The following is a 57,671-nucleotide window of genomic DNA, read 5'->3' as shown; positions in this document are numbered from 1 at the left end:
AACACAAAATCAAAGCTACCGCTTTCGCCTTCTGTCAGATTACCCTCAACCCGCACAATAACCGCAGACGAAACCGTAACGGTCACATTCAGTTCTGCCGAATTTACGCCATCGCTGACAACAACCGAAAATATGAAATTGCCCGCACTTTCCGGGCGGCCACCCAACTGAAGCTGGTCATGAGTGCGGCCGGTTATTTCAACCCAATCAGGTTTGTCCTTCAGCTGTACATCCAGGTTTTCTGGCTGCTCATCCCATAAGGAAATCGTCGCCTGCCACCACTCACCAACCGATGCATCTGACTTGCTCATTAAATTAATATCTGGAATCTGGTCGGCGTCGCAGTCGTAACTGATGCTGGTGACTTCTTCATCATCCAGATACTGATCTGCATCGGCATCAAGGCCGACCATGATTTTGGTACCATAGCCGACACAATTGTTCTCGCCCTGAACCGGCACAGTGCGTATCAGCAACCGGCCAAAATCGGCATTGCCGTCTGCTCCGTCTGCTCCGTCTGCTCCGTCTGCTCCGTCTGCTCCGTCTGCTCCGTCTGCTCCGTCTGCTCCGTCTGCTCCGTCTGCTCCATTACAAATGTAATGAGTCGCCGTCACTTCTGTGCTGTCCAACAGACCATTGGTGTTTAGATCGTCGCCCGCTTCCACCTTCAGGCCACCGGCGGCGCAATGATCACCCGCCGGTTCAACAGCGATCGAAAGTCTCGGAACTGGCAGGGTAATTTCCCGCGAAATACCATTGCAGAGACTCTCGGACTGTAACACCTCACCGGCCTGTAAAATGCCATCTGCATTGGCATCGTTACCCGTTGCAATGGTTTTACCGCCAGCAGGGCAAACCGCCTCGGATGCATCGGATAAACTCACCAACTGCACAGACTGCAGGCACACTTTGTCGGAAGACAAACGCTCACCATCGTCCAGCAGAGTATTGCCGTTTAGGTCATTAAAGAGTTCAAAAACCTGAAATTGCCCCGAGCAGGACGCATCACCGGCAGAAAAAGAGGTTGCCAGACGTACGTTAGCAACACTGAAAGACTCACCTGCTTCACCATTACAGACATAGCCAGAGCTGCTGATTTCATCGTCACCCAACAGACCGTCTTTATCGTCATCTGTGCCTGTTTCGATCTTCACGCCACCGGCCGGGCAATTATCGCCAGAGGGTTCGACCCCGGTATTAATCAGTGCGGATGGCAGATATTCGGCATTGCCATTACAAAGAACGTGGGATTCATCGACCTCTACAACGGACAAAACCCCATCGGCATCATCATCCCAACCAATGGATAGCTGTTTACCGCCAGCTGGACAGCTGGATTCAGGGGCATCATTAACAAAAAACAACGTCCGGTTTGCAGCACCATGACAGAGTACCAGTGTTCTGCTGTCGTCGATCTCGACGTTATCCAGACGGCCATTACCGTTGGTGTCGATACCAAGATGAATTTCTACACCACCATCCGGGCAATCCGATGTTGAGGCCGACATAGCTTCAACCATTGAATCGAATTGCTTCAGCGATGTATCCGGATTTTCCGGGGATGGATTGGTCCCGGAATTGGCACCCGCAGAATCATCTGAGCCAGAAGAACCGGCACCGCAGGCAGAAAGAAGCACAGCAAAAAACAGAGCCGCAAAACGAGGCGCCATCATAAAATCATCCCTGATCAGTAAGGTGCGCACGAGGCTAGATAAGTTTTTTATCAGTGTCAATGTTCGATCACGACCAGTTTGCTGTCACAAAAAGCGGTATTCACGTATGCTTCTGGCTATCCGAAATCTTTGCCTGGACACGTTATGAGCGAATTGCTCGCGACCTTTATTTTCTTTTTTGCAGTCATCGACCCGATTGGTACCGTGCCGGTATTTATCGCCGTTACCGCTCACTATTCTGAAGCCGGTAAACGCAAAATTGCCCTGCAGGCAACCCTGTACTCGGCACTGATTCTGGTGTTCTTCGTCGTCGCTGGCGAGGTCATTCTGGAAGCCATCAACATTCCACTGTCTGCCTTTCAGATTGCCGGTGGCATTGTCCTGTTTCTGTTTGCCCTGACCATGATCTTTGGTGAAGGTAAACCCGAGGAGGAAAAGAAAGCTGTTCGCGATGGCAAGGAAACCGCCATTTTTCCGCTGGCCGTGCCATCCATCGCCAGCCCGGGTGCCATGCTGGGTGCTGTGCTGATGACCGAGAACAATCGCTTCAGTCTGCTCGAACAATCCGAGACTACGCTGGTAATGCTGGCGGTACTCAGTATTGTGCTGCTACTGCTGTTAGCCGCCAGCTACGTTCATCGCCTGATCGGCAACAGCGGAGCCAGTATTATCAGCCGGGTGATGGGGCTGATTCTGGCCTCGGTCGCCGTCAGTAATATTCTGGCGGGCATCAAAACCTACTTCGCTCTGTAAACCCGCCAGTCGCTGTTTAGCGGCGCGGCGGGCGCATTTCATCTTCGCTCAGCGTACCACTGCCATCACGGTCCATACGTTCGAACATGTCCGCCAGGAAATGATCTTCGGCCACCTCTTGCTGGCTGAGTTCACCATCTCCATCGGTGTCCAGAGATTGAAATGATGGCGGACGCTGACCGGAGCCCCCAGCCGCCGATGGCTCTGGCATTTTCAGTTCGTCTTTGCTCAGTGAGCCATCGCTGTCGCTATCCAGCTCAGAGAATTTATCCGACAGAAACGGATCATCCGCCACCTCGTCCAGCGTCAGATAACCGCTGCCATCGGCATCCATATCGTCGAAGGATTGCGGATGCGCGGGCGGTTGCTGCATGCTGAAGTCGGCATAGCAAAGAGACACTGACCCGGTCAGCACGAGGGTAAGGGCAACAAGGGAAGGCTTCATTTTTTGGTCCTGATAATGTGAATTCAGGACCATTAGGCACCCTGTGCCCTCTGAAGTTTAGAGGGCAGCGGTAAACCTATGGTAAAGAGAACCGCTGTGAAAACAGCGTCAGCTCATTCTCGTTTTCAGAATATCGACCAGCAGCGCCACACCGGAGTGAGGATGCAGGTCAACCGGGGGTTGATGAGTAATGGTTTTCTTTTGCTGACGTTCAGATTCGATCACTTCGTCGGTGGATTTGGCATCAGCCATAGTGGCACTGGCAAGACAAGCTATACCAGCAATCAGCGCTTTCTTAGACATACCGGCCTCCGGTACTTTTTTGTTGTGAGTACTCAGTTTAGTTGAGTTTTTGCCATTCAGGTTCAGTAGGATTTCAGCAACAATTCATGCCAGTTTTACTCATAACAGCTGGCACGCATTTCTCCCGGGCTGATGCCGGCCATAAAAAAGCCCGACCGTCTCAGGCCGGGCAACCAGGTTTTTCAACCTCACCCACTAAAGAATCAGACGCCTGACATCGGCAATTAAGCCCACCAGCGTGGTGAAGAATCGGCCACAATCGGCACCGTTAATGGCACGGTGGTCGTACGACACCGCCAGCGGCAGCATATTGCGCGGCACAAACTCCGTACCGTTCCATACCGGTTTCATCTGCGCTCTGGATACGCCAAGAATCGCCACTTCCGGTGCGTTCACAATCGGCGTAAAACCAGTACCACCAATCGCTCCCAGACTGGAAATTGTGAAGCAACCGCCCTGCATTTCGTTTGGCTTGAGCTTGCCGTTGCGGGCTTTTTCAATCAGCTCGTTAACTTCGCTGGCAATCTGATAAATGCCTTTTTTATCGGCATCGCGCAGTACCGGTACCATCAGACCGTTTGGCGTGTCGCAGGCAATACCGATGTGCACATAGTGCTTGTGCACAATATGCTCGCCGTCGTGATGCAACGACACATTAAAACTTGGCTCAAGCTGCAACGCTTTCGCCGCCGCTTTAACCAGAAATGGCAGCGGCGTCAGCTTCACTCCGGCTTTTTCCGCTTCTGCTTTCATCGAGGCGCGGAAGGCATCGAGGTCGGTAATATCCGCCTCATCAAACTGCGTTACGTGCGGAACATTCAGCCAGGCACGACTCATATTGGCCGCCGTCACCTTTTTGATTTTGCTCATCGGCTGTAAGTCGATCTCACCGAACTGAGCAAAGTCCACCGCCGGAATCGGTGGAATACCGCTACCGCCGCTTACCGCAACAGCACCGCTTTCAGCCTGTTGTACCAGCGCTTTGACGTAGTCACGAATATCATCTTTAGTAACACGGCCACGAACACCAGTGCCCTTTACTTTGGCCAGGTTCACGCCCAGCTGTCGTGCCAGACGACGCGACGAAGGTCCTGCATACACACTGTGGGAATCCACTGCGTCGTCGGCTTTCTGCACACTCTTTATTGCCGGTGCCAGTGCTGGTGCCGATGCTGAAGACAAAGACGAAACCGGCGCAGCTGCTTGTGCTGCTGGCTGTTCTGCTGTTTTTGCTACTGCTGTGCCGGCATCAGCCGCTGCCGGGCTACTGTTATCAGCCCCCGAGGTTTTCAGACGGGCATATACCTGCCCTTCCTTAACCTTGTCGCCAACGTTAATCAGAAACTCAGTCACGATACCGGCTGCGGGTGCCGGGATGTCCATACTGGCTTTGTCGCTTTCCAGCACGATCAGCGAATCTTCGGCATCGACACTGGCGCCTTTATCCACGGCCAGTTCGATAACGGTGACTTCACTGGCACCGCCCAGATCCGGAACGACCAGATCAATAAGCTGTTCTGCCACAGCCTGATCAGGCATCCCGGCTTGCACCTGTTCTGCTGTGCTTGCTGTAACGTCTGCCGTTGTTTCAACGAGAGACGCACCACTGGTGTCTGCCAGCACAGATTCCTCTGCAGCTGTTGCTGCTGCGGATGTTTCCAGCTCAATAATCGCTGAACCTTCAGATACCTTGTCGCCCACACTGACCAGCAGCGCAGCGACGGTGCCAGCCTGCGGGCAAGGGATTTCCATGGTGGCCTTATCGGTTTCCAGCACCAGAATTTCCTGCTCAGCTTCCAGGCTGTCGCCGACGGCAACGTTTATTTCGATGATTTCTACATTTTCTGCCCCGCCAATGTCGGGCACAGTCACAGTCATTTTGCTCATGATGGCCTCCTTATCAGCATTGAGTCGGGTCAGTTTTGTCAGCAGCAATGCCCAGCTCAGCCCGGGCTTTCGCCAGATCCTGCTGCGGGAATTTGCCTTCTTTCGCCAGTTCAGTCAGAGCGGAAAGAACGATAAATTCGCGGCTGACTTCAAAGAAGTGACGCAGTTTTTTACGCGTATCACTGCGACCAAAACCATCGGTACCCAGCACTTTAAAGTTACCCGGAATGTAAGCACGCAGCTGTTCGCCGTAGGCCTTGATGTAATCGGTGGCCAGAATAAATGGCCCCTTTCGATCTGCCAGGGCCTGAGTAACATAAGGCACGGCTGCTTCCGCTTGCGGATTCAGCAGATTAATCCGATCGCAGTGATAACCATCCCGTACCAGTTCGTTGACCGATGTTACTGACCAGATATCCGACTCAACGCCGTATTGTTCACGCAGAATATCAGCTGCAGCTTCGGCTTCACGCAAAATAGTGCCAGCGCCCATTAACTGCACGCGAGGCTCAGAAGCCTTGCTTTTCTTACCGGCTTTCAGCTGGTAAATGCCTTTGATAATGCTTTCTTCAGCGACGACTGGCATATCCGGATGAACGTAGTTTTCGTTCATGGTGGTGATGTAATAGAAGCAGTTTTCCTTATCGGCAAACATACGCTTCAGACCATCCTGAATAATCACTGCCAGCTCAAAACCATAGGTCGGATCGTAAGACTTACAGTTAGGAATGGTGTGCGCCATTAAGTGGCTGTGGCCATCCTGATGCTGCAGGCCTTCACCATTCAGTGTGGTACGACCGGCGGTGGCACCAATAAGGAAACCACGTGCCTGAATATCCCCTGCGGCCCAGGCTAAATCGCCAATACGCTGGAAGCCGAACATGGAATAGAACACATAGAACGGAATCATCGGGCAGTCGGAATTACTGTAGGCCGTCGCAGCCGCTATCCAGGCCGACATGGCACCAGCTTCGTTAATACCTTCTTCGAGAATCTGGCCTTTTTTATCTTCTTTGTAGTACATGATCTGACCGGAATCATGCGGGGTGTATTTCTGCCCCTGAGAAGAATAAATACCCAGCTGACGGAACATACCTTCCATACCAAACGTACGGGCTTCATCCGGTACAATCGGCACCACGCGCTTACCGATTTCCTTATCCTTCACCAGCTGCGACAGAACCCGCACAAAGGCCATGGTCGATGACAATTCACGCTCACCGCTACCACTTAACTGACCTTTAAAGGCATCCAGATCGGGGATGGCTAAGGCATTAAAATCGCTGCGACGTGAAGGCACCGGGCCATTGAGGCTGGCGCGACGTTCACGCATATATTTCATTTCCGGGCTGTCCGGCGATGGGCGGTAATAAGGTACGCGCTCCAGCTCTTCGTCGGTCAGTGGAATGGCAAAACGATCGCGGAATTGCTTCAGCGATTCGGTATCCAGTTTTTTCACTGAGTGAGTAATATTGGCCGATTCACCAGCATCACCCAGACCATAACCTTTTACGGTTTGTGCCAGAATCACCGTTGGCTGGCCTTTGTGAGCCACCGCTTCCGCATAGGCCGCATACACCTTAAACGGGTCGTGACCACCACGGTTCAGTTTAAAAATATCTTCATCGGTTAATTCGTCGGCGAGTTCTTTCAGTTCAGGATACGCGCCGAAGAAATGTTCACGGGTGTAGGCCGGACCATTGGCTTTGTAGTTCTGCAGGTCGCCATCACACACTTCATCCATGCGCTTCTGCAACATGCCGGATTTATCTTTTTCCAGCAGCAGATCCCAGTGACGGCCCCAGACCACTTTAATCACATTCCAGCCGGCACCGCGGAATACGCCTTCCAGTTCCTGCATAATTTTGCCGTTGCCGCGCACCGGACCATCCAGGCGCTGCAGGTTGCAGTTCACCACAAAAATAAGGTTTTCCAGCTGCTCGCGGCCCGCCAGTGAAATAGCACCGAGCGTTTCCGGTTCATCACATTCACCATCCCCGAGGAAAGCCCAGACCTTACGCTCGCCACGTGGTGCCAGTTCGCGCGCCGATAAATAGCGCATAACGTGGGCCTGATAAATCGCCTGAATCGGCCCCAGCCCCATAGATACTGTTGGGAATTGCCAGTAGTCCGGCATCAGCCACGGATGCGGATAGGACGACAAACCATTGCCATCGACTTCGCGGCGGAAATTATCCAGTTGTTGTTCGTCAAAGCGCCCTTCCAGATAAGAGCGCGCATAAATACCCGGTGCAGAGTGCCCCTGAAAATAAATCAGATCACCGAGATGACCATCTTCATTCCCACGGAAAAAATAGTTAAAACCCACATCGTATAAGGTGGCGGCAGACGAGAATGACGCAATGTGGCCGCCTAAACCTTCGTCGTTATCATTGGCGCGCATCACCATGGCCAGCGCATTCCAGCGAATAAGCGAACGGATGCGACGCTCCATAAACAGGTCGCCCGGCATACGCTTTTCTTTTTCAACAGGAATGGTATTGCGATACGGGGTGGTAATAGCGGCTGGCAGATCAACGCCTTTGGACATGGCGTGATCAAACAGTTTCTTCAGCAGGAAAGCAGCCCGTTCCGGGCCAGCGTGGCGAATGGTGGCGTGCAGTGAGTCCAGCCATTCCTGGGTTTCGTATACATCGACATCTTGTGTCATGAGAACTCCGGTCTCCTTGTATAACCGCCGGGCATAGTGGCGGTTTTGTTAGCGATCCACCGCCTTGTGAGCGGCTCAGTCACATCCGGAAATTGGTCTTACCTATTTTCCTTTATTGCTGTAAATGACCATAGATAAGCACCACTTCCATTCAGTCAGTAGTTTTACCAAGACCTTTTAGCTAGTAAAACTACATATAAAAGCCCTTAATTGCCTTTACTCGTCCAGTCTGAACGTATAAAGACTGAATGACAACGCCATCCCTGTAGTTTTTTTACAAGAAACGGAGTTTTTACAACTAAGGTGTAAATAACTTACCAATTGATTACTGACTACTGAACAGCTTGGCCCTGACCTTCTTCCTGAACTGACCGGGGGTCTGCCCCGCCAGGCGACGAAAAACGCGAATGAAATAACCAACATCACTGAAACCTACCGCCGCACCAATATCCGCCACTGCCAGATTCGACTGCTGTAATAAATCACGCGCGGCGTCACAGCGTAGTTTCTGCTGGTATTGGGTGGGAGTCATTCCCGCCACGGCCCGAAAACGGCGATCAAACTGCCGCTCACTTAATCCTGCATTGCTTGCCAGCACTGATAATGTCAGAGGTTTCTGATAATTCTGCTGTAGCCAGGTTTGCGCCAGAGCAATTTCTTCATCCGGATGCTGATGACGTAAATCAGCGTAAAACACATTTTTTTCAAACGGATTACGCACTTCGGGCGAGAACTGCTGTTCAACCTGCAGTGCCAGCTCACGGCCGTATTGCAGCCCCAGAAAGTGGACCATAAGGTCGGCGCCCGAGTTCACACTGGCGGCGCAGAAAATACGATCTGCCTGGGTTAGCAGGTGCTGACGCTGCAACTGCACCCGTGGGTAATCCCGGGCAAACTGATCGAGATAATGCCAGTGCGTGGTCGCCGGCTTACCATCAAGGATACCCGCCTCGGCCAGCAAACAGACGCCAGTACCAACAGCGATGATCCTCGCCCCCTGGCGGTACTGATGACGCAGCCAGTCGATGGTGTCCTGCTCCTTCTGCACCTGTCGCCGGGGATTACGCCACAAGGCTGGCACCACAATCAGATCTGTTTTTTCTACTGCCTGTAAGGTATGGGTCGGGCGGATCTGAAAGCCGCCAAGCATACTCATGGCGTTCAGTTCACGCGCGGCCACATCCACCCGAAACAAGGCTCGTTCGTCATGCTGCACCTTCAAACGGGCCCGTGCGGCTTCCAGCATTTCCAGCGGAATGGCCACACTGGAGCTCAGCATCTGCTCAATGGCGAGCAAGGTGATATGGCGAATCATGGCTCTTTCCTCAACCGGCAACACAACCAGCATCAGGACACGCTACTGTGAGCTGTACGCTTAAATTGCGTCTTTTTAGTTCAACTATATGACCAGACTATCCTAATAGGAGTGACAACCCCAGCCCTACAATGGCCTTAATTGAACAACAGGGCTGCTCTCATACCGCACCCTGAGCATGGAACTGACAGGACACCGCCATGAGAAAACTTGCTGTTATTACTGCCTTTGGTGGCATCAATGCCGCTGGCCGCAGCTCCGGACACCACGCCTTTCGCCGTGTGGTTTTCGATGCGCTGCAGGCAGAACAACAGCAGCAAACGCTGAATGCGCTGGCGCAGGTAATGAACCTGCCGCACAACGGCGACCAGCAATGGCGTGACCACATTCTTAACAGCACCCTCATCCGGGCCTGGGACAACGTTGGCTGGGATGCTAACGCAGTTCCTTTTCACCAGCCCTTCACGGATGAAAACGACCAGCAATGCTGGCGCCTTAGCCATAAGCGACTGGCGGTTCAAAGCGCCGGCCAGACCCCAAAAGGGTTTGACCCGGCTGCACTCTATCCTTCCCGTCACCACCCGCGCGGCCTGCAACTGGCGGTATACGCTGCCTCAGATGCGTTAGGCCAGCTGGGCATGGATTGGGATACCCTGCGTAATACACTCAAACCTGATCAGATTGCGGTATACGCCGGCTCGGCCATGGGCCAGCTCGATTTCGACGGCCACGGTGGCATGACCCAATCAGCGCTACTGGGAAAACGCGTCAGCTCCAAGCAGTGCGCGCTGGGGCTGAGTGAAATGCCTGCCGACTTTATTAACGCCTATGTGCTGGGCAACGTTGGCAGCACTGGTAGCATGGTCGGCGCCTGCGCCACCTTCCTCTACAACCTGAAAGCGGCACTGGACGATATTCAGACAGGGCGTCGTCGCCTGGTGATTGTGGGCAACAGCGAAGCACCGCTGATTCCGGAAGTCGTGGAAGGCTACAGCGCCATGACGGCGTTAGTCACCGAACAGAAATTGCGCGAACTCGACAGCCTGAGTGACGAGCAAACACCGGACTACCGCCGCGCCAGCCGCCCGTTCGGCTATAACGGTGGCTTCACCATTGCCGAATCCGGACAGTTTTTTGTGCTGTGTGATGACGAGCTGGCAGTAGAACTGGGGCTGAGTATTTACGGTGCCGTAGGCGATGTATTTATAAATGCTGATGGCCATAAAAAGTCGATCTCCAACCCGGGAATTGGTAACTATCTGACCATGGGTAAAGCCATGGGTGAAGCACGACGCTGGCTGGGGGAAAATGCGCTGAAAAAAGGCTCGTTTGTGCATGCTCACGGCAGCAGCACACCAGCCAACCGCACCACCGAATCACAGATTTTCAGCCAACTGGCTCAGGCATTCGGCATCAGCCACTGGCCAATAACCGCCGCCAAAGCTCACCTTGGTCACTCTATTGCAGCCGCCTCCGCCGACCAGTTGCTTATGACCCTGGGTACCTGGGCTCACGATATTATTCCGGGCATTACCACCAGCAGTGAAATCGCCGCCGACGTTCACCAGCAAGGCTTAAACATTCTGCTGCAGCACCAACCGGTTAATGCCGCAAAAATGCCATTGGCGTTTATTAATGCCAAAGGCTTTGGCGGCAACAACGCCTCCGGATTCATTGTCAGCCCACAGCAAACAGAACAATGGCTGGCACAGAAACATGGTGCACAGGGCTGGAAGGACTATCAGTCGCGCAATGAATATATCCGCCAGCAAGCGCAGGATTACGACGAGCAGGTTATTCGCGGCGAGCATAAACCTCGTTATATCTTTGGCGATAACGTGCTGGAGCCCGAAGACCTGGAAATCACCGACATGGAGATACGCATAAATGGCTGGAACAATGCCGTGGAGCTTTGATACACCCGAAGTCGGATAATGACTGCGTAAAGGCACAGATACGATCGCGCATATACCGCCGCGCCCATAAAAATCGCCACGGCCGTGAATATCGCTCAGAAAGGAATAACCGAGCCGTCCCAGTGCAACAGCTTACCGTGCTGCTGTGGCGATAATGCCTGCATTACCGCAATCAAACGGCTGGCGGTCTGTGCGACAGTGTATAAGCGCCCGTCGGCGATACCGGCCTGAAAAGGCTGGGATAATGCACTATCGGTTGTGCCCGGATGCTGCGCCACCACCACAGAAGCGGGAGCTTTGCGTTCCCATTCGATAGCAAGATTGCGGATAAACATATTCAGCGCGGCTTTACTCATGCGGTAGCTGTACCAGCCGCCCAGCCGATTGTCGCTGATGCTGCCGACCATGGCCGACAATGAAATCCACTTAACCGACGCACTGCGGTTAAGCAACGGCGCCAATGCCTGCGCCAGATGCACATGCGGCAACACATTCACGCGCATGCTGTGTAATAACCAGTCATCGCTGATACTGCCAACGTTTTTCTCTGGCCCATGCTGGCCATCATGCAAGACACCCGCACAGCAGAAAACCACATCAGGCTGCACACTGGCTAAAAACGTACGAATGGAGTTAACAGCAGCGGCCGACGATAAATCGGCCACACAATGTTCAGAGCTGGGCGTACCAGTGCGGCTGAGGGTAAACACAGAGTACCCGGCCTGACGCAACCCATGCACCAGCGCCTCGCCAATACCCCCACCGGAACCCGCTACCAGCACCCGTTGCACGGCTGGTTACCTCACTCAGAACGGCACGTCGTCGTCATAATTTGGCATCGACTGCGCGAACTGATCGAAGTTACCACCTGCCGCAGCACCGCTGCCTGCGCCTTCCACTTTCCAGGCCTGCAGGCTGGTGAAACATTTCTCCGGATTGCCCGGCTTGTTCCACAGACGACCCGACAGATTAAAGGTAACCACCACCTCATCGCCCGGCTGATAAGCATCCATTAACGCACATTTATCTTTGATCAGCTCCAGCGCCACGTAATTCGGGTAGTCCGGATTCTCGCCCTCACCACTCAGCTTGATAACGAACTCACGCTTGGTGAAACCATTAGCGCCGTAAGAGCGGGTTTCGTCGATGGAGTGGATAATTCCCTGGGCTTCAAAGCTTTTGGACATGACAGATACCTTATGAAATTCAGAGGCCATTGTAGGGAGTTGCAGACGGTAGCTCAACGCCCAGCGGGAAATGCCGGCGGTGTAATACCGTACGGGCGTGCTGCGCTCGCCATTCGCGGCAAAAATGCCGCTCCTACCTGATCACCTTTCAGAAGAGACATTTCCGTTGGTGCGACACCTACTGACTGATCACTGGTTTAAGATGATCGAACAACCCTTCCGGCGCTTTAAAGCTGATCGTCGCAGACTCCACCGGAATCGCTACCTCTCGCAAGCCCTGCTCATCGAAGAACTGCTTAACCTTGGGGTCAAACTCATCATACACCGACATCAGCAGATACAGCTTCTTTGCGATAATTGGGTGTTTAGCCGCTAAACGACGCATACGCGTGGGTTCGCTTAGGGTGATCGCCGCAACTTCGTTGAAGTCGTTTTCAAGGGATGTGGCGGCGTAATCGGTTACGAAGCCATCATCAAGGGTATAAGGGGAATTAAAGCTAAGAGCGTCTTCTGACGTTTCAACTTCATTCCAGGTAGCCGGCATCAACTTAAACCAATAAAGACCTATCAATGGGTGTCGCATCAATACATGAGAGCTTAATTCATGATGAATTGCATTTTCCATAATCAGCAGATTCCGCTTTGACCCGGACATATCTGCAGGCGCCGCAAAAGTTATATAGCCAGGGCCATAGAAACCACCTGCCTGATAATCACCAACCCAGATTTCATCATAAACATAAACGGATTCAGAAATTCCCTTGAAAGCGTCATCACTATACATTGAAAAAGCCCGATCAATGGCTTCAAGTATTAGCTGATTCTCCTCAACCTGCTCTCTGAATACAAGTTTATGCCCAGATTCAGAGAAAGGTATAGACGTATAACTGTCATCAAAAGCGAACCCGGGAAAGCCAGATAAAATAGTCTGATTATGCTTACGCTGAATATCCTCAAGGCTGAACTCTCTGCAACCTACTAAGGCAACAACCGACAACGCAATAAAATACAAAATAAATATTCGCGTATTTCTAAGCATAGAACTGTCCCGAATAGTCCAATAGCGAAAACCAGCGATATTAGGCGATAAACCATGTCCATAACATCCATCCCTCATATCAACTAATGAATTATCATCACCAAAAGAAACTATTAACGACCATAGGGTCACAATAGCCAATTAAGAATAATGCAACAGGTTGACCCATTTTCCGCAGACTTTTAATATGCGGGAAATTTTACAAAGGTGGCACGGAATGCTGCAGCTCACTCAGGATCAGGACATCATCCTGCATAAGGTACAACCGGGAGATACCCTCTCGAAGATTCTCTTTCATTACCATGGCCATCAGGATCAATCCAGATTACAGGGACTGATTGCCGAGTCAATGACGGCCAACGCCTTCATTAAAAACCCGGATCTCATCTACCCCGGGCAGTTGATACAGGTGCCTGTTCCAGCCACCTATAAGACCCCACCGATGGCGGGCTTTAACGTTCCCACCCTGAAGTTGAACGAGTCTTCCTGCCTGGGGCCAGTGTGTAAAAACTGGAATGAAGCCACCATTGAACAACGAACCCTCATGCCTGGCCTCATTGAACTGTCTTTGATGAGCAGTGCAGCCCTTGCCGAAGCGTCAGACAAATGGCTCAACTCAAACGCCACTCTGATGGGGAGAATTCCGACCGAGTACGAAAAATACAAAGCCGGTAAAATCTCCAAAGGCCAGTATGACTATGCAAGGAAGAAGGTCATTGACCAACTGGAGCAGAACCTGAAGTCCGCTACCGGGCTATACACAGATGGTAAAAGCAGTCGGGAAGTACTGCGTATATCCCGTACCAAAGGCAAAGCACCAACTGCCGATATCAACACTGCAGCAACCAAACTCGGTCAATATGGCAAAGCGGCGACAAAGGCAGGCTATGTATTAAGCGCAGTTTCACTTGGTGTAACCTGCCATGATATTGCCTATGAAGTTAACCCCGTGAAGAGAAGTACTCTACTTGTAGAAGGAGTTGCTAGTGTAGGTGCTGGAGCCTTTCTTGGACTGGGCGCTGGCTATAGTCTTCTATTGCTAGCTACTCCTGTAGGCTGGACTGCAGCGCTTGCGATTGGAGTTTCGATTGCAGTTGCGTCTTATGCCTTCGGTAAAAAAATGGGGCAAACGTACGAAAGAACTGCAGATGGCGACTTGTCAGATAGCTTGGGAGTATCGGAGCTCTGTTCAACGATATTTATCGACCGAAATAAGACACCTATTGAAAAAAGGTTGCTATCGAATACACAGGAATACATCGCACCATGATTGATAACAAGATGCTTTTCGACATAATGATGGTATTGCTATTTGTATGCGCTTTACTTGGAGTGTCTACCTGGTCTGCCATTTTTCTGTTGTCATTTTACTTTAAAAGATTCGACAACCTGCTATTGAAATCACCATATTTTAATGAATCAGAACAAATTAACTACAAAGAGTTCCCTCTCAGTCAATATAAGACTCTTATGTACATCAGTCTTTTTTCATTCAGGAGCATGACTGGCAAACGTTTCAAAGACGCTCAACTTCCCGAACTAGAAACCAACGTTGTGATTCTTTCGTATACGGTATCTATTATGAGTTTTTTGGTTTTAGCAACAGGACTGGCAACCCTCATTCTGCTATTAATACTGTAAGATTTACCCACCAATCAAAAAGAAGCCATCACAATGATCGACTCTAACGGCGGGCTACTATTCAACATCTGGTTATATCTGATTCTGTTCGCCTTCATATGGGGTATAGCAGTGATGGCTTTTATCGGTGTTCTGAAGATCTGGTTTTCGAAATTCGATGAAGTGCTGTTGAAAGAGCCTTACTTCAACTCTGCGGAGCAGGAAAACTACCAACACTTCCCTCTGAGCTTCCACAAAACGATTATCTATATTCACCTGTTCTCATTTAAAAAGGCAGTGAGAAAGCGTTTCAAAGATACGCCGAATATAGAACCCAGCAAGGTGGTCAGAAACGTGTCATATACCGCAGCGGTTGCTATTTACCTGCAGATTGCTTCCACACTGGCGTTTATTCTGTTGATGCCACTATTGACCAACTAACATGCCAGTCAAAGCCCAATCAAAGCAGCCACTCCGTATATGTCAGGTAGCAAGCCCAGAAAGCCAGCATTCCGAACATCCAGATCAGTACCAGAATTAGAGTTACGTACAGAAACTTTGCATAGGCAATAAGCCACACTGGCGCGTCCATGTAGGCATTGTCGAGCCCCCGAACCTTTCCAGAGGATGGCGACGCGAGCAGACGAATAAACATAGCTGTTCGAACAAACATCAACGGGAATCCGGAAAGCATCATGACTTCCCCACTACGAAAGTACGGCGTCGCAAAGTACTTTCGGTGAAAGGCTGCTGGAGTCAATATCCGAAAAATCAACGCAGCCAGAGCCCAGCCGAACATCCCATAGAACGAATACCATAAGCAAAAAAAGAGGAACTCTCCTAATTCCTGCGACATACAGCGCCAACCCCCCGTCCCTGAAACCAAGTCGATTCTATTACCGAAAACATCGTATGCCTTCCGTGCCGCTTTACCCGGTGCATAACACAATGCACCGCACCCTCACATCAATATCAGTTCAGCTCCACGGCTTTTCATTCAGCGAAAAAACGATACAGAACGCCTGAAGCAGCATCAATAGGAGTCCAGAAATAACACAAAGGACATTATTATTAATGTACCAAACATCCAGACCAACACTATTTGAAGTGAACGATATAAATACAAGGCATATGTTCTTACACCCAACGATACATCTTCATAAGCACCAGCCAACCCCCTGATCTCTCCCGAAGAGGGTGACGCAAGCAGTCTGATGAACATAACATTACGAATAAGATTGCCTGGAAAACCGGATAAGAAAACGATCTCACCCGAGTTGAAATAAGGCTTAACGAAATACTTATCCATAAATCCTTTGGAAAGAATGAACATTAGCGGAATGGACGTTAATGTCCAAACCAACATCCCAACAGCTGATGCCATCAATGCCCAAAACAGATATGTATAAACTACGTCAGGCATTGGCTAATAAATTCTAAAACATCCATTACCATGCTTTTTAATGGTAAAAAACAATGTAAATACACCAGAAGACCGTCACGCCTAAAAACCAGGCGAGTACCAAAAGAAGCGTTATATACAAGAACCTGGCAAACTTAATCAGCCAACCGGGTACGTCTTTATATGCTTCCGTCAGCCCTCTCTTTTTGCCAGAAGAGGGTGATGCAAGAAGACGGATAAACATAACATTCCGCATCAGATTAGTTGGAAAACCTGACAGGAATGCGAGCTCACCCGGCCCAAAATAAGGTTCGGAAAAGTATTTTTCCAGAAAACTACGAGGAGTCGCTACCAGAAATCCTACAGAGACCCCTCCCCATATCCAGAATGCCAGGATCGAGTACATCCAAAGCATAAATGCTTGCTGAAGCACTACTTCCGACATATGTTTCCAACTCCACTACCTGTCACAAAATCCACCTTGGCCCCGGAAGCATCATAAGCAACCCTGGCTGCTTTACCAGCAGCATAGCTCGCAGCAACAGAACCTGCCGCCAGAACAATCGCAGTTCCCCAACCGACAGGGTTAGATATCAAAAACAAACTTACCATCGCACCTCCTAGAACCCCCATCGACGTACTCATCAATGTTTCTACGAAGATCTCGTTCTTCTCCTGGGTACTACTTGCATCAGCAATCTGCATACAGGATGCAGCCACCCCGACACCCGTTAGTACAACACCACCACTTTTAGCTAAAGAAGCCAACTTTTTCAGATGCTGCGCATTCTCCGCAATGCGTGCTGTTGCCGGAATTGCTCCACCTCTTGCTATGCGTACTACCTGATGAGGTGTTTTATCGCCGTACAGAAGCTTTTCGAAGGGGCCAATGTTCTTACGCAGCAAGTCCAGTGACTTCTTACGCTGGTAATCATATTGGGGCTTACTGATCTTACCTGCCTTATATTCAAGGTAGAGATCACTGACATTCTCGACCAGACCGATATTTGCCCCCACTTAACAGGTTGGATTTCGCTCCCAATAAAGTACTGCCTGGAAGAACCAGATAGTTTGAGTGGTTAGCAAGCCAGCTTAACGCCCAGAAGTCGGCGTCACTATCAACAGGAACCGAAGGCAAAACCAGAGAAGGCAGTGGCGGCGAAAAGATCTCTTTGCCCTTATCTTCAGTCGTACACATTTCAGTGCCTGATTCCGCAGCAAGGATCAGGAAATCGCCTGCGTATATCCGGTCTGGATTGATGACATGGGGATTCAGCTTCATGATTTGTGCGATCCGATAGCGATATTGATTGCTACCAGGGGCGGTATCGTAGAAGCGAGAAATGATATAAGCCAGCGTATCGCCCGACTTCACGCGGTATTCAAGATATTGCAGCGATTGCTCGTTCGCCAACATAACAAATTCCTTTTGTGGTGTTGATCCTTCGCTGAACTATACATGATCTGAAGCCGCATAACGAAAGAAGCACGCCTATTGGCGTGCTTTTTCTAAGTGATACGGCATTCAGGCAACTGTTGCTGACCTTAGGATCAGGCCCACAACAGGTATTACTACCCCTCCCGATACTTCCGGAAGTTCTCCGCCTGCTCAAAAATCTCTTTGTACACTTCGTCTTTGTCTACTGGCGGGTAGCCATGTTTGGCTAACAGCAGGATCAGCCCGACTTTCAGTTCTGCTTTGATATCTTCACGCTGGTCCCAGTCGGTAAACTGAGCTTTGTCGTCCACCAATTCTTTTACTGCTTTGGCGAGGGTTAGCAGTTTGTCTTCCGGATAGGTGAAGTCGTATTTGTGGGCAAGCTTCAGCAGGATGTCATAGAAAGCTTTTTCTTCGAGGTCGATGCCAAGGTCTGCGAAAGATTCTTTCTCTTTCTTCAGTGCCTGCAGCAGGTCGACCAGTTCTTCCGAAAAGTCCTCCAGCACATCACTGACCAATACACTGTCTTCGTTGCGCTCGTTGTAGTTTTCCACCAGCTTGCGGAATTTCTCGCTGAAGTTCATGCCCTGGGTTTTGTTGACCTTTTTAAAGTCTTCAATGGCGCGTGCAAGCAGTTGTTGCAACAGCTTGATGCGGGTATTGGGCAGTTTGATTTTTTCAATCTTGGCCAGATAGTCGTCATCGAAGATATCGACTTCGCCGCCCTGCTCTTCTCCCAGCTTAAAGATTTCTTCTACGCCATCGGCTTTCAGTGCTTCGGCGATCATTTCACGCACGCGGGCGTTCATCTGTGCAGTATCGGGTGCATTGCCTTTGGTGAGCTTAAACACGATGGAGCGCACGGCCAGGTAGAAGTGAACCAAATCGCGCTCTTCCTGACTGATACTTTCTGAACCACTGCAGATATCGAATGCGGCTTTTAAGCGTTTTACCAGCGCCATAAAACGTTTTTCGATCTTATCGGTTATCTGCACAAACTCCGCCGCCATATTCAGGCAGTTAAGCTGCTCCAGCGGAGTGCCGTTAAAATAGGGTTTGGTATCAAATTTGTGGAAGATTTTACCCAGTAAATCGAGGTGATCTTTCACCACAATCACCGACTGGGCGATTTCTTCAAAGTTCTGCTGGTCGGCTTTGTTGTAGTGCGCCAGTGCCATATTCATCTGCTTTTTGATGCCGATGTAATCGACCACCAGCCCCTTCTCTTTGCCTTCAAACTTGCGGTTTACCCGCGAGATGGTCTGAATCAAATTGTGGCGCTGAATCGGTTTGTCGATGTAAATGGTATCGAGAAACGGCACATCAAAGCCGGTCAGCCACATATCCACCACAATGGCGATTTTAAAATTGGATTTGGCATTCTTAAACTGGCGGTCCAGCTCTTTGCGGTATTCCTTGGTGCCGAGCATCTCATACAGTGCTTTCGGATCATCCTTGCCGCGGGTCATGATCATTTTGATCCGCTCCATCGGCTTAATCTCTTTCTGCTCCTGCTCTGATAACTCACTGCCCTCTTCGGCCACCAGCACTTCATTCCACTGTGGGCGCAGCTCAACAACCTCTTTCCAGAAGCGATAGGCAATGTCACGACTGCTGCAAACGAACATGGCCTTGCCTTTCAAGGTCGCGCCTTCTTCGATGCGTTTTTCGTAATGCTCTACAAAATCTTTCGCCAGCGCTTTAATGCGATCCGGATCACCGAGAATCGCATTCATATTGGCACTGGCTTTTTTGCTCTCTTCAATCTGGTAATCGCTGGCGCCCTGATCGGCACAGTCGCTGTAATAGTCTTCGATCTCTTTCAGCTTATCGTTATCCAGCACGACTTTGGCGGCACGGCCCTCATACACGATACGCACCGTGATTTCGTCTTTGACTGACTCTGTCATGGTGTAGCTGTCAACGACTTCACCAAACACATCCAACGTGGCGTCAATCGGTGTGCCGGTGAAGCCCACAAAGGTGGCGTTGGGCAATGAGTCATGCAGATATTTAGCAAAGCCAAACGTTTTTCTGACGATGCCTTTCTTCTTATCAATAACGACTTTCTGCTCAAGATTAATCTGGCTGCGGTGCGCTTCGTCAGAAATACAGATCACATTGCTGCGCTCAGTCAGCAACTCGGTATCTTCGGTGAACTTATGAATCGTGGTGAGGAACACCCCGCCACTGTTGCGGCCTTTTAACAGCTCACGCAGGTGCGTGCGGCTTTCGACACTGATCACATGCTGATCGCCGATATAGCCCTTAGCCCCCGTAAACTGCCCCGAGAGCTGATCATCCAGATCGGTACGGTCAGTAATCAGCACAATGGTCGGGCTTTCAAACTCGACGCTTTTCATCAGCAACCGGGTTAAAAACATCATGGTGTAGCTTTTGCCGCAGCCGGTAGCCCCAAAGTAAGTGCCGCCTTTACCGTCCCCCTCGGGTTTACGGTGGCGCAGAATATTCTGATACAGCTTGTTGGCCGCATAAAACTGCGGATAACGGCAGACGATTTTTTCCTGCCGTTTTGAGGTATCCGGGAAGTAGATAAAGTGGCGGATCACCTCCCGCAGGCGGGTGTGATCAAACAGCCCCTCAATCATGGTATGCAGCGAGTTAATGCCATCCTGCTCGATGGTTTCATCGCCCGTGACTTTACGCCAGGTATAGAAAAACTCATACGGGGCAAACAGCGAGCCCATGCGCGAGTTCACGCCATCGCTGATGATGCACAGTGCGTTGTACTTCATCAGCTCAGGGATATCACGGGCGTAACGGACAGTCAGCTGCTTGTACGCTTCTTCAATATTAACTTCTTCGCGGACGGCACTCTTAAACTCAAACACCACCAGCGGCAGACCATTGATATACAGAATCGCATCCGGAATACGCAGCTCTTTGCCTTCAATCTCAAGCTGGTTCACTACCTTGTAGATATTGGCGGTGCCATAAGCAGCGGTGTTGTTGGCGATCTGATTTTCAGGGGCGCTTGCATCAATCGACTCGACCTCACCTTCTTCAGGCAGTCGTTGCTCGGGCAACCCGGCATAGTCAATGAGTTGAACATAGAGGTCTTTCTTCGAACGATCTTCACGCTTCAGTAAAAAGCCATCGGCCACCAGCTTATGAATGCTGCGGTTAGAGTCATACAGGTCAGCGGCAGGCAAACGATCCAGGCGGTTGATCACAGAAACGATTTCGGCCTCGGTAATGCCATCGGCCTGATAGCGTTTGTTCAGGTAAGCACGCAGATCGTCTTTGATCAGCACCTCATGCGGGGCGCGGTCGAGGGTGCTACCCAATACATGCGGGTAACCCTGCTGACCAAGTAGTTCGATGATGGCCTGTTCTAATGCGGCTTCGTTAAAGTTGCTCAAATGTCTGTCCCTGTAAAGCATGTATCCTGCAATATCATCGAATCATCATAACCGCACAACTGCGACAAAGCCTCTGCTTTGTCACATAGGTTCCACTTATGACCCGACCTATCTTTGAAAATCCCATAGATCCTGACAATCTGCTCAAAGACATCAAAAGATTCGATGACCGTCCTGATCTCGCCTACCTGACTGGCGAACTGCTCTGTCAGATGTTCGCGTCTGAATTGTGCCATATCCAACCGGGCGCGCCTGATATGGCCAGCAACCACAGGATCTGATCCCATATTTGATAGATCAGCGGAAACGAGCAGATTCTCAATCAGCATGACCAACTGCTCAGCCCGTAAATTGTTCAGACTCATCAACACCAGATAGTGATCTACCAGATCAGAGAAACTGCCCCTCAAAGTATCTCCAGCGATCTCAGGGTTACGACAGAACTCCCTGAACACCCGGTAGAAGCACAAACCGATAATATCGTTTGCCAGCTTCATTGCACTCAGGTCACAAGGCTTGTTCTGCTGACGCCGGTGATGACGCAAAGGCAGCGATACCAGCTCAACAGACTTGCCTGCTATTTCTGTCATATAAATCGCAGATATAAAATCACTGCGCCGTGAGTGACCTCCACTGCCCGTTATCGACATAAGTGGTGCAAGATTCGGTACATCAACCAACAGACCAAGATTCCGGTACAGAGCGATGCCACCTCTGCGGAACGATGGTTGACCATTTAGCTCTGCCCACTGCTGATGAGTTGCCAGTAACGGTCGCGTGATATTGGCTTCGTTGTTCAGGTGCGCAATATCGGCCAGAAGATCACCAAGGGAAACAGCATGCCCAGGTGTATTGGCGTTCTGCCAGAGCACCGGAGATTCTAGATGATCACTGCGGGAGGAAGACAGATCGTAGTAATAATCATCACGGGTGCTCAGCACAGAAAGCTGATAACAATGACTATTGCCCGTCGAGCCAGCAGCATTGCAACCGAGAAACTCATGCAATGAATAATAGGTGTCGAGTAGCTGCGTACGTATGGAGCTATAAAAAGGCAATGCAGGTGCATCAGAGTAAGCAGACACCAGCATGTCAGCCGTTGATTCGCGGCCTAACTTCGCAATCTTGCCAAGAAAATCCAGTTTTTGGGTAATCAGCTGACCATCCTGCAAGGCCAGCGTCTCAAACAGAAGGTCATCATCCAGAATTAAAACGTATTCGGGGCCACCTTCACGCTGAGTCATTTCCCAGCAGAAAAACTGAAGCAGTGTTCTGGAGTGCGCTATCGACTTTTTATGTAACTCTTCACTGGCATAGATATCCCGGTAAGGGAAACGGAAACGACTCTGCCTCTGCTCCTGCAAGGTAATAACGCGAGTACAAAACAAATCACAAGTAAGTTCACTCACAGCCTGCTGGATTTCGTCCTCATTAACGCCATTAGTAAGCACCACATAATGACAATAACCAGAAAACTGAGGCTCAGCATTAATCTGCGCCGTCAGAGATAACATCTGCTCCCGAACGTTACGTGCACAGGATGATGTCACACCGATAAGCAGACTGACCGGAGCCTCATTACCAAAAGAGCGCCATTGAATATCCATACAAGGCTCTCTGCTTACTGGCTCGTATAGATAGCCAAACAACCGCGACGCCCGCTCCAGCGACTGTTCGAATACCTGAGCGCTCATGCGCGCTGAATACTTACGATAAAACTGATCCAACCCCTGCCGCTTACTTGCAGAACACAAGGTAACGCGATCACGACCATCGGTATGATGGCGCCAGAGAGGTTGCTGATTAACCACAACCGCCAGATCGCGTAACTCACAGCCCTCCAATACCCGGATAGCCAAATCTCTGTCCAGAGTACTGCGCATGGATTCATCAAACCCACCAGCCTGCCAGAACACCGTTATATCAATAAAGGTATTACTTCCCTGCCAACCCGGATTACCGATAAGAAAGCTATCGATCGTTAAATCATCTGCGCTCACACGGGTCAGCTCAGCCTTATCAACCGTTTTACGGTGAAAGCTGGTCACGACAGCCGCAGCTGGCTTTTTACCTTGCTGGCTCAGCCGATAACAGGCCGACAGGTATGATGGATACCACTCATCATCGTCATCCAGAATTGCCAGATACTTCGCAGAAGACCCATTATGCGCCCGGAAGGCCGCCTCAGCCCCTGTATTCCAGGCACCCGAGCCTGAGTGCCCCTGTGTACGGTGATTACGGATCACCCGAACACGAAACCAGTCATCCGGAATCCCCTGCGGAAACATTTCCTCGAAATAAACCTCACGTACCTTCTCAGCACCGCGTACGATCGCTTCATATTCACGCTCGCAGTTATTGTCATCAACGATGTAAATACATTCAGGATTTACCCCCTGCTGTCTGAACACCGACGGCAGCGCACGCTCAAGCAGCAGAGAGGTACGGCGCTTTGACGTCGCAATGATGACAACCACCGGAATATTCATAACTGACATCCCTGCACAAGACTCTCAGCAAAGGCTGGTTCCGCGACATTCACATCCGATAAAGTGATCCCGAAGCGAGCCTCAAGAGCCGTAATCTGATCGCGCCAATCCGGTAAAGCGACGCTCTCAACGCTCCTGTCCGCTCGGAAAATTCTGAGTCTGTCCCGTTTCAGAAAAACAAAGGCATCGCCAAGCACCTGCGCACAACGGATACCATCACCAAAGGGATATTCTATCGAACCATCAAAGCGATTCTGAATTACCTGCTCAACCTGCGTTTCATCCATCAGCGTCAATGGAATACGAACAGACAAACTGCAACGCCCTGCTTTTTGCTGATAAATATCCAACCAGTCGCCATTACGATACGACAAAAACTCAATACCAAACTCTGAATAAGACGAATCGCTATCAGCAGGAAATAACCGCAGGCTCGGCCAGCCATTACCGACGTCGGCAAAATAGCGCTCGCCGTCAATATCCAGCACCAGCACCCGATGGCAGTTCTGCCCATTGATTAACGCACTGTGCAGCCGGGCTTTAATTCCCTGCGCAGTCAAACGATCACGGAAAGCCAGCACCTTATCGGAACAGGTGCCGCCTGTTGGCGAGCCCGCCATACCGGCATGGCACAAGCCAAGATAAAACAAGTTGTGAAAAGGCACCGTTCTGAACTCATCCAGCATAAGTTGATGTACCGTATCTACCAGAGACGAATAACCACTCATCGGTGTACAGCCCCTCGCCGGTCAATCAGATCATCAAATACCGGGTAGGCCGAAAAATACGGATGCCCACACTGCGATGGATAGCGGCCAGCAAACTGCTCCTGCCAGATTGCCTTCAATGCCTCCCGTTCAGAGTCGTGCTGTTTACGCAGGTGCCCGACTACCCGCTGACGCATACCGCTGCCCACATCGCACGAAACTTTTTTGCGCCAAATAATTTCGTCGGGCAAATAGGCTTCCATCGCAGCCCGCAGGATCAGCTTATTCTGTTTTTCAGTCGCTGAGCGTCGATACAGATCGTCATACGAAAGCCCCATCGCCCAGGTCACAAGATCACGATCCATAAACGGGCAGCGGACTTCTATGCCGTGGGCCATACAGGTTAAATCGACACGGCGCAGTTCTGTATTGCGTAAATCAGCGAGCAGCTGTTTACGGGTTTCATACCAGGGGCCGTCCGCTGAAAAATAGTGATAACCACCAAACAGCTCATCAGCCCCTTCACCGGAGAGTACAACCTTAAGGCCATCCTTTCTCGCGGCCTGAGCCAACAGATAAGTACACAACCCATTACTGATGAGCGATGGGTTAAAGCTTTCTGTGGTGTACACGAGAGAGCGGATAAGCACATCCAACTCATCCGCTGCCGGCAAAGGAACAACGCGCAATGCCGATAAGCCCAGCGTGTCGGCCAATAAGCGCACGTAATATTCATCAGCAGCATCGCCTGATGATAGGGTGTAATACACCACATTCTGGCGCTGCGCGTGCACCAGCGCCGCCACAATCGAACTGTCCAGCCCGCCACTGAGAAACACACCAAACGGCTCCTGCACCACAGGCAAGCGCTTATTCACCGCATTCGTTAACAAGTGGCGCAAGTGACTCAGCTTCTCTGCTGACGGCATCGTTATGCCAGCCTGAGCAGCCAGTGTATTCGTCACCACAGGGGTTAACTCCCCTGTGAACAGGTTAAATTGGCAAACGCCCGAGGGCACTTCCTGAAACTCATCAACCCGATCCAGCGCTTTCAGTTCACTGCTGACAAATACTTCACTGCCCGAGCGCCCGACAAACAGGGGCTTTTTCCCCAGAGGGTCGCGCAGGCAATACACTTGTTGGTTCTTCTGGTCATAAATAACACCGGCAAAAAAACCATCCAATTCAGTAACGGCGTTAAGCCCTTGCCGTTGCAATAGCGCCGGAATTACATGGCAATCGTTATCTGACGACAATTCCAGTGTGTAACGGCTGCGCAACGGCACCGAATTAAATATTTCACCATTCACGGCGCTGACAAAATCGCCATAAATAAACGGCTGCCCACCGGCTGGGGTTGAATCATTAATCGCTAACCGGGCAAAGCCCATCGCCAGATCACCGTTATGCCATGTGTCACTGGCATCCGGCCCGCGATGCTGCAGGCGCTCTAAGCACTCAGGCAAACGCTCAGCAGCGACTGGCCCAGCCAGCAGAATTACGCCACACATTCGTTGCAAGTGCCGGAGCAGATTCCGGTATGAGTCATTGTGTTGATCGTCCAGTCGAGAAAATCGTCGAACACAGAGAGATACTGTTGCAGTAACGTATCGCTCATTGACTCGTTATCACGGTGAATGCGGGCCTGATAATCATTCGGCCCAAACCCCAGGTAGAACGCCCCCGCTGGCAGATTGCTGACCATAGGGCATGGCCCGAATTTGCTCAGGGTACGATTCTCGAAGCGCCCGGCACCGGCATACAGCGCGGAATTTAACGATGAGAGTAACTCATTAGCGGCCAGGCCAGATTCGGCTGCGTTTGTTGGTGTGCGATAAAAAATCAGCGGCACGCCGTCGCGCACATAGCCCGTTTCTTCAAGACAGATAAACGCATTCAACGACCCCAGAATATCGGGCATTAATTCATGAGCGACAGGCGAACCGACTTCTTCTTCACCCTGAATCAGCCACACCAGATCAGGCAGCGGCTCGCCCTGCTCAATACGAGCCTCTAGCACCGCTAACCGCGCCAGCAGCACCGCCTTATTATCAGCAATGCCACGCGCCCATAAACGCTCATCACGCGCAGTCAGAGTAAAGGGCTCTGACAACCACTGCTCAGACTCAGCAATGGCCTCGACATCGTAGTGGTTATACATCACCAGCACCGGGCCTGAACCCTTCACCCATCGGGCGATAATCAGCGGCTGGTCTGTCTGTTCTGCGCCATGTATCTCTACCTCAAACCCGATGGCCGCCAATCGCTGCTGCAAGAAGGTGATTACCGCAGCGTTGCCCTGCGCGTGACCGCTGACCGACTCCATAGCAATCAAAGCGGCAAGGTCCTTCAGGTAGGCGCTGAAATCCAACTGATCAATCCCATGACTAATGCCATGACCAATGCCAGACTCATTCACAACCACGGCGTACCTCCTGATAAAACCCGCCGAATAAATTCATAACCTGCTCTGCGCTCAGATCATTGCCGACATGATCAGTCACTGGCAGAAAACCCTCGTGATCATTGGTGTAACTGCACATGGTTTTAAACGCAGGGTGCTGACTGAAATGCACGGTTAAAAAGGCCCGCTTACACATACTCAGAAACATCACATCGCTGAACGGCATCAGATCGCGGCCAATATCAATAAACACCAGATTACCGTTAGCATCGGTGCGGAAGTTCTCGGCTTTCACATTACTCAGGCAGACACCGGCCCGATGCATAGCGCGCAAAAAGTTAACCATGCGAGCAGACTCACCACCGCGATAAGGCACAGACTCAAAACGCGGATAGCTAACAACCAGATACTCGCCTTTATGCACAGCGAAACACGGCACCGGTGAATAATCATCGACACCTGCCGAATGCAGGCGCTGAGAAATCTGGCTCAGATGCGTAAACAGCAACATGGTGAAATCGCTGCGATAAAAGACTTTAAAAATCGTCGGGCCGTAAGCAAACACCGCCCCCTCAGAGCCCTGCCCCAGCAGCTCAAACGTATGACCCTGTTCCCGGACCTGCTCAGAAAAACCCTGCTCAGAAAAACTCTGCTGTAGATAGTGCTTCAGTGCCCGCAGCGATTCAGCTGGCTTACGGCCAGCACCACTGAGCTGTATGCCCGAATAGGCGTTATGCTCACGGTCGAGCAACTGAGAGAGAAATTGCTGTAAATCAGCCAATGAATCGAGCACACAGATGGTATCGTCCCGGCGCTGATCCAGCGTCAGAGAATCAAGGCGCTGATGCCAGCCATGATCACCAATGCAGGCAATCGGCTTCTGCATCTGCCAGGCCAAAGCAATCTCAGACAAGGTGCCAGAGCCACCGTCGAGTGCGATCACCGCATCACAGGCCGCCATCAGCACCGCATTGCGGGCCACACCCAACCCGGTGGGCAGGGCAATATCAATAAAAGGGTTCGCCTCGGTTTTTTGGTATGACGGCAACACACCAATCACATCGCCGGGGCAATAATGAACCGACTGATGCGCGCCCTGAGCGGCGTACATCATTACCCCACCCATACCACCGCAAATCAGCCGACAGCCGGAATCAACCACCTGCTGGCCGACCTCAAGGGCTAGTTGCTTCTGGCTTTCAGGCAGTGAATTGCTGGCCGAGCCGACAACCGCTATCAATAAACGTTGAGAAGGTTCGGTCATACGAACGTCTCGTCCCTGAGAATCATCATGGCTTACAACACCTCGGCCAGTTGCTGCTCGGCATCCGGAATGGTGATCTGGCCGGACAGGAGTTTGGGGAGAAGGGAGTCGCGGAGGTTGGTTAAAACCTGTATCTGCTCAAGATTGCATAAAATACGACCCATGTAGGATTCGATCTGCGCATCAAACTTCTGAGTTAGCAATGCAGAGCAGTCAGCAACATTAAGCCCCTTAAATGTATCTCTTGTAATTGTGCTAAATACCGAGCCGTGACTTCTCTGCTGGAGTTCGTGAACTTTTCGCAGAACCATGTAGTAAGTGAAAAAGTCGGCATTGCCATTTGCACCAACCAGTCCATAACAAGACTGATTCATCGCCATCGGACGCGAAACCACAGCACATTTTCCAACGGTGCCCCGTGCACTGATAATTGTTGTTCCCTTGCGCAATAATTTCGCAGATGAGTTATCAAGGCCAGACTGGGTGATCGACTTTTCGGTATAAAGAACAAACACATCGCTGGGGTTTGGTGCATCTACGACAGAGAACCACGGAATATCTCCGCCCCAATATTCCTCAACTGAAGTTTTGGGAGTACCTCCACCAATCAACTCAATTATTGAGCTGAGCGGTTTGACCCCCCACCCCTCTGGCACCCAGCCCATTTCTTCGGTGAATACAAACCGGTCAGGGAAGCGTTGTTGTATCTCACTCGGCAGGCGCTGGTCTGATAGACCAGTTTCAGGCAGGGCCTGTTCTGAGCTGGCGGCGTCGGTGGCCCCCGTGGTTTTGCTGGTCTGCTGGCGCAGCGCTTCGCGTCTGGCGGCACGGGCGGCGGCTCTTTTTTGCAAGGCGTCCGGGATTTCGTTGCCGGCGGCCAGGGCGTTGTCGATCACCGGGTCAAAATCCACAAACCAGCTTTTAAATAGCGCCTGCGCCATGGATTCGAGGGTGGTGTTGATCTGGCGGTTAAGGGCGATTTTGTTGTCGAGGGTGCCAAGAACATCAGCAATAAATAGCTGTGTACGCATATCAGGCAAAGCTACAGGAAATTTGAGCTGGCCAGTTATGCCTAAGTAAGCTCTAGTTGACCCACCTCCAGCCCACTGATTAAACAGGTTCTGAAACTCTAATGAATCAAAATAATAACGGAGATATTTGTTGTTTAATCGCTCAGGGTCTTTGATTCGGTAGTAGGTTACCTGTGGTGTCAACATGATGAACTCGCTTTCGATTTCACCAACTATTGCCGTTCTCCCAATGGTAGCCTTATGCGAAAGAAGAACATCTCCAGTCTTGGAGAATCCTTTCTTCAGGCAAGCGGCTTGCTCAGCTGAAATGAATTTACACCCTCTTGTATCAACTTCTCCATTCACCAAATCTGAAGCCATTACAAAGGGAATGCCAACCGGTACATAATCGCTGCTTTTAGGGTGGATACCACCGTGATTTCCATCCATCGGCCGCTCTAGAATACCGGCTTTGACCAGCTCTTCTACGGTAAAAATGGTAGATTCACTCCCCATAACCCAGCCCCTTCAGGTTCTGTTTAATCACAGTATCCAGCTGCTGTGCTTCCGCCATCTGCTGGAACAGTGTTTGGGTGAGTTGCTGCATTTTTTCTTCAAACAGTTCGCCTTCGTCTTCGATTTCAGCCGCGCCGACGTAGCGGCCCGGTGTGAGGACGTAGTCGTTGGCTTTGATGTCGTCTAATGAGGCACTGCGGCAGAAGCCGGGGATGTCGGTGTATGAGTCTGACGTCTGTGTTTCCACGTCGGACGTCGGACGTCTGACGTCTGACTCGCCAACTGACTCCCCCCTCCACAGATGATACGTCCGCGCGATGTCGGCAATATCGTCAGCGGTCAGTTCTTTGTGTATGCGGCTGATCATGCTGCCCATATTGCGGGCGTCGATAAACAGGGTTTCGCCTTCGCGGTTGCGGTGTTGTTTGCGCCCGTCACTGAAGGTCTGTGCCTTTTTATTTTTGGTTAAGAACCACAGGCATACAGGTATCTGGGTGGTGTAGAACAGCTGCCCCGGAAGGGCGATCATGCAGTCGACCAGATCGTTGTCGATGATCTGTTTGCGGATTTCACCTTCGCCTTTGGTGTTGGTACTCATGGAGCCGTTGGCCAGTACAAAGCCCGCGACGCCGTTGTCGCTGAGTTTGCTGATCATATGCAGTATCCAGCCGTAGTTGGCGTTGCCGGTGGGCGGGGTTTCGTATCCGGCCCAGCGTGGGTCGTTGGTGAGTTCATCCGGGCCGCGCCATTCTTTTAAGTTGAACGGTGGGTTGGCGATGATAAAGTCGGCTTTTAAATCCGGGTGCTGGTCTTTAAAAAAGGTGTCGGCGGGTACGTCGCCGAGGTTGGCGCTGATACCGCGGATCGCGAGGTTCATCTTGGCCAGCTTGTAGGTGGTGCTGGTTTGTTCCTGACCGTAGATGGAGATGTCTTTTTTGCTGCCCTGATGGTTTTCAACAAATTTGACCGACTGCACGAACATACCGCCGGAGCCGCAGCACGGGTCGTAGATTTTGCCGTGATAGGGTTCGATCATTTCGGCCAGTAGGTTGACCACGCACTTGGGCGTGTAGAACTCGCCACCGCCTTTGCCTTCTGTCGCGGCAAAGTTGCCGAGGAAGTATTCATAAACACGCCCGACTATGTCGGTTTCACTTGCTGAGCCTTCTTCACCAACAATGGTGTCGATGTTGTTGATGGCGTCGATCAGGGCGGCGAGTTTGCTGGCATCCAGCCCTAAGCGTGAAAAGTAGTTATCTGGCAGTGCGCCGCGCAGGGCTTTGTTGTTTTTCTCGACGGTGTGCAGGGCGGTGTCGATCTTAACGGCGATGTCATCCTGCTTGGCGTTTTTGGCAATGTAGTCCCAGCGCGCGTCTTCTGGCAGGTAGAAGGTGTTGGCCATGGTGTAGAACTCGACCATATCGACGTAATCACCCTGCCCTTCGTCAATCATCTGCTGTTTGCGTTGCTCGAATTTATCGCTGATAAATTTCAGGAAGATGAGCGACAGCACCACATGCTTGTATTCCGACGATTCCACCGAGCCACGCAGTTTGTCGGCGGTGGCCCACAGGGTTTGCTCGAAGCTTTTTTCTTTTTTGTTTTTGGCCGATTCTTTCTTTTCAGCAGGCTTGCGTGCCATGGGGTGTTCCTTCGTTATCGTGGAATTGCATCCACGCTTTCAAATGTTGTTTCGCGAATATGCAGACAAATGACCGGTACTCAGTCTTCTGCGCTTAATCTTCTGCACTCAATCGTCTGCAAAATAGTCCGAGTCTATCGCTTTCACCTGATACGTTTCTTTTACGCTGACGCCCAGGTTGTGTTTGATCATAAGTTCCGCCAGTTGTTTGCCATCAATCAGTACTACCTTTTTCTCGATGAGTGATACGTAATCCAGCGCATCGCGGCTGAAACGACTGGTGGTGATAAACACGCCTTTGCGCGCGCGGTTCATTTCCAGTGCGCCGACAAAAGCCTGAATATCCGGGCGGCCTACCACGGCATCGGTGTAGCGTTTGGCCTGCAGGTAGATGGTTTCCAGCCCGAGCGGATCTTCGTTGATGATGCCGTCGATACCGCCGTCGCCAGTATACTGGGTTGCACTGCCTGAGTCCTTACTCCAGCCGCCATAGCCCATGGCTTGCATCATCTGCACGACCAGCACTTCAAAGAATTGCGGGGTTTGTTTTTTGACCAGATCGAGAACGTCTTCTGCCAGACTCGTCTGCAGTTCAAGGTGAGCCGCTTCTAAACGCTCTGTTGGGTCCAGCTCGGAATCCGGCTGTACGGCTTCTTCTGCGATTGGTGCTGTATCACGATCGATAGATTGAAATTGTTGAAAGCTTTCAAACTGGCGCAGGTAGCGGTTATCTATCTTTTCCGGGCATTCAATCAGCGCCTTTTTGCCCATGGCCGTCAGCTCGTTGATACCGCGTTTGGGGCTTTCTACCAAGCCTGCTTTACGCAGGTAGGTAGCGGCCCAGGCCACCCGGTTGTACATCAGCGGGCTGCGTTTGCTTGGTGTGAGCAGCTTGCGTTCTTCTTCGGTGAGGTTGTACAGGTCGCTGAGGCAATCAACCAGTTGGCGTAACGACATTGGCCCCATGTCCAATGCTTCGAGCATCGGGCGCATTAAGGTTTGATAATCCGGGATTGGCATTCCGTGTCCTCGTGTTTATAGCCCGAGTATACTGACACAACTGTGAATAGGAATAGTTTGGTTGTTCGGTGATTACCAGATGCAACGCCGCATAAGGGCGTGCTGCGCCCGCCATCGCAGGCAACGCCAGCTCCTACAGATTAACGCAGCTATCGTCAGCTCTTGCACTTCATCGCAGGCAACGCCAGCTCCTACACGACATCGCAGGCAACGCCAGCTCCTACAGATTAACGCAGCTATGGCCAGCTCCTGCACGACATCGCAGGCAACGCCAGCTCCTGCACGACATCGCAGGCAACGCCAGCGCCTACACGCCATCGCAGGCAACGCCAGCTCTTGCACTTCATCGCAGGCAACGCCAGCGCCTACACGACATCGCAGGCAACGCCAGCTCCTGCACGACATCGCAGGCAACGCCAGCTCCTACAGATTAACGCAGCTATGGCCAGCTCCTGCACGACATCGCAGGCAACGCCAGCTCCTGCACGACATCACAGGCAACGCCAGCTCCTACACGACATCGCAGGCAACGCCAGCTCCTACAGATTAACGCAGCTATGGCCAGCTCCTACACGACATCGCAGGCAACGCCAGCTCCTGCACGACATCGCAGGCAACGCCAGCTCCTACACATCAACGCCAGCTCCTGCACTTCATCGCAGGCAACGCCAGCGCCGGCACTTCATCATTGCATTCACGCCCGCCCGGCCCTACCTTATGGGGTATAGCCATTCACCCTGTTTAAGGAAACGTCATGATTAAGGTGATTATCGAGCGCAATATTGCAGAAGGTATGGAGTCCACCTACGAGCAGATTATGAAAAACATGCTGCGTACTATGGTGGAAGCCCCTGGGTATACCTCGGGTGTGAACTACAAGGATGCTAAGAACAGTCTGCATCGGGTGATTATCACCAACTGGCAGAGTGAGACTGCCTGGGATCAGTGGAAGCACACCGAGCAGCGTGGCGCTCTGATTGCGGCGATTAAGCCAATTCTGGTGGGTGATGAGAAGATCACGATTCTGACCGCCTGATCCGGATAGCCTCTGCAAAAAGCCGCATTCGATATGCGGCTTTTTTGTTTCTGCTGCCTGCTATTAACAGATATCAGAGCAGGCTTTTGACAAACTCTGCTACGGCTTGGGCAGCGCTGTTGATGTGATCTTCATGGCTGAAGCCAGAGGCCTTACGCGGTTTCAGATCGTGGTTACCATCTTCCAGCCATTGCCAGTGAATGCTGCTGTCGAGGCTGTAAGTAGCTACTTCTTCTTTTGTTCCCATAGTGTCGCGCGTGCCCTGCACCATTAATAGTGGCAACGACAGGCTGGCAAGGTGTTCAGTGCGCAGGTTATCGGGCTTGCCGGGCGGGTGAAACGGGTAGCCTAAGCATACGCAGCCTTTTACCTGTTCAGGCGCATCCTGCAGTAATAAAGAAGCCATGCGTCCCCCCATGGATTTACCGCCAATCACACACGGGCGATCAAGCTGTGCGATTAATGCGCGGTAGTCGGCCAGCAAGGCCGGAGCTTTCTGCGGCGGGCGGCGTTTGCCATCCAGTTTTGACTGCTCCATATAAGGGAAGTCGAATCGTGCCACCTGCACGCCCAGGTTGGCTATTTTCTGTGCAATCTCTTGCATAAATTCGCTGTCGCTGCCCGCACCGGCACCGTGCGCCAGAATTAATAATGGGGCGCCATCTGCTCCATCCAGCTGATATTGTTTGGTCATAGTTTCTGTTGTTTGTCAGTGGTTTTCGCCCATCAGCGATTTATCTCATCGCTAATGAACGCTGCCTAAGAGTGGCCGCTATCTTAGCGACTGTCAGGTGCTGCTGTCAGTGTCGGGGCTGACTTGTTTATGTCGGGCAGGCTCGCTGAACTTATGTCAGACCAGTATTCAGCCCTGCCGAACGCGGCCTGACTGAGCGTTTTTTAACCGATCATCAGTAAATGCCAACTTCCACCGCCAGCTACTGTTGAAATTGTGTTTTCCGTCCCCAGCGCTTCTTGCGCTATATCAAGGTTATGTAGCGCCAGTTCCTTATGATTTGCTAGTCCACAAATAGGTTATACGCTTGGTGTAGCCAATTCTGTTGGAAGAGGTTTCAGGCATAAATCTGAACGACCACACAGTTAAGAGTGGTTCTCATTAGAAGGCCAATAACCTTAATAAAAGCAGGTTAACCTGCTGTAAAATCAGGTGTTTTTCCGGAGTTTGATTGCATTAGGCATAAGCAGACACCATAATTGCGCCCGATTTTTTAACCCTCAATCCCGCTGTTAAATGGAATCTGATCATGAGCACAGCATTTGACCATCCCGAGTACAACTACAAGGTGGTAAGACAATTTGCCATCATGACCGTAGTTTGGGGCATTGTCGGTATGACAGCCGGTGTTTTCATCGCTGCTCAGCTGGCGTTCCCTGCTTTGAACTTTGACCTGCCTTGGCTGTCATTCGGACGTCTGCGTCCGCTGCACACCAACGCGGTTATTTTCGCCTTTGGCGGTAGCGCTCTGTTTGCTACTTCCTACTACATCGTTCAGCGCACCTGTCGCACCCGCCTGTTCTCAGACACGCTGGCAAGCTTCACTTTCTGGGGCTGGCAGCTGGTTATCGTAGCGGCGGCAATCACACTGCCTCTGGGTATGACCTCTACCAAAGAATACGCTGAGCTGGAATGGCCAATCGATATTCTGGTTGCGCTGGTGTGGGTGGCTTATGTGGTTAACTTCCTGGGCACTGTTGCTATCCGTAAGGAAAGCCACATCTACGTTGCCAACTGGTTCTTCGCTGCTTTCATGATCATGATTGCGATTCTGTACATCGGTAACAACCTGTCTATTCCGGTATCCCTGACTAAGTCTTACTCTATCTGGCCTGGCACCATTGATGCCATGATCCAGTGGTGGTGGGGTCACAACGCGGTAGGTTTCTTCCTGACTGCGGGCTTCCTGGGCATCATGTATTACTTCGTTCCTAAGCAGGCTGGCCGTCCGGTTTACTCTTACCGTCTGTCCATCGTGCACTTCTGGGCACTGATTTCTATCTACGTTTGGGCTGGTGGTCACCACCTGCACTACTCTGCTCTGCCTGACTGGGCTCAGACTGCCGGTATGGTTATGTCTCTGATCCTGCTGGCACCAAGCTGGGGCGGTATGATCAACGGTATGATGACGCTGTCTGGTGCATGGCACAAACTGCGTAACGACCCTATCCTGCGCTTCCTGGTGGTATCTCTGTCCTTCTACGGTATGTCTACCTTCGAAGGCCCGATGATGTCTATCAAGACTGTAAACGCACTTTCGCACAACACTGACTGGACTATCGGTCACGTTCACTCTGGCGCTCTGGGCTGGGTTGCGATGGTATCTATCGGTGCTATGTACCACCTGATTCCTCTCCTGTTCGGCCGCAAAGCTGGCGATATGCACTCTATCAAGCTGATTAACGTTCACTTCTGGCTGGCGACTATCGGTACTGTTCTGTACATCGCTGCGCTGTGGGTTAACGGCATCATGCAGGGTCTGATGTGGCGTGCGGTTAACGCTGACGGCACTCTGACTTATAGCTTCGTTGAATCTGTGGAAGCTTCTATCCCTGGTTACATCGTTCGTACCATCGGTGGTGCGGTGTTCCTGCTGGGTATGCTGATCATGGCTTACAACGTGTACATGACTGTACGCGCAGCCAAGAAAGAAGCTGGCAACGCTGTAGCAGCTCAGGCATAAGGAGTACGGATAATGATTAAGCACGATAATATCGAGAAAAGCCTGCCGTTGATGGTGGTAATGATCGTGATCGCTCTGAGCTGGGGCGGCATGGTTGAGATTGTTCCACTGTTCTGGCACGACGACACTACAACGCCGGTTGAAGGCCTGGAGCCGCTGAGCGCTCTGGAACTGGAAGGCCGTGACATCTACATCCGTGAAGGTTGTCACGTCTGTCACACCCAGATGGTTCGTCCATTCCGTGCAGAAACTGAGCGCTACGGTCCTTACTCTGTTTCCGGTGAAAGCGTATACGAACACCCATTCCTGTGGGGTTCCAAGCGTACTGGTCCGGATCTGGCTCGTGTAGGCGGTCGTTACTCTGATGAATGGCACCGTGCTCACATGTACAACCCACGTGACGTTGTACCTGAGTCTGTAATGCCATCTTATCCATGGCTGTTTGAAGACAAGGTTGATGGCCGTCTGACACCTAAGAAAATGGAAGCTCTGCGTATCGTAGGCGTTCCATACACAGATGCAGACATCGAAGGCGCGAAAGCGGCTGTTGATGGCAAGCCTGAAATCGAAGCTCTGGTTGCTTATCTGCAGCAGCTGGGCACAGTGATCACTAAACGGTAATCCCATGGATATTAACGACGTGCGCGGTTTGGGCACTATTTTCGCCCTGATAGCTTTCAGCGGAATTATCTGGTGGGCCTATGGCTCCAGCCGCAAGAAGCGTTTTGAAGATGATGCTCATATTCCATTTCTCGATGACGAAGATGGAACACCGCAGCACGGCGATAAAGATCGGAGTAAATAATTATGTTAAGCACTTTCTGGCAAGTGTGGATTGTGGTCATCGTACTGGGATCCATCATTGGTTGCGGCGTACTGATTCAGTACACCAGCCGCGGCCAGCGTAAAGAAGAAACCGACCAGACGACTGGTCACGACTACGACGGTATTCAGGAACTGGATAACCCACTGCCACGCTGGTGGGTAATGATGTTCTGGGCAACCATCGTGTTTGGTGTCGCTTACCTGGGCGTTTACGGTCTGGGTAACTTCAACGGTCTGCTGACGGTAGAAGTTGATGGCGAACAGGTCACCTGGACATCCGGCAACCAGTGGAAAGCTGAAGTTCAGGCTTTTGAAAAGACCATTGAGCCTCTGTACGCAGAATACTCTGCAACACCGGTAACTGAGCTGGTGAACAACGAAGAAGCTCTGCTGTCTGGTCAGCGTCTGTTCAAGAGCAACTGTTCTGTATGTCACGGCTCTAACGCCAAAGGTGCACAGGGCTTCCCTAACCTGACTGACTCTGACTGGCTGTATGGTGGTTCTCCGGAACAGATCAAACACACCCTCGCTATGGGTCGCCAGGGCGCTATGCCTGCATGGGGTGGCGTACTGGGTGAAGAAGGTACTGCCAACATGACTCAGTACGTTCGCAGCCTGTCTGGCCTGAAGCACGATGCAGACGCTGCTGCTGCTGCTGCGCCTCAGTACCAGATGCTGTGTATGGCGTGTCACGGTGCAGAAGGTAAAGGCAACCAGCTGGTTGGCGCACCAAACCTGACTGACGATGTATGGCTGTATGGCGGTTCTACCAAGCAGATCGAGTTCACTCTGAAACACGGTCGTAACGGTAAAATGCCAGCTCACCAGGAGATTCTGGGCAACAATGCTGATGCCAAGATTCACCTGCTGACCACTTACGTTTACTCTCTGTCTAACAAGTAAGCGTGAGAAAATCCTTGGAAAACGTAATGTTTTACAAGGTTGAGCTACGGCAATAAAACTCGAGAAAAGCGGCTTAATGCCGCTTTTTTCGTTCAGCCCCTTTCAAACCAGCTATATAATTGCTGCGTTATATAGAGTGTTGTGAAGCCTCTGCCTGCCTCTGGTTTCTTAAGCACCGTTTTTTGCACTTCCAACCAAGGTGATTTGCCGTTATGAGTGAAATTCCGGTCAAAGACGTCACACCCAAAACCCAAAGCATGTACGAAAAACGTAAAAAGATTTACGTGCGTGAAATTGAGGGTTTTTTCCAGAAACTGCGTACCTACAGTCTGTGGGCGCTGATGCTGGCCTATTTTTGTACGGCCTGGTTTAACTGGGAAGGCCGACAGGCCGTTCTGTTTGACCTCCCTGCCCGTCAGTTCCACGTGCTTGGCATTACCTTCTGGCCACAGGATTTTATGCTGCTGTCCTGGCTGCTGATTATCGCGGCCTTCGGCTTGTTTACTATCACCAATATTGCCGGCCGTATCTGGTGTGGTTACACCTGCCCGCAGTCTGTGTGGTCATTTATTTTCATGTGGATTGAAGAGCGCGCAGAAGGCACCCGCAACCAGCGTATCAAGCTGGACAAAGAGCCAATGTCTGCCAGCAAATTCCGCAAAAAAGCACTGAAACACATTGGCTGGATTATTGTTGCCTTCTGGACCGGCGTGACCTTCGTTGGTTATTTCACGCCTATTCGTGAGCTGGTGCCAGATTTCTTTCAGGGTCTGGCTAACCACTGGGCTTACATCTGGATCGGTATTTTCACCGTTCTGACTTATCTGAATGCTGGCTGGATGCGTGAGCAGGTGTGTATCTACATGTGTCCTTATGCCCGTTTCCAGTCTGTTATGTACGACCCGGATACCCTGGCAGTTTCTTACGACTACAACCGTGGTGAACCTCGCGGTAAGCGCAGCAAGAAGAAAGAAGAAGCCGCCGAGCAGGACAAGCTGGGCGACTGTGTCGACTGTTCGCTGTGTGTTCAGGTGTGTCCGACTGGTATCGATATTCGTGATGGCATGCAATATCAGTGTATCGGCTGTGCCCTGTGTATCGACGCCTGTGACTCCATCATGGAAAAACTGGGCAAACCAAAAGGCCTGGTGCGCTATACCACAGAAAATGAGCTGGAAGGCCAGAAGACCCACTTCTTCCGTCCACGCCTGCTGGGTTACGCCTTCCTGATGACCGTCATGCTGGTTGCCTTCGGCTATGCCCTGCTTACCCGTCAGGCTTTCCGTCTGGATATCGAACGTGACCGTGGTGCGCTGTATCAGGTAACGGTTAATGACACTGTTACTAACTCATACACCGTGAAGCTGATGAATATGTCGCAGTCCGAGAAGGAATATACGCTTAGCCTTGAGGCTGCGGATGGCATCATTATGGACGCGGATAAGAACCACCTGCTGCAGGTAAACCAGCTGAAAGAAGTACTGGTGACGCTGGAATACGATCCAACCGTGAGCAAGCTGAATTCCAGCAAGGTTAATGTGGAATTTGTGGTCACGGACACCGAGAGCGGTGAAGAAATTGTGCGCGAGGAAACCCGTTTTATTGCGCCGCGTCAGTAAAGGAAGTTACTCGGTAACTTCCTGACAAAACCGTGCTGGTTAGACACCGCCCAAGTCGTTAAACTTGGGCGGTTTTTTTATGTTCAGACGACAAACGAGATGCCCATGAAGTCCGTTGAAAAGAGCACGCCCTGGTACAAAGAGCCCATGATTCTGCTGGTAGCCGGTATCCCCTTGCTGGCGGTTATCTGGGGTATGGTGATGCTGAAACTTGCTCTCGCCAGCCAGGACTCCCTGGTCAGCGACAGCTATTACAAAGACGGTGTTTCTTACACTGAAAACGTGGAAACGGACAACAAGGCCAAACGCTTACAGCTGAATGCTGATTTGACCATTACCCATGATGAGGTGGAGCTGACGCTGAAAGGCTATCTGGATGAAATGCCGGCAACATTGCAGCTTATGCTAATTCATCCGACGCTGGATACCCAGGACGCCACTGTTCTGCTGCAGCGCATGGATGATGGCATTTATCGCGGTGTAAACGAAATTTATCTGCCAGGCCGTCGTCATATCTGGCTGCAAAGCCCGGAACAAGGCTGGCGTATTCGCCTGACTGAATTACTGGAGTCCGGTAAAACCGTACACATGTCCGCCAAATGACCGACATTCCGGAATCAGACCGCTGCTTTCATTGTGGCGAACCCGGCGCTGACGCTCAGCGCTGGTCTGTTGTTATCGATGGCCAGCCACGGGCTATGTGTTGTCCGGGCTGCAAAGCCATTGCTGAAACCATTGTCGCCAGCGGACTGAAAGATTATTACCGTCACCGCACGCACCTGCCTGAACTGACCCCTGCCGACTTTGAAGAAACCGACCTTACCGCGCGTGAGTCGCTGACACTGTACGACAGTGAAGCGCTGCAACGCCGTTTTGTCGCGCGCAATCAGGGCGACAATGGTGAACTTGCGGAAGCAACCTTCATCATCGATGGCATCAGCTGTGCGGCCTGTGCCTGGCTGATTGAACATCGTGTCAGTCAGCTGCCCGGGGTTGAGCAAGCGGTTCTTAACCTGTCCAATCACCGTCTGGTTGTGCGCTGGAATTACTCGCGTATTGCGGTATCCAGCATTGCCGAAGCCATTTACCGTCTGGGCTATAAAGCATCGCCGTTTTCGGCCACCGAGCAGGAAGAGCAACGCAACCGCGAAGGTAAGGTCGCTATCCGTCGCCTGGCCGTGGCCGGCATTGGCATGATGCAGGTAATGATGATCGCCGTGCCGCTGTATGTGGGCATGGCTACCCAGTACGAATTTTTTATGCGCATGGCCTCCATGGTGCTGACACTGCCGGTGGTGCTGTACTCAGCCCGACCTTTCTTTGATGCCGCTATGCGCGACCTCAAAACCCGCCATCTGACCATGGATGTGCCGGTATCGCTGGCCATTGCACTGGCCTTCTGCGCCAGTATCTGGAGTACCTTTAACCAGGGCAAAGAAGTCTATTTTGACTCGGTGTGCATGTTCACCTTCTTCCTGCTGCTGGGACGCTTCCTGGAAATGCGCGCCCGTCACCGTATGGGTAAGGCTGGCAATAACCTGCTTACTCTGCTGCCGAATGTGGCGCTGCGCATTAGTGACGATGGCGACGAAGAAGTGGTCGCCAGTGAAGATATCCGGTGCGGTGATATTCTGCGCCTGAAACCAGGCCACGCCATTCCCGCCGACGGTGTTGTCATCGAGGGCCGCAGTTCCGTCGATGAAGCCGCGCTGACCGGCGAATACCTGCCAATTCGCAAAGAACCCGGCAGTTCGCTTATTGGCGGCACTTTCAACGTCGAAAGTCCGATGCTGATGAAAGTAACGGCCACCGGTGCCGAAGCACAGCTTTCCACCATTATGCGCCTGATGGACCGAGCCCAGCAGGAGAAACCTAAAGTCGCGTTAATCGCTGACAAGGTCGCCAGCTGGTTTGTATTAGCCGTACTGATCGTATCCACCTCGGTGTTTTCCTTCTGGTGGCTGATGGGCGACGAGCATGCTTTCTTTATCGCCCTCAGCGTTCTGGTGGTGACCTGCCCATGCGCGCTGTCGCTGGCAACGCCAACGGCTCTGACCGCTGCCACAGCGGCCTTGCGTGAGCGCGGCCTGCTGATCAGTAAGGGCCATGTACTCGAAGTACTGAATAACGTCGACCGCGTCGTGTTCGATAAAACCGGCACCCTGACTCAGGGCCGGCTGACGCTGGAAGAAGTAAGACCTCTGGCAGATATGAGTGAACAACAGCTCTCCGCCATTGTCGCTGGTCTGGAAAAGCACTCCACCCACCCGATTGCCCGCGCCTTCCGCGTTGATCGGGCAGAAACCGTTCATGGCGTAGAGCAGGTATCCGGTAAAGGGATTATGGGCGTCTGGCAAAGCCGTGCACTGCGTTTTGGTCGTGCTGACTTTGCCTGCCCGGATAACACACCGGCTATTCCTGCGCCCGAGTTGCCAGGTCAGTGGTTACTGCTGGCTGCGGACGATCAGCCGCTGGCCTGGTTCCGCCTGAATGACAGCGTGCGTCGCAATGCCGGTGAAATTATTGATGGCCTGAAACAGCGTGGTATTGCTGTTTCACTACTGACTGGTGATCCCGGCGAGTCCGGCCCGCGCCTGGCAGCCCAACTCGGTATTGAAGACCTGCAAACCGGTGTTTCGCCGGAACAAAAGCTCGCGGCCGTGCGCGGCTGGCAGGGCAATGGCGAAATCGTCATGATGGTTGGTGATGGCATTAACGACGTGCCGGTTCTGGCCGGTGCCGATATCGCGCTGGCAGTGAATGAAGCGTCTGACCTGGCCAAGACCAACGCCGATGCCATGCTCACCAATGGCCGCCTGGAAACCCTGCTCAGCGCCCTTGATGGTGCGGCAAAAACCCGCACCATCATCATTGAGAACATCAGCTGGGCTTTGCTGTACAATCTCATCGCATTACCGGTTGCTGCGGCAGGCTATGTTCCGCCGTGGGCTGCTGCGATAGGCATGTCTGCCAGCTCACTGCTGGTTGTTACTAACGCACTGCGCCTGAACCGCTTACCGGGTAAACGATCCGAGGTCTGATGTATGGATATTATTTACGCGCTGGTGCCACTGTCGATTCTGCTGATCGGCATCGCGGTTCTGGTATTTTTCTGGGCAGTGAAAAGCGGTCAGTTCGAAGACCTGGAATCGCCGGCACACCGTATTCTGTTTGATGACGACGATGATCTGAAACCGTCTGCGCGCAGCGAAGAGGCCAGAGACAGCGACTCAGAACCTTCCGCAAACAGCAAATGATTGAACCCCTTTCCCTGTTGACGGCCCTGCTTCTTGGGCTGTTCGGCTCAACCCACTGTCTGGTGATGTGTGGCGGTATCGCCGCCGCCATAGGCAGTCAGGCGGGTGAGCGCCGACTTCAGACCGCGCTGGCATTCAACAGCGGCCGTATTCTCAGTTATACCCTGGCGGGTGCCTTAGTCGGTGCGCTCGGTCTTTGGTTGCAGGGTTTACATGATGATCTGATGCTGTGGCTGCGCACACTGGCGGCCATTATGCTGATTCTGATGGGGCTGTATGTCGCCCGCTGGTCAATGCTGCTGACTCGCTTTGAGCAAATCGGCAGCCATGTATGGAAACGCCTGCAGCCACTGACTGGCCGTTTTATGCGTTCCACCGCCATTAAAGATCAGTTATTACTGGGCATGCTGTGGGGCTGGCTTCCCTGTGGCCTGATTTACAGCACTCTGAGCTGGGTGGCCGCCAATGGTCAACCTGCACTCGGCGCCGCCGCTATGTTTGCCTTTGGTCTGGGCACCCTTCCGGCGCTGTTTGCCAGTACAATGGCTGGCAGTTTACTCAGCACCCTGCTCAATCACCGCCATATCCGCGCACTGGCTGGTTTGTTGTTGATTGGTTACGGTCTGTGGACAGGCTGGGTGGTTTGGGTACATCCTTGACAGATTACGTGTTTGTCACGAACATAGTCATAATTCTCATCCAGTAATACGTCTCCGAACAGAGGCATTACTCAGGAAACCGTTATGAAACCGACTCCGGCGCACGCACCGATGCGTGGCTCTCAACCTCACTGCCAGACCTGTTCCCTGAACGCTTTGTGTCTGCCACTGTCACTGAACGATGCGGATATGGAGCGTCTGGATGACATCATCCGCCGCGGTCGCCCGATTCAGAAAGGTCAGCTGTTGTTCCAGCAGGGTGAGCAGTTCCAGTCGGTATTCGCTGTGCGCACCGGTGCGCTTAAAACCTACACTCTGGCCAGCAATGGCGAAGAACAGATTACCGGTTTCCATCTGGCATCAGAGCTGGTTGGCCTGGCTGGCTATGACAATGGCAATTACCCGCTGACCGCCAAGGCACTGGAAACCACCACTGTCTGTGAGATTCCGCTGACTCAGCTGGAAAGTCTGGCCGATGAACTGCCGGATCTGCGTAAGCAGCTGATGCGCACCATGGGTACGGAAATTCGCCATGACCAGAACATGATGCTGCTGCTGAGTAAGAAAAATGCAGAAGAGCGCGTAGCCTCTTTCCTGCTGGATATTTCTCAGCGTTATTCCCGTCGTGGTTTCTCGGCAACCCACTTCCGCCTGCCGATGTCACGGGTGGATATCAGTAACTATCTGGGCCTGGCGGTTGAAACTATCAGCCGTGTATTCACTCGTTTCCAGAAGAACGGTCTGATCGAAACCCAGGGCAAAGAAGTGATTCTGCATGATTCTGACACCCTGTATGAGCTGGCCGGTCTGAACAGTGACAGCGAATGCGGTCACGATGGCGACGAATAAGTCGCTCACACTTTGAAGCAGCCGGTCACCGACCGGCTTTTTTGTGTCCGATCGATACGTTGATCCGATGACACTTTGCCCTTAGTCTTGCCCTACAGACCGTGCCAGCAGGACGCTATGATCACCACCACGCTCGTCGAAACAAAGCTGCAACCGCCATTCAGTGATGACTGGCTGGCGCGTCCGCGTCTGGCTGAGCTGCTGAAAAACAACCAGCAGCCAACTCTGATTGTTGCGCCACCTGGCTATGGCAAAACCACCCTCGCCGCCTGGTACGCCGCGACTCAGGACTACCCCTGCTGCTGGCTGACCCTCGATCAGTTCGATAACCAGCCAATGACCTTCTGGCGCTATCTGATCAGCAGTCTGCAGACCGTCGACCCGCAACTCGGGGCCAGTGCCATGAATCACCTGCGTCATGAGATCAACCCGCAACAGAACCGGCTGGCGGATGACATTCTGCAGGACCTCAATCGTTTCACCCGCCACCGTCTGCGCCCCCGACGTGTACTGCTGGTTATCGACGATATCCATCACCTCAGTGATAAAGAGCTGATTACGGTGTTGAACCGCCTGCTGGACTATTTGCCGAACTGGTTGCAGGTGGTGATAACCAGCCGCACCTCCTTCCCTGGTTGGGCAAAGCGCGTCAGCCGGAACCGTGGCAACCTGATTGACGCTGAAGCACTGGCATTCAGTGCCGAAGAGACTGCCAGCCTGTGCCTGCACCGGGGTGGCAGTACAGACGATCAGGCACTGGTACAGGGCGTTTATCAGCGCAGCGACGGCTGGCCTGCAGCGATTGTCTTGCTACTCCATCACCTGAAAAAGCTCAGCAAGCCTGAGCGTACACAGTGGTTGCAGACAGTCGAGTCCCCCAGCCCGCAGTTGCTAAGTGACTATCTGCAGGAAGAACTCTGGTATGCCCTCGACAGCGACGATCAGGCCTTACTGCTGACCATGGCCATCGCCGCGCCCTGGTGCCCTGCCGAACTGCTCAGCGACATCCACGACATTGACCCTCTGCGCAGCGCGCGGGAGTCTGCCTGGGCGTCTCAGGTAACGATCAGTCAGCATCGGGGCGAAAGTGGATTTCAACTGCACCCGCTGTTTCGCCAGTGGATTACCGACCACTGCACACGCTACCAGCCACAGCTGACCGGACAACAACGGCAACGAGTCCTCGATTACTGGATCAGCAAGCAGGACTGGCAGCGTGCATTGCGCAGCGCAACCGAAGCTCAGAACTGGGAAGTCGCCGCGCAGTTGTTTGCCCAGCAATACGAACACTGGGTTCGTCAGGGGGATCTGCAGGCGATGAATGCTGCTCTGATCAGCCTGCCGCAATCAATAGCCACTCAGCATCCGGCTATGCTGCTGGCTCAGGCACAACTCTGCTTTATACGTGGTGAACTCAGCGCCATGGAGCAGGCGCTGAATAAGGCCAACCAGCGACTGCAGGCAGATATTGCTGCCAGCGCAGCGCTTTCAGCCCAGCAACAGAATCTGGCCGCCGCTGCAGAACTGTTGCAGGCACTGGCCAACCTGTACAACCGTCATCGCAACAGCACTGTACAGACCACGCCAGCGACTGACGATACACATCCGCTGGCTGACTGGTGGCTGTACCACGCTTGTGTCAGCGCGTTCGAGGCCGAAGATCTCGAACGCGCCATTCATTTCGGCGAACAGGCCGTAAATAAGGCCTGGCAACAGAACAATCTGTACTGTCTGCTGGCAACACTGCCCTGGCTGGCTCATGCGCGCTATCAGCATGGCGAAGTGAAGGCAGCCGAGAGCGAACTGAATACCCACCTGCAACGCTTAAAAGCACTGGGCTACGAGCGCACCCCGGCATGGGTAGCGGCGCTGGGTGCCAGCGCCTTACTGGCCATGGAGCAGCAGAACGCTGAACAGGTGGAATCCTGCTTCAACCGTATTCAGGACAGCGGCCCGGACTGGGTAGAACCGCGCGAGTGGCTCTATAACCACTACCATCTGAAAGCGCAGTGGCTGATGCTTAACGGTCAGCATGATGCGGTGGAGTCCTGGCTGGATCAGGCTGAGCAGTTTGAAAACCAGCAGCTCACCGACATCAATGCCGACTCAGTTATGCCGGCAACCCATCAGTTCCGCCTGTGGGCAGCCCTGCAACGCGGAGACAGCTTTGCCCTGCTGCAATGGGCGATGACCAGCGACTGGCAGGATCAGGGCAGCAGCATCATCAATTACATGCATAACTTCCTCTGGCTCGCAGCCCGACTGCTATCGGGCCAGGATGAATGGCAGCACTGGCAAGCCCTGTACGATCGCAGCGTCAGCAAAGGCTGGATGTTACGCCAGTACGGCCTGCTGATGTTGCGTGCCGGTGCCACCGCACAAACCGGTGAAGAGCCGCAACCATGGGCTGACCAAGCCTTTGATATTGCCCACCGCTGTGGCTATGAGCTAACTGTGCACAGCGGCCGCCAACGCTTTGCACCACTGCTTGCTCAATGGCAGAAAAACCGTCAGTGCCAGTGGCCAGCGCATAACAACATCGCCAGCAACTCTGCTGCGCCTGCGCTGAGTACTGCCGACAAAATCAATCTGAGCGATCGGCCGCCGCTGAAGGCCGCCCGCCTCACCCGGCGTGAAAACGAAGTGTTCAGTGCTCTGGCACGCGGGCTGAGTAATCAGGAAATTGCCCGCGAGCTGGATATCGCGCTGACCACGGTCAAACGCCATGTACAGAATCTGTTCAGCAAACTGAATATTAACAGCCGTACCCAAGCCGCCCTGCTGTTCAACCACTACGACTCATAGTTTCCGCCCCGCTGCCCGCTGCCCGCTGCCCGCTGCCCGCTGCCCGCTGCCCGCTGCCCGCTGCCCGCTGCCCGCTGCCCGCTGCCCGCTGCTACCAGCTACGCATTCCGCTTGAACTGACTCACCACATTCACACTACCAACCACCTGCACTGCGCTGGCCAGCGGTGCAGTCGTGTATTCAGCACGCTCGTCTACACCCTCAAAATGTGAACTGAGTCACACTTTTAAGGGTGTAGCTACACCTTTGGCAGGCATCGCCACACCTCCCTCCAGCCGTACTCTGTAACCGACAACATGATTCAAGGAGGAACCCGATGTCCGGACTGAAAGGCGGCCTGCACCTGGCCTTACTCTTCCCCTGCACTCTCCTGACAGGCTGTGGTGCTGGTGATTCAACCCTGACCGACAACGACGAATTTTTCGTTGAAGACGTAGTCACCACAACAGAAGACCCCTTCAACCGGGATCAGCTCATGGTTGTGCAAATTGAGCTGGATGAAGAGGACTTCGCCGCCTTACAGACGGAAGGACGTACGCCGGGCAGTGCCATCAGCGCCTGCCCGGACGATGACTTCCGCTATACCGAATTCCGTGCCAGCGTCACTATCAATGGCCAGCCACTTGATAATGTGGGAATCCGCAAAAAAGGTTACCTGGGCTCACTGAGCGAGGAAAAACCCTCATTTAAACTCGACTTCAGCGAATATCAGGAAGGCCGTTACTTTCAGGGGCTGGATCGCCTGACGCTGAACAATAACCGCCAGGACCCCAGTCATTTACGCCAGTGCCTGGCCTACGACGTCTATCGTCAGGCTGGCCTCAGCGTACCCCGCTGTAACTGGGCCCGGGTCGTGGTTAACGGCCGCGATATGGGGATCTACAGCCATGTGGAAAGTATCCGCAAACCCTTTCTGCAACGGGCCTTTGGTGATGACAGCGGTAATCTGTACGAAGCCCAGCTGGCTGAATTCGGCAGCTACCTCAACGACCATTTTCAGCTGAAAACCAATATCCGCGCCAACGACCGTCGTGACCTGGATGAGGTTGCCGAACTGCTGCAAAGCACTGACCCACAGTGGCTGGAAAAACTCGCCGAAAAACTGGATATCACAGAGTTTATTCAGCTCTGGGCTGCCGATGTTGCACTGGGAAACTGGGATTCCACCAGCGGCAATACCAATAATTATTTTATGTATCACAACCCGGCTGACGAGCGTTTCCATTTTATTCCCTGGGGAACGGATGCTGCCTGGAGTGGCGATTTTATTCTGAAACCAGGCCTGGGCCCGCTGTACAGAACCCATCAGCTCGCCAAACGCTTATACGACATCCCGGCGTACCGGGCGCAGTTTGAACAGGCCGTGGCGGACCTGCAGTCTCAGGCGGCAGCGCCAACAACACTGAACACCGCCATCGAACGCTACAAGACGATTACTGCATCCCCTGCCGCTGCGGTTAGTCAACTGCAGACCTTCATCAACGGTGACGGCACAACACCCGCCTGGCAGGCCCAGGTTGACCATGCTCTGCAGACAGAAGGGAGTGGTCAGACTGAATACAGCAATAGCGATGAACAACCATCCTGCAACGATGTGACCTTTGACCTGGCGCTTAAATTCAGCGCATCCACCGCACTCGACAGCGGTACTTTTACCTTCACCGACCCCGATGGTCAGGAGATTAATGCCAGTATTTTAATCGCCAGTTATGGCAGCCAGGGGGTGGACAGCATCAGCTACCAACTGGACGACAGCACCGCACCAGAAACCCATGCGCTGACCATCATCGGTGTCGATGTCAATGACAGTTACCAGCCCTATGCACTGCAGTTGTCACTTGAATCTGCCAGCGCCAGAGCCGGCAGTCATAACCTGCAGGGCTTCGCTAACAGCCTGATGCTGTTTCGCGTTGCAGACGATCAGAGTATTGAGCTGATTGCCACAGCCAGCTCCGGCCAGATTGTGATCGACAACTTCGACCCACAGGCTGGCCTGTTCGCTGCAGAATTTTCTGTGCAAATGCAGACGTTCGGACGCTGAGCCATGACCGAAAACCGACTCACTAACACACTCGAAGATCAGTATTTTCGTCAGTGCTTCGCTACCCTGAACACCCATACGCTGGAGCAGCAGCAGCGCGCTGAGCTGCTCAATCGGGTCGATGAAAAGTATCTGATTCGTCTGGCTGACCTGCCGCATATTCTGAGGCGCTGCGCAGAGGAATATTCGGTGCTGTCGCTGGATGGCGATACCGCGCCGCTGTATCGCACCTGCTACTACGACACCCGGGATATGAGCTGTTTTCTCGCCCATCACAACGGTGTGCTGCCGCGCTTCAAAATCAGAACCCGTGAATACTGCAACAGTCACAGCTGTTTTCTGGAGATTAAAACCAAAACCAACAAAGAAAGAACCATAAAGGAACGCACACCAGTGCCAAGCTGCGACCCGGATGAACTACGTAAAAATCTGTTATTGCCGGGCGAGTTCAGCGCCATGCTGGAAGTAACGTACAAACGCACCACACTGCTGCACGGTCGCGATGAAGAGCGGGTTACCTTCGACCACAACCTGAGCTTTTGCAATATCGCCACCAAATGCACGGCGGCAACCAGCGGCACTTTAATTGTTGAAGTCAAAAATTCTAGTAAAGCCGGCCAATCCATTATGTGCCGTGCGTTACGCCAGGCCGGTTATCGGCCAGTGAATTTCAGCAAATACTGTAATGGCTGCCTGCTTACCAACGTCAGCGGCAGCAAACACAATCGCTTTAAGTCGCAGCTGGCTGCGCTGCACAGGACTTCCCCGATATACACAGGAGTGGCTTTATGAATGAAGATTTTATTATCCGGCTGTTTATTCATCTGCTGGTCAGCTTATTACTGATTCGCGGCAGCTACTTTCACTTTAACCGTCACTATGCTCATGCCAGTGCGTTTATTACCTTTGGCTGCGGTGTCTTTATCGTCACCGCAATGCTGCATAACACACAGATTTCCATGGGCTTTGCCTTCGGCTTATTTGCCGTGTTTTCCATGCTGCGCTATCGAACAGAGTCGATCAGCGTAAAGGAAATGACCTATCTGTTTCTCACCATCGCGCTGTCGTTACTGAATGCGGTTGCCACACTGGACTGGCTCCCCCTGCTGGCAACCGATCTGTTTATTGTTGCCGTCGCCTTTGTGCTGGAAACCAGCCTGATATTCGACAAGCAGGAAGAGCGCGAGGTCGACTATGACCTGATCGACAATATCCGGCCGGAAAATCAGCGGCGCCTGATAGCCGATTTAAAAGCCCGTACTGGCTGGCAAATCAGTTCAGTGGATATTCTCGAGGTCGACTTTATCCGCGACCGCGCAAGGTTGCGGGTGTCCTTTCCGAAAACCACTAAGTCACAGCGAGACAACGTTTGCCAGCAAGCATCATCAAGGATTGGTTCATGAAAATAAGAAAAATCATTCTGCCCGTCTGTCTGACACTGACCGGCCTGACACTGACCAGTTTTACGCCGGAGAGTACAGCCGAGGACGTTAAATTCAGCGGTTACCTGTTGGCCGATGCCGATTATTTCGATGAGTTCTACAGTAAGGCCGATGCTGATGATGCGGCAACTGACAGCAGCTGGCACAGCGAAATTCGCGCACTGAAAGTCTCGGCGCGCTGGAAGCACGAAAACCTGCGTTTTAAAGGCCAATACAAATGGCAAAGCGGCGGTGGCGAATGGGGGGATCTGCTTATCAGCTATCGCACTGACGCAGTTAATGTGTTTGCCGGGCGCTCTGAGCCAGCCACCAGCCAGGAAGCAAACATGAGCTACAAACAGCTGCCGGTCATTGAACGCAGCCTGCCGGTTCGGGCTTTTGCTGCCGGCCAATCAGACATTGCCGGCATCGACTGGCGCCGGTCAGAACAGCAGCTGCAGCTGGCCCTGTTTCGCAATGATGATGATCACATTGGGGTACAGTTGCGCTTCAGTCAGCAGGCATTGTCCGATTCACTCCTGTGGGCTGTGGCGGCAGAACAACGCGACCTGCAAGGCGATAATTATCAGATAAAGACCCGCGCCGCGGCCCATCTGTCCGATAAGGTAATTCGTAGCCCACGGTTTTATGCCGACCAACAAAACCTGTTGCAGGCAGATATCGCATTAATTAACGATCTGGGCTGGTTTTCGGCCGAATACTGGCTGACCAGTACTACGGCTGTCAGCGGCGACGAATTCACCCTGCACGGCAGTTACTGGCAATGGGTGTACAACACCCGGCAGAGCTACCGTATCGCAGACTTTGAAACCGGCAGCCGTCGCAAACAACTGACCGGCAGCTGGGACTATGTTGTGCGTGTTGAATGGCTGGATCTGCAGGATCAGGGCTATGGCGCACGTGCCAGTAACTGGTTAGCGGGCGTTAATTACCATCCCTATAAAAACCTGAGCCTGATGGCCAACCTGATACACAATCAGGCGGCAGGCCAGTTGGTCAGCAGTGCAGCCGACGCAGAACAAGCCAGCGGCAACGCCTTGTCTCTGCGACTGCGCTATCTGTTCTGAATCCTGCAGATACTGGCGGATCAAACCGCACAGCAACTGGAACGCTTTGTGCAATCTACCTTCTGAGCGGCGGATAACCGTCGCTGCCGCCCGGGTCATTATCAATTGGTATAAAAACCGCCACGATAAAATGATCTGTTCTAAGCTGTTAATAAGCACACCGGGCAGCCGATATTGTAAGCAGGAGGTGCCTTATGGGCATTTGTGCAAAAGAACTACATCGCTGGGTCATCCGGCCAACGCTGCAGCGTATTGGTATTCATAACCAGGTGGCCGAACAGTTACTGCTGACCACCGCTGCTCTGGAATCCGGACTCGGTGCTCATATCCGTCCCGAAGGCCAGCGTGGTTTAGGCATTTATCAGATCCAGAGTCTGACTCATCGCCATGTCTGGGATGAGTGTCTGTTCAGAACCCCGGAACTGGCCAGTGTGGTCAGAGGATTAGCGAGTCAGCATGATTTCCTCGAGCAACCCCATGCCGAACTGGCCACCAACCTGTCGTATTCCACCGCTATCGCCTGGTTTATCTATGCGCGTAACCCTGAATTCTCGCTGCCGGAAGAACCCGGCTGTGAAGAGCTGATCCGCCTGTGGAAACGTTTCTATCACCCTAAAGGTGCGCTCGACATGGAGGCTGCCCTGCAGCATGTGCGCGACCTGACCAGCGAGTGCGAAGCCGCTGCCTGAACTGTCAGCGACTCCACATCTGCCCGCCATTCTGATATAAAGCGCCCGCTAACTATCAGGATGGCTCTATGACCGAATCAGCTACCGAACGTAAGACCAAGCTCGAATTTAACAAGCTGCAGAAGCGCCTGCGCCGCAATGTTGGTAAAGCCATTGAGGATTACCGCATGATTGAGGAAGGCGACAAGGTCATGGTTTGCCTGTCCGGCGGTAAAGATTCGTACACCATGCTTGATATTCTGATGAGTCTGCAGAAAAGCGCACCGGTCAATTTTGAACTGGTGGCGGTCAACATGGACCAGAAACAGCCGGGCTTCCCCGAGCACATTCTTCCTGAGTATCTGAGCCAGCTGGGTATCGAATATCACATCATCGAGAAAGACACCTACAGTGTGGTGAAAGAGATTGTGCCGGAAGGTAAAACCACCTGTGGTCTGTGCTCGCGTCTGCGCCGCGGTACCCTGTATGGTTTTGCCGAAAGCATCGGTGCTAACAAAATCGCTTTAGGTCACCACCGCGATGACATCATCGAAACCCTGTTCCTGAACATGTTCCACGGTGGCAAGCTGAAGGCCATGCCACCGAAACTGCTGAGTGACGACCAGAAGCACGTACTGATTCGCCCGCTGGCGTATTGCAAGGAAAAAGACATCGAGAAGTTCGCCGAAGCGCGTGAGTTTCCGATTATTCCGTGCAACCTGTGTGGTTCTCAGGACAACCTGCAGCGCCAGAACATCAAGATGATGCTGGCGCAATGGGAAAAGGAACAACCGGGGCGCAGTGAGAATATCTTTGCTGCTGTATGCAACGTTGCACCGTCACAACTGGGCGACCGCGAGCTGTTCGATTTTGAAACCCTGCAGGATAAGCAGGAAAAGGGCCACCTGTTTACCCGCCTGGATGTTGTTCAGGTTGATTGAACCACGCAGGCAACAGGCATAAAAAAACGGCGCAATGCGCCGTTTTTTTATGCCTTACCCTCAGAGCCCACCTTCAAGCATATGGGTAACGCTGAGAGTGTAATCACCGGGTCCTTTGACCACGAAATCAAACTGATAGCGGCGCTCGGTGGTAATTGACTCGGCCAGCGCAGTCAGGCGGCAGGCATTCGGCTCCAGTTGCGCCAATGGCATTTCCATCCGCACCAGATAGTCACTCTCCAGCTCTTCCACCAGAATGGTCGAGGTCGGTTGAGTCGTAGCGCCGGCAATGCCTTTTCGAATCCATTGCAGGTACAGACCGTGATGCCCATTGCGATCGGTACGCACCAGACGAACATAGCCCTGCCCGGCCGCTGACTTCCACGGGCAGACACGGGTGACGCCGTCGATCCACACCGGCAGCTTATAAACATCAACCAGCGGATCATCGTTACTTGTGGCCGGAGCGCTGAACATCAGCCCCAGACTCAGTGCAACCGCGGCCAGTGGACTGGCAGACCGGTATGAAAAAGTATGCATACAAAAAAGCCTCCTGCTGGTTAAGACTAGCAGAAGGCTGCTGATACGCCTGTTAAGGCGTCAACGGGCGGCAAATACTGCAGTAGCACGCTCGTGTGTGTCCCATTCCGGCTTCTGGTACATCACTTTAACGATATAAAAGCTTTCCTCGCCTTTGGGCAGCATAACGGTAACTTCATCATCAAGGCTCTTGCCCATCAGCCCTCGTGCCAATGGTGCATCGACACTGATATAGCCATTCTTCAGATCGATTTCGTCTTCACCGACGATGCGGTAGCGGTGTATAGCTTCATCATCGTCTTCCAGTTCAATCCAGGCGCCGAAGAACACCTTATTCAGATCCGCAGGCAGGCGATCAACGACAGTGACCTGATCAAGGCGTTTCATCAGAAAGCGTAACCGCCCATCAATCTGGCGCAGGCGCTTCTTGCCGTAGATGTATTCCGCGTTCTCCGAGCGATCACCAAGTTTGGCAGCATCCGAGACTTCCTGTGTAACCCGAGGCCGCTCTGTGCGCCACAGGTAGTCGTACTCGTCTTTCAGCGCCTGCTCACCTTCCGGGGTAATCAGATGACTGCGACGTGGCAGGGGTTTCTTTTCGGTCTCGCTCATTCTGTCCTGTCTGTGTCATTAACCGGCAACATTAGCCTGACATGTTACCGTTTTTGCCTCGCATGGAATATTGGCAAACATGTTACTGAAACCCTTGCGGATTCTGGCAGGAAGCCTTCTCGTCATTGGCGGGATTATCGTTACGCCGATGCCACTACCTCTGGGCATTATTATGATCATTTTCGGCACCTCCATTCTGGTCACAGAGTTGCCACTGGTACGCTTATACGTAAGACAATTGCGCAAGCGTTTTACCAGTCTGTCGGCACGCCTGAATCGTCTTAAACCCCATCTGCCGTCCTTTGCCCGGCGCCTGATTGAGGACACTGATCCCGAGCAGCACTGAGTGCCTGAGCTTTCAATTCACCGGCACAGGCCCTAGGATGGGGCCATGACAATCACGACAGCTGAAACCCGCGAATCACTGGCAAAAGACTTCACGCCCATCATCGAGTTGCTCGACCAGCGCTTGCAACACGGAGAGGCACTGTCTGAGTTTGACCTCATGCGCTGGTTGCAGGAATCAGAGCAAGGCATCTTTCAGCCGGGTGCACTGAGCGACAACCTCACCCTGTTCCGCAGCCATTTTATTCTGATGCACTGCCTGTACCGCCTGCGCCAGCGCTGGTTTGAACAGCAGAGTGCAACCCTGACCATCAGCGCTCTGCATATTCAGCGCGGTCCTTGGACGCACTGCACTGACAAAGCGCCGGACAGCCATGATCCGATGGCAGCGTATTATCTGGATATCGGCGAGCTGGACACTGATCGCGAGGCCATCGACGAGCTGCTGACAGGCTTCTGGAAGAAAATGCTGCTACCCGAGCAGCTGGATGAGGATCTGAAAATACTTGAACTATCATCAGCAGTGACTATCGAAGAGATTCAGATACAATACCGCCGCCTGGTTATGCGCCATCACCCGGATCGGGGAGGCGACCAACACAGGTTCTGTCAGATCCAGGCAGCCTATCAACGAATAAAAAACCGCTACTTATGATATTCCGAATTTTCCTGACCAGCCTGCTAATGACGTTATCCGGACTGACTCAGGCCCAGCTGGTGATTCTGCAGTATCACCACATCGACGCCACTACCCCGCCATCCACCAGCATCAGTCCGGAAAAATTCCGTCAGCATCTGGAGTTACTTGAACAGGAAGGCATGATCATCGTCGATCTGTACGACGCCATGCAGCAGATTCGCAGTGGTGCAACGGTTGCAGAGAAATCCGTCGCCATAACCTTTGATGATGCTTATCTGTCGATCTACGAAAATGCTTACCCGCTGCTTAAAGAACGAAACTGGCCGTTCACCGTATTCGTGAATACAGGCGCTGTGGATGAGCGCCATGGTCGGGTGATGAGCTGGGATCAGCTGCGGGAAATGAAAGCCAGTGGCGCGCGTATCGCCAATCATTCGGTGAATCACCCCTACCTGACCGAACGCCCTGAAGGCATCAGCCTCGATACCTGGCTGAACGATGAGATTGGCTTCGCCGAGCAACGCTTGCAGGCCGAAATGGGCGAAAGTCAGAAAATGGTGGCCTACCCGTACGGCGAATTTACTCTGGCCATCAGTGAGTGGATGGCCAGCCATGGCTATCTGGCTTTCGGTCAGCAGTCCGGTCCGGTCGGTCCTATGTCACACCCACAGGCACTGCCGCGCTTTCCCGCAGCTGGCATCTATGCCAACCCGGAAACCCTGAAAACCAAGCTTTACACCCTGGCCATGCCGTTGTCACCGGAACAGTTGCAGGAGCCATGGCTGGCCAATGCCGATATGCCAGCGCTGACGCTGACGTTTCCCGGCATCGATATGCATGCCAGTCAGATTCAGTGTTTCGCCAGCGGCGAAGGTGCCATTCCGACCGAAGCCAAAGCCGAGTCCGGGGTGATCCACCTGCACACACAGGCTACCCGTCCGATGACCTCGGGCCGCAGCCGCTATAACTGCACCGCGCCAAGCAAGCGCCATAAAGGCTGGTATTACTGGTACTCACAGCTGTGGATTAACAGCCAGGTCAGTCAGAGGTAAGACGCCATCTGTTTCAGTGCCTGCTCACGCTGACGCCAGTCTGGCAGGCACTGGGTCATCAGCGCGCGGAATCCCGGGCCGTGATCAAAATGCTTCAGGTGGCAAAGCTCATGCACCACCACCAGCTCCATCAGCTCTTGCGGCAGCTGCATCAGCGCCAGATTCAGGTTGATATAACCGCGCTGCGACAGACTGCCCCAGCGGGTTTTCATTTTCTTAATGCGTAACAGCGGACGCTGGCTGCTGTACTGCGCAAATTGAGGCCACCAGCGCTCAATCATGCGCTGATACTCGGTTCGCGCCTGAGTCCGCAACCAGTCATCAATAGCCTTCTGTCGCTGGCTTGCAGTCCAGCTGGGCGGTACCCAGATCTGCTGATCAGTGACCAGAAACTCGTCCAGCGCACTCTCCTGCAGTGGCAACTGCCGACCACGAACCATTATGGCAGTCTGCAAGCGGCTTTGACGCTCACTCAGTACCCTAAGACGCTCCAGCAACCAGTTCTCATGGCGCCGAACAAACGCCAGCACTTCATGTTGCGGGCAGCCCAGTGGAATACGAAGATCGACTACGCCGTCGTCCTTCATGTGCAGACGCAGACTTTTGCGTTTCATGGCCGAGATTTCCAGCCGCAGCGACTCACCGCCAAGCTCGAGGCTCATCTCTTTTCGGTAGGATTTTCGTGCGGTCATGGTAGGATTGCTGCAAATTCAGGAGTAGATGAATGTCAGATCTCAATAGTATCCCATCCCTGTCCGAAGACGAACTCGAAACCCTGGGCGTTCTGCTCGAAGAAGAAGCAGAACGCCAGGACAGCTTTGATTTCTTTGCTGTACACGGCCTGATGACCGCACTGATCGCTGGTCCGGAAGAATTCAGCGTGCAACAGATCTGGGACTCAGCCTTCGAGGAGAACCTCGGTTTCAGCAAAGAGCAGAAAGCTCAGGTAGACACCTTGCTGCTGCAACTGTCGAAAGAAATCCAGGCGTGGCTGGACTCAGGCCAGGACTTCCCGGTTCCGGCAGATCTGACTCTGGTCGACGATGAAGAAGAACCGCCGCTGGAAAGCTGGGCGATGGGCTTTATGACTGGTGTTCTTCTGCAGGAAGAAAGCTGGTACGCGAAGAGCGAAGAAACCATTGCCCAGCACCTGTTCCCGATCATGTATGCATCCGGCCTGTTTATGGACGAGCCGGAAATGGCGGATATCGACGAAGACCTCGATCTTTCAAACCAGATGTGTGCCAATATTCCGGCCGCCGTGGTTGAGGTGTATCTGTTCCTGCACGCAGAAAAATAAGCAGTTCAGATTAGCGAGCATAAAAAAACGGGCCATTGGCCACTGCTGTCCCACAGTTTTTAATCAGCACCATAGCTGACAAAAACAGCATGTTTTAACATCAAGGCCTGCTGCCTCGCAGGGGAACTTACCGAGCGTCGGACCGCCCCTGGCCGGCGGGCCGACCCCAGCTTCGCGCTTTCTGGGCCGTATTCCTTGAAACCTTTATATTTACTGGCCTCGTGCCTCATCGGCCATCCATGCCCGGAGCCACTTGTCCGCATCCCTGCGGACAGACCAGACATATCAGC

At 52.5% G+C, this 57,671-nt stretch carries 52 protein-coding genes (1 of these 52 running past the window's edge); 26 read left to right on the top strand and 26 right to left on the bottom strand.

Annotation, left to right across the window (positions count from 1 at the left end; genetic code table 11):
* Window positions 1-1,673 carry the 5' end (the start) of a DUF7151 family protein gene (locus I9W95_RS04625; RefSeq protein ID WP_225672341.1) on the bottom strand. It extends 3,478 nt beyond the left edge of the window, so the window shows 1,673 of its 5,151 coding nt (coding positions 1-1,673); the start codon lies at window positions 1,671-1,673; its stop codon lies beyond the left edge, outside the window.
* A gap of 144 nt (window positions 1,674-1,817) precedes the next feature.
* Between I9W95_RS04625 and I9W95_RS04620 the strand changes: the two genes are divergently transcribed.
* Complete coding sequence (locus tag I9W95_RS04620; protein WP_225672339.1) at window positions 1,818-2,426, top strand: MarC family protein; 609 nt, start codon at window positions 1,818-1,820, stop codon at window positions 2,424-2,426.
* A gap of 16 nt (window positions 2,427-2,442) precedes the next feature.
* Here I9W95_RS04620 and I9W95_RS04615 read toward each other — a convergent pair whose 3' ends face one another.
* The 5 genes from I9W95_RS04615 to I9W95_RS04595 form a co-directional block, all read right to left on the bottom strand.
* Window positions 2,443-2,871: an EF-hand domain-containing protein gene (locus tag I9W95_RS04615; RefSeq protein ID WP_225672337.1), complete on the bottom strand. Its 429-nt coding sequence runs from the start codon at window positions 2,869-2,871 to the stop codon at window positions 2,443-2,445.
* A gap of 108 nt (window positions 2,872-2,979) precedes the next feature.
* A complete protein-coding gene (locus I9W95_RS04610) occupies window positions 2,980-3,174 on the bottom strand; it encodes a hypothetical protein (protein ID WP_225672336.1) in 195 nt (64 codons plus the stop codon).
* Window positions 3,175-3,369: 195 nt separating this feature from the next.
* On the bottom strand, window positions 3,370-5,061 hold the full coding sequence (gene aceF, locus I9W95_RS04605) for a dihydrolipoyllysine-residue acetyltransferase (protein ID WP_225672334.1): 1,692 nt from the start codon (window positions 5,059-5,061) through the stop codon (window positions 3,370-3,372).
* Between the two features lie 13 nt (window positions 5,062-5,074).
* Window positions 5,075-7,732 carry a pyruvate dehydrogenase (acetyl-transferring), homodimeric type gene (gene aceE / locus I9W95_RS04600; protein WP_225672332.1) on the bottom strand — a complete coding sequence of 886 codons (2,658 nt, stop codon included), beginning with the start codon at window positions 7,730-7,732 and terminating at the stop codon, window positions 5,075-5,077.
* 325 nt (window positions 7,733-8,057) lie between these two features.
* Window positions 8,058-9,047: a GlxA family transcriptional regulator gene (locus tag I9W95_RS04595; protein WP_225672330.1), complete on the bottom strand. Its 990-nt coding sequence runs from the start codon at window positions 9,045-9,047 to the stop codon at window positions 8,058-8,060.
* Window positions 9,048-9,247: 200 nt separating this feature from the next.
* Between I9W95_RS04595 and I9W95_RS04590 the strand changes: the two genes are divergently transcribed.
* Entirely contained in the window at window positions 9,248-10,963 is a 1,716-nt protein-coding gene (locus I9W95_RS04590; protein WP_225672328.1) for a beta-ketoacyl synthase, read from the top strand.
* Window positions 10,964-11,058: 95 nt separating this feature from the next.
* Here I9W95_RS04590 and I9W95_RS04585 read toward each other — a convergent pair whose 3' ends face one another.
* From I9W95_RS04585 to I9W95_RS04575, 3 genes are all read right to left on the bottom strand, one after another.
* Window positions 11,059-11,754, bottom strand: coding sequence for an SDR family NAD(P)-dependent oxidoreductase (locus I9W95_RS04585; RefSeq protein WP_225672326.1), 696 nt, complete (start codon window positions 11,752-11,754; stop codon window positions 11,059-11,061).
* Window positions 11,755-11,769: 15 nt separating this feature from the next.
* Window positions 11,770-12,150 carry a DUF3127 domain-containing protein gene (locus I9W95_RS04580; protein ID WP_225672323.1) on the bottom strand — a complete coding sequence of 127 codons (381 nt, stop codon included), beginning with the start codon at window positions 12,148-12,150 and terminating at the stop codon, window positions 11,770-11,772.
* Between the two features lie 178 nt (window positions 12,151-12,328).
* A complete protein-coding gene (locus tag I9W95_RS04575) occupies window positions 12,329-13,189 on the bottom strand; it encodes a hypothetical protein (protein ID WP_225672321.1) in 861 nt (286 codons plus the stop codon).
* 217 nt (window positions 13,190-13,406) lie between these two features.
* Here I9W95_RS04575 and I9W95_RS04570 point away from each other — a divergent pair, with 217 nt between their 5' ends.
* A complete protein-coding gene (locus I9W95_RS04570) occupies window positions 13,407-14,459 on the top strand; it encodes a LysM peptidoglycan-binding domain-containing protein (protein WP_225672319.1) in 1,053 nt (350 codons plus the stop codon).
* Between the two features lie 404 nt (window positions 14,460-14,863).
* Window positions 14,864-15,250, top strand: a complete 387-nt coding sequence (locus tag I9W95_RS04565) for a hypothetical protein (protein ID WP_225672317.1) — start codon at window positions 14,864-14,866, stop codon at window positions 15,248-15,250.
* A 19-nt stretch (window positions 15,251-15,269) separates the two neighbouring features.
* On the opposite strand, the gene I9W95_RS04560 is transcribed toward I9W95_RS04565, so the two are convergent.
* The 13 genes from I9W95_RS04560 to I9W95_RS04500 all read right to left on the bottom strand — a co-directional run bounded on the left by I9W95_RS04560 (window position 15,270) and on the right by I9W95_RS04500 (window position 32,084).
* A complete protein-coding gene (locus I9W95_RS04560) occupies window positions 15,270-15,665 on the bottom strand; it encodes a hypothetical protein (RefSeq protein WP_225672315.1) in 396 nt (131 codons plus the stop codon).
* Window positions 15,666-16,269: 604 nt separating this feature from the next.
* On the bottom strand, window positions 16,270-16,656 hold the full coding sequence (locus I9W95_RS04555; protein ID WP_225672313.1) for a hypothetical protein: 387 nt from the start codon (window positions 16,654-16,656) through the stop codon (window positions 16,270-16,272).
* Entirely contained in the window at window positions 16,644-17,228 is a 585-nt protein-coding gene (locus tag I9W95_RS04550; RefSeq protein ID WP_225672311.1) for a hypothetical protein, read from the bottom strand. The genes I9W95_RS04555 and I9W95_RS04550 overlap by 13 nt, the downstream gene beginning before the upstream one ends.
* On the bottom strand, window positions 17,191-17,628 hold the full coding sequence (locus tag I9W95_RS04545; RefSeq protein ID WP_225672309.1) for a LysM peptidoglycan-binding domain-containing protein: 438 nt from the start codon (window positions 17,626-17,628) through the stop codon (window positions 17,191-17,193). Before I9W95_RS04545 ends, I9W95_RS04550 begins: the two co-directional genes overlap by 38 nt.
* A gap of 155 nt (window positions 17,629-17,783) precedes the next feature.
* Entirely contained in the window at window positions 17,784-21,032 is a 3,249-nt protein-coding gene (locus I9W95_RS04540; protein WP_225672307.1) for a type I restriction endonuclease subunit R, read from the bottom strand.
* Window positions 21,029-23,521, bottom strand: coding sequence for a glycosyltransferase family 2 protein (locus I9W95_RS04535; protein ID WP_225672305.1), 2,493 nt, complete (start codon window positions 23,519-23,521; stop codon window positions 21,029-21,031). Before I9W95_RS04535 ends, I9W95_RS04540 begins: the two co-directional genes overlap by 4 nt.
* Window positions 23,518-24,207, bottom strand: coding sequence for an arylamine N-acetyltransferase (locus I9W95_RS04530; RefSeq protein WP_225672303.1), 690 nt, complete (start codon window positions 24,205-24,207; stop codon window positions 23,518-23,520). Before I9W95_RS04530 ends, I9W95_RS04535 begins: the two co-directional genes overlap by 4 nt.
* Window positions 24,208-24,245: 38 nt before the next feature.
* Entirely contained in the window at window positions 24,246-25,739 is a 1,494-nt protein-coding gene (locus I9W95_RS04525; RefSeq protein WP_225672301.1) for an asparagine synthetase B family protein, read from the bottom strand.
* On the bottom strand, window positions 25,727-26,653 hold the full coding sequence (locus I9W95_RS04520) for a M20 family metallopeptidase (RefSeq protein WP_225672299.1): 927 nt from the start codon (window positions 26,651-26,653) through the stop codon (window positions 25,727-25,729). The genes I9W95_RS04525 and I9W95_RS04520 overlap by 13 nt, the downstream gene beginning before the upstream one ends.
* Window positions 26,640-27,896, bottom strand: a complete 1,257-nt coding sequence (locus I9W95_RS04515; RefSeq protein ID WP_225672297.1) for an SLOG cluster 4 domain-containing protein — start codon at window positions 27,894-27,896, stop codon at window positions 26,640-26,642. Before I9W95_RS04515 ends, I9W95_RS04520 begins: the two co-directional genes overlap by 14 nt.
* 32 nt (window positions 27,897-27,928) lie before the next feature.
* Window positions 27,929-29,422, bottom strand: a complete 1,494-nt coding sequence (locus I9W95_RS04510) for a restriction endonuclease subunit S (protein ID WP_225672296.1) — start codon at window positions 29,420-29,422, stop codon at window positions 27,929-27,931.
* Entirely contained in the window at window positions 29,412-31,064 is a 1,653-nt protein-coding gene (locus I9W95_RS04505) for a type I restriction-modification system subunit M (protein ID WP_225672294.1), read from the bottom strand. Before I9W95_RS04505 ends, I9W95_RS04510 begins: the two co-directional genes overlap by 11 nt.
* Before the next feature lie 108 nt (window positions 31,065-31,172).
* Window positions 31,173-32,084: a restriction endonuclease gene (locus tag I9W95_RS04500; protein WP_225672292.1), complete on the bottom strand. Its 912-nt coding sequence runs from the start codon at window positions 32,082-32,084 to the stop codon at window positions 31,173-31,175.
* A gap of 754 nt (window positions 32,085-32,838) precedes the next feature.
* Here I9W95_RS04500 and I9W95_RS04495 point away from each other — a divergent pair.
* On the top strand, window positions 32,839-33,120 hold the full coding sequence (locus tag I9W95_RS04495) for an antibiotic biosynthesis monooxygenase family protein (protein WP_225672290.1): 282 nt from the start codon (window positions 32,839-32,841) through the stop codon (window positions 33,118-33,120).
* A gap of 73 nt (window positions 33,121-33,193) precedes the next feature.
* On the opposite strand, the gene I9W95_RS04490 is transcribed toward I9W95_RS04495, so the two are convergent.
* A complete protein-coding gene (locus I9W95_RS04490; protein WP_225672287.1) occupies window positions 33,194-33,814 on the bottom strand; it encodes an alpha/beta fold hydrolase in 621 nt (206 codons plus the stop codon).
* Window positions 33,815-34,382: 568 nt separating this feature from the next.
* Here I9W95_RS04490 and ccoN point away from each other — a divergent pair.
* From ccoN to ttcA, 17 genes are all read left to right on the top strand, one after another.
* A complete protein-coding gene (gene ccoN / locus I9W95_RS04485) occupies window positions 34,383-35,816 on the top strand; it encodes a cytochrome-c oxidase, cbb3-type subunit I (protein ID WP_225672285.1) in 1,434 nt (477 codons plus the stop codon).
* A gap of 12 nt (window positions 35,817-35,828) precedes the next feature.
* Complete coding sequence (gene ccoO / locus I9W95_RS04480; RefSeq protein ID WP_263866095.1) at window positions 35,829-36,437, top strand: cytochrome-c oxidase, cbb3-type subunit II; 609 nt, start codon at window positions 35,829-35,831, stop codon at window positions 36,435-36,437.
* Between the two features lie 4 nt (window positions 36,438-36,441).
* Entirely contained in the window at window positions 36,442-36,621 is a 180-nt protein-coding gene (locus tag I9W95_RS04475; RefSeq protein WP_225672283.1) for a cbb3-type cytochrome oxidase subunit 3, read from the top strand.
* 2 nt (window positions 36,622-36,623) lie between these two features.
* Window positions 36,624-37,544, top strand: coding sequence for a cytochrome-c oxidase, cbb3-type subunit III (gene ccoP / locus I9W95_RS04470; RefSeq protein WP_225672281.1), 921 nt, complete (start codon window positions 36,624-36,626; stop codon window positions 37,542-37,544).
* Between the two features lie 212 nt (window positions 37,545-37,756).
* Window positions 37,757-39,163, top strand: a complete 1,407-nt coding sequence (ccoG, locus tag I9W95_RS04465) for a cytochrome c oxidase accessory protein CcoG (RefSeq protein WP_225672279.1) — start codon at window positions 37,757-37,759, stop codon at window positions 39,161-39,163.
* A gap of 105 nt (window positions 39,164-39,268) precedes the next feature.
* A complete protein-coding gene (locus I9W95_RS04460) occupies window positions 39,269-39,766 on the top strand; it encodes a FixH family protein (RefSeq protein ID WP_225672277.1) in 498 nt (165 codons plus the stop codon).
* Window positions 39,763-42,204: a heavy metal translocating P-type ATPase gene (locus I9W95_RS04455; RefSeq protein ID WP_225672274.1), complete on the top strand. Its 2,442-nt coding sequence runs from the start codon at window positions 39,763-39,765 to the stop codon at window positions 42,202-42,204. Before I9W95_RS04460 ends, I9W95_RS04455 begins: the two co-directional genes overlap by 4 nt.
* A 3-nt stretch (window positions 42,205-42,207) precedes the next feature.
* The gene (gene ccoS / locus I9W95_RS04450) at window positions 42,208-42,420 is read left to right on the top strand and encodes a cbb3-type cytochrome oxidase assembly protein CcoS (protein ID WP_225672272.1); all 213 of its coding nucleotides are present in this window, start codon (window positions 42,208-42,210) and stop codon (window positions 42,418-42,420) included.
* Entirely contained in the window at window positions 42,417-43,079 is a 663-nt protein-coding gene (locus I9W95_RS04445; protein ID WP_225672270.1) for a sulfite exporter TauE/SafE family protein, read from the top strand. Before ccoS ends, I9W95_RS04445 begins: the two co-directional genes overlap by 4 nt.
* An 84-nt stretch (window positions 43,080-43,163) precedes the next feature.
* Window positions 43,164-43,928, top strand: a complete 765-nt coding sequence (fnr, locus tag I9W95_RS04440; RefSeq protein WP_225672268.1) for a fumarate/nitrate reduction transcriptional regulator Fnr — start codon at window positions 43,164-43,166, stop codon at window positions 43,926-43,928.
* A 117-nt stretch (window positions 43,929-44,045) separates the two neighbouring features.
* Window positions 44,046-46,733 carry a helix-turn-helix transcriptional regulator gene (locus I9W95_RS04435; protein WP_225672266.1) on the top strand — a complete coding sequence of 896 codons (2,688 nt, stop codon included), beginning with the start codon at window positions 44,046-44,048 and terminating at the stop codon, window positions 46,731-46,733.
* Window positions 46,734-47,049: 316 nt separating this feature from the next.
* The gene (locus I9W95_RS04430) at window positions 47,050-48,774 is read left to right on the top strand and encodes a CotH kinase family protein (RefSeq protein WP_225672264.1); all 1,725 of its coding nucleotides are present in this window, start codon (window positions 47,050-47,052) and stop codon (window positions 48,772-48,774) included.
* 3 nt (window positions 48,775-48,777) lie between these two features.
* Window positions 48,778-49,566 (top strand): polyphosphate polymerase domain-containing protein, encoded by a 789-nt coding sequence (locus I9W95_RS04425; RefSeq protein ID WP_225672261.1) that lies wholly within the window; start codon window positions 48,778-48,780, stop codon window positions 49,564-49,566.
* Window positions 49,563-50,177, top strand: a complete 615-nt coding sequence (locus I9W95_RS04420) for a DUF4956 domain-containing protein (RefSeq protein WP_225672259.1) — start codon at window positions 49,563-49,565, stop codon at window positions 50,175-50,177. The genes I9W95_RS04425 and I9W95_RS04420 overlap by 4 nt, the downstream gene beginning before the upstream one ends.
* Window positions 50,174-51,283: a porin gene (locus I9W95_RS04415; RefSeq protein WP_225672257.1), complete on the top strand. Its 1,110-nt coding sequence runs from the start codon at window positions 50,174-50,176 to the stop codon at window positions 51,281-51,283. Before I9W95_RS04420 ends, I9W95_RS04415 begins: the two co-directional genes overlap by 4 nt.
* A 194-nt stretch (window positions 51,284-51,477) precedes the next feature.
* Entirely contained in the window at window positions 51,478-51,972 is a 495-nt protein-coding gene (locus tag I9W95_RS04410; RefSeq protein WP_225672255.1) for a hypothetical protein, read from the top strand.
* A gap of 68 nt (window positions 51,973-52,040) precedes the next feature.
* Window positions 52,041-52,892, top strand: a complete 852-nt coding sequence (gene ttcA, locus I9W95_RS04405) for a tRNA 2-thiocytidine(32) synthetase TtcA (protein ID WP_225672253.1) — start codon at window positions 52,041-52,043, stop codon at window positions 52,890-52,892.
* Between the two features lie 60 nt (window positions 52,893-52,952).
* Here the strand turns inward: ttcA and I9W95_RS04400 are convergent, their stop codons facing one another.
* Window positions 52,953-53,432 carry a hypothetical protein gene (locus tag I9W95_RS04400; RefSeq protein WP_225672251.1) on the bottom strand — a complete coding sequence of 160 codons (480 nt, stop codon included), beginning with the start codon at window positions 53,430-53,432 and terminating at the stop codon, window positions 52,953-52,955.
* 60 nt (window positions 53,433-53,492) lie between these two features.
* On the bottom strand, window positions 53,493-54,044 hold the full coding sequence (gene greB, locus I9W95_RS04395) for a transcription elongation factor GreB (protein ID WP_225672249.1): 552 nt from the start codon (window positions 54,042-54,044) through the stop codon (window positions 53,493-53,495).
* A gap of 79 nt (window positions 54,045-54,123) precedes the next feature.
* On the opposite strand from greB, the gene I9W95_RS04390 reads away from it, so the two are divergent.
* The 3 genes from I9W95_RS04390 to I9W95_RS04380 are packed head-to-tail and all read left to right on the top strand — an operon-like array spanning window position 54,124 to window position 56,081.
* Window positions 54,124-54,390, top strand: a complete 267-nt coding sequence (locus I9W95_RS04390; RefSeq protein ID WP_225672247.1) for a PGPGW domain-containing protein — start codon at window positions 54,124-54,126, stop codon at window positions 54,388-54,390.
* A 45-nt stretch (window positions 54,391-54,435) separates the two neighbouring features.
* A complete protein-coding gene (locus I9W95_RS04385; protein ID WP_225672244.1) occupies window positions 54,436-55,044 on the top strand; it encodes a DNA-J related domain-containing protein in 609 nt (202 codons plus the stop codon).
* Window positions 55,041-56,081 (top strand): polysaccharide deacetylase family protein, encoded by a 1,041-nt coding sequence (locus I9W95_RS04380; RefSeq protein WP_225672242.1) that lies wholly within the window; start codon window positions 55,041-55,043, stop codon window positions 56,079-56,081. Before I9W95_RS04385 ends, I9W95_RS04380 begins: the two co-directional genes overlap by 4 nt.
* On the opposite strand, the gene I9W95_RS04375 is transcribed toward I9W95_RS04380, so the two are convergent.
* A complete protein-coding gene (locus tag I9W95_RS04375; protein WP_225672240.1) occupies window positions 56,072-56,773 on the bottom strand; it encodes a M48 family metallopeptidase in 702 nt (233 codons plus the stop codon). The two genes, I9W95_RS04380 and I9W95_RS04375, sit on opposite strands and share 10 nt — an antisense overlap.
* Before the next feature lie 32 nt (window positions 56,774-56,805).
* Here I9W95_RS04375 and I9W95_RS04370 point away from each other — a divergent pair, with 32 nt between their 5' ends.
* Complete coding sequence (locus tag I9W95_RS04370) at window positions 56,806-57,381, top strand: YecA/YgfB family protein (protein WP_225672238.1); 576 nt, start codon at window positions 56,806-56,808, stop codon at window positions 57,379-57,381.
* Window positions 57,382-57,671 lie beyond the last annotated feature (290 nt).

It is taken from the genome of Thalassolituus marinus (assembly GCF_020320395.1).
GTDB lineage: Bacteria > Pseudomonadota > Gammaproteobacteria > Pseudomonadales > Oceanobacteraceae > Venatoribacter > Venatoribacter marinus.
This window is presented reverse-complemented; position numbering and strand designations above follow the sequence as displayed.

What these genes read in the sequence shown, in the direction of transcription:
- I9W95_RS04505 (WP_225672294.1), bottom strand. Translation starts at nt 31,064, where the DNA reads ATGGCACGCAAGCCTGCTGAAAAGAAAGAATCGGCCAAAAACAAAAAA.
- I9W95_RS04475 (WP_225672283.1), top strand. Translation starts at nt 36,442, where the DNA reads ATGGATATTAACGACGTGCGCGGTTTGGGCACTATTTTCGCCCTGATA.
- ccoP (WP_225672281.1), top strand. Translation starts at nt 36,624, where the DNA reads ATGTTAAGCACTTTCTGGCAAGTGTGGATTGTGGTCATCGTACTGGGA.
- I9W95_RS04615 (WP_225672337.1), bottom strand. Translation starts at nt 2,871, where the DNA reads ATGAAGCCTTCCCTTGTTGCCCTTACCCTCGTGCTGACCGGGTCAGTG.
- I9W95_RS04500 (WP_225672292.1), bottom strand. Translation starts at nt 32,084, where the DNA reads ATGCCAATCCCGGATTATCAAACCTTAATGCGCCCGATGCTCGAAGCA.
- I9W95_RS04580 (WP_225672323.1), bottom strand. Translation starts at nt 12,150, where the DNA reads ATGTCCAAAAGCTTTGAAGCCCAGGGAATTATCCACTCCATCGACGAA.
- I9W95_RS04490 (WP_225672287.1), bottom strand. Translation starts at nt 33,814, where the DNA reads ATGACCAAACAATATCAGCTGGATGGAGCAGATGGCGCCCCATTATTA.
- I9W95_RS04370 (WP_225672238.1), top strand. Translation starts at nt 56,806, where the DNA reads ATGTCAGATCTCAATAGTATCCCATCCCTGTCCGAAGACGAACTCGAA.
- I9W95_RS04420 (WP_225672259.1), top strand. Translation starts at nt 49,563, where the DNA reads ATGAATGAAGATTTTATTATCCGGCTGTTTATTCATCTGCTGGTCAGC.
- I9W95_RS04460 (WP_225672277.1), top strand. Translation starts at nt 39,269, where the DNA reads ATGAAGTCCGTTGAAAAGAGCACGCCCTGGTACAAAGAGCCCATGATT.
- I9W95_RS04560 (WP_225672315.1), bottom strand. Translation starts at nt 15,665, where the DNA reads ATGTCGCAGGAATTAGGAGAGTTCCTCTTTTTTTGCTTATGGTATTCG.
- I9W95_RS04525 (WP_225672301.1), bottom strand. Translation starts at nt 25,739, where the DNA reads ATGTGTGGCGTAATTCTGCTGGCTGGGCCAGTCGCTGCTGAGCGTTTG.
- ccoO (WP_263866095.1), top strand. Translation starts at nt 35,829, where the DNA reads ATGATTAAGCACGATAATATCGAGAAAAGCCTGCCGTTGATGGTGGTA.
- I9W95_RS04445 (WP_225672270.1), top strand. Translation starts at nt 42,417, where the DNA reads ATGATTGAACCCCTTTCCCTGTTGACGGCCCTGCTTCTTGGGCTGTTC.
- ttcA (WP_225672253.1), top strand. Translation starts at nt 52,041, where the DNA reads ATGACCGAATCAGCTACCGAACGTAAGACCAAGCTCGAATTTAACAAG.
- greB (WP_225672249.1), bottom strand. Translation starts at nt 54,044, where the DNA reads ATGAGCGAGACCGAAAAGAAACCCCTGCCACGTCGCAGTCATCTGATT.
- I9W95_RS04380 (WP_225672242.1), top strand. Translation starts at nt 55,041, where the DNA reads ATGATATTCCGAATTTTCCTGACCAGCCTGCTAATGACGTTATCCGGA.
- I9W95_RS04385 (WP_225672244.1), top strand. Translation starts at nt 54,436, where the DNA reads ATGACAATCACGACAGCTGAAACCCGCGAATCACTGGCAAAAGACTTC.
- I9W95_RS04515 (WP_225672297.1), bottom strand. Translation starts at nt 27,896, where the DNA reads ATGACCGAACCTTCTCAACGTTTATTGATAGCGGTTGTCGGCTCGGCC.
- I9W95_RS04595 (WP_225672330.1), bottom strand. Translation starts at nt 9,047, where the DNA reads ATGATTCGCCATATCACCTTGCTCGCCATTGAGCAGATGCTGAGCTCC.
- fnr (WP_225672268.1), top strand. Translation starts at nt 43,164, where the DNA reads ATGAAACCGACTCCGGCGCACGCACCGATGCGTGGCTCTCAACCTCAC.
- I9W95_RS04410 (WP_225672255.1), top strand. Translation starts at nt 51,478, where the DNA reads ATGGGCATTTGTGCAAAAGAACTACATCGCTGGGTCATCCGGCCAACG.
- I9W95_RS04510 (WP_225672296.1), bottom strand. Translation starts at nt 29,422, where the DNA reads ATGGGGAGTGAATCTACCATTTTTACCGTAGAAGAGCTGGTCAAAGCC.
- I9W95_RS04455 (WP_225672274.1), top strand. Translation starts at nt 39,763, where the DNA reads ATGACCGACATTCCGGAATCAGACCGCTGCTTTCATTGTGGCGAACCC.
- aceF (WP_225672334.1), bottom strand. Translation starts at nt 5,061, where the DNA reads ATGAGCAAAATGACTGTGACTGTGCCCGACATTGGCGGGGCAGAAAAT.
- ccoS (WP_225672272.1), top strand. Translation starts at nt 42,208, where the DNA reads ATGGATATTATTTACGCGCTGGTGCCACTGTCGATTCTGCTGATCGGC.
- I9W95_RS04565 (WP_225672317.1), top strand. Translation starts at nt 14,864, where the DNA reads ATGATCGACTCTAACGGCGGGCTACTATTCAACATCTGGTTATATCTG.
- aceE (WP_225672332.1), bottom strand. Translation starts at nt 7,732, where the DNA reads ATGACACAAGATGTCGATGTATACGAAACCCAGGAATGGCTGGACTCA.
- I9W95_RS04545 (WP_225672309.1), bottom strand. Translation starts at nt 17,628, where the DNA reads ATGTTGGCGAACGAGCAATCGCTGCAATATCTTGAATACCGCGTGAAG.
- I9W95_RS04400 (WP_225672251.1), bottom strand. Translation starts at nt 53,432, where the DNA reads ATGCATACTTTTTCATACCGGTCTGCCAGTCCACTGGCCGCGGTTGCA.
- I9W95_RS04590 (WP_225672328.1), top strand. Translation starts at nt 9,248, where the DNA reads ATGAGAAAACTTGCTGTTATTACTGCCTTTGGTGGCATCAATGCCGCT.
- I9W95_RS04390 (WP_225672247.1), top strand. Translation starts at nt 54,124, where the DNA reads ATGTTACTGAAACCCTTGCGGATTCTGGCAGGAAGCCTTCTCGTCATT.
- I9W95_RS04425 (WP_225672261.1), top strand. Translation starts at nt 48,778, where the DNA reads ATGACCGAAAACCGACTCACTAACACACTCGAAGATCAGTATTTTCGT.
- I9W95_RS04430 (WP_225672264.1), top strand. Translation starts at nt 47,050, where the DNA reads ATGTCCGGACTGAAAGGCGGCCTGCACCTGGCCTTACTCTTCCCCTGC.
- I9W95_RS04435 (WP_225672266.1), top strand. Translation starts at nt 44,046, where the DNA reads ATGATCACCACCACGCTCGTCGAAACAAAGCTGCAACCGCCATTCAGT.
- I9W95_RS04575 (WP_225672321.1), bottom strand. Translation starts at nt 13,189, where the DNA reads ATGCTTAGAAATACGCGAATATTTATTTTGTATTTTATTGCGTTGTCG.
- I9W95_RS04535 (WP_225672305.1), bottom strand. Translation starts at nt 23,521, where the DNA reads ATGAATATTCCGGTGGTTGTCATCATTGCGACGTCAAAGCGCCGTACC.
- ccoN (WP_225672285.1), top strand. Translation starts at nt 34,383, where the DNA reads ATGAGCACAGCATTTGACCATCCCGAGTACAACTACAAGGTGGTAAGA.
- I9W95_RS04555 (WP_225672313.1), bottom strand. Translation starts at nt 16,656, where the DNA reads ATGTCGGAAGTAGTGCTTCAGCAAGCATTTATGCTTTGGATGTACTCG.
- I9W95_RS04570 (WP_225672319.1), top strand. Translation starts at nt 13,407, where the DNA reads ATGCTGCAGCTCACTCAGGATCAGGACATCATCCTGCATAAGGTACAA.
- I9W95_RS04530 (WP_225672303.1), bottom strand. Translation starts at nt 24,207, where the DNA reads ATGCTGGATGAGTTCAGAACGGTGCCTTTTCACAACTTGTTTTATCTT.
- ccoG (WP_225672279.1), top strand. Translation starts at nt 37,757, where the DNA reads ATGAGTGAAATTCCGGTCAAAGACGTCACACCCAAAACCCAAAGCATG.
- I9W95_RS04610 (WP_225672336.1), bottom strand. Translation starts at nt 3,174, where the DNA reads ATGTCTAAGAAAGCGCTGATTGCTGGTATAGCTTGTCTTGCCAGTGCC.
- I9W95_RS04495 (WP_225672290.1), top strand. Translation starts at nt 32,839, where the DNA reads ATGATTAAGGTGATTATCGAGCGCAATATTGCAGAAGGTATGGAGTCC.
- I9W95_RS04415 (WP_225672257.1), top strand. Translation starts at nt 50,174, where the DNA reads ATGAAAATAAGAAAAATCATTCTGCCCGTCTGTCTGACACTGACCGGC.
- I9W95_RS04620 (WP_225672339.1), top strand. Translation starts at nt 1,818, where the DNA reads ATGAGCGAATTGCTCGCGACCTTTATTTTCTTTTTTGCAGTCATCGAC.
- I9W95_RS04375 (WP_225672240.1), bottom strand. Translation starts at nt 56,773, where the DNA reads ATGACCGCACGAAAATCCTACCGAAAAGAGATGAGCCTCGAGCTTGGC.